Raw genomic sequence first — 54,578 nt, forward strand, 5'->3', positions numbered from 1 at the left:
GGTTTCCGGATCGAGCAGGTAGACCGAGCAGACCTGGCTGCCCATCGCTTCCTTGACCCGCTGCACGATGATCGACAGCGCCGCCTTGAGATCCTTGGCGGCGTTTACTTCCTGGACGATCTTGCGCAGCGTATTGAGCATGCTCGATTGGGGTCCGTATCAGTCGCGCACGATCAGGCGCGGGGCAAGTTCCTTGAGCGCGCGGCGGTAGACCTCGCGCTTGAATGTGACCACCTGGCCCAGCGGGTACCAGTAGCTGACCCAGCGCCAGCCATCGAATTCGGGCTTGCCGGTCAGGTCCATGCGTACACGGTCTTCAGCCCCTGTCAGACGCAGCAGAAACCACTTCTGCTTCTGCCCGATACACAGCGGCTGGCTGTGCGTGCGCACCAGACGCTGCGGCAAACGATAACGCAACCAGCCGCGGGTGCAGGCGAGGATCTTCACATCCTGCTCTTCGAGCCCGACCTCTTCATTCAGTTCACGGTAAAGCGCCTCTTCCGGCGATTCACGATCATTGATGCCACCCTGGGGAAACTGCCACGCATCCTGGTTGATACGCCTGGCCCAGAGCACCTGGCCGACATCATTGGTCAGGATGATGCCGACATTCGGGCGGAAACCATCAGAATCGATCACGGCAAGCAACCTCGTACACGCAAGTTCCGGCATTGTTCCACAAAGCCGGCGGCAGCAGCAACGCGGGTTTAGGCGCTGTTTGAAAGCCCCGTCAAAGCAGCTATTCTGGCGCGCCTTCCCTTTCTACAGAACAGGTAACGAACCGTGCGCTTGGCCCTTTTCGATCTCGACAACACCCTGCTGGCTGGCGACAGCGATCACAGCTGGGGCGAATTCGTCTGCCAGCGCGGCCTGGTCGACGCGGCCGAGTACCTGGCGCGCAACGATGCCTTCTATGCCGACTACTGCGCCGGCAAACTGGACGTGGTGGCCTACCAGAATTTCAGCCAGGCCATTCTGGGTCGCAGTGAAATGGCGCAACTGGCGCAGTGGCACCGCGAGTTCATGACCGAGGTGATCGAGCCAATCATCCTGGCCAAGGGCGAGGCACTGCTGGCCGAGCACCGCGCCGCTGGCGACAAGCTGGTGATCATCACCGCCACCAACCGTTTCGTCACCGCGCCCATCGCCGAGCGCCTGGGCGTGGAAACGTTGATCGCCACCGAATGCGGCATGCAGGACGGCCGTTACACCGGGCAGATCGCCGGCACGCCGTGCTACCAGGGCGGCAAGGTGACCCGGCTGAACGAGTGGCTGGCACAGACCGGACACAACCTCGATGGCGCCTACTTCTACAGCGACTCGCGCAATGACCTGCCGCTGCTCGAGGCCGTGTCCAACCCGGTGGCAGTCGACCCGGACGACGTGCTGCGCGCCACCGCGCTCGAGCGCGGCTGGCCGGTGATTTCGCTGCGCTGAGCGTCACCACCAACCGTAGGGTGCGCTGTGCGCACCGCAAGCCCCATCATCAGCCGCCGATGCGCAGGGCGCACCCTACAAGGCCTGGCAGTCGAGATTCATCGAACCACCAACCCTCTCCCGCCGGGAGAGGATCAGCAGAAGCCGCTATGCGGCAGCGTTAGGCAGGCTTGGCGCCCATCAGCGCCATGATGGCGATCAGCAGCACCAGAATCAGCCCGGCATGGATCAGGCACAGACGCTTCAGCGCTGTCGGCGCCGGTGCATCACCCAGCGCACGCCAGACCGCCAGACGACCAGCCAGCAGCAAGCCGATCAGCATCATCACCGCATAGAGAATGCTGCCCAGCAACAGCCAGGTCTGCCCCAGCGGCCAGCCGACGGTGTCCACCAGCCAGTAGCCGGTCACCGGCAGGCTAAGCGCCAGCACGGCGAATGCCGGGAAGCTGAACAGCAGGGTCACGCGCAGCTTGCGCGCCAGCACCGCGGCATCGCCACCGCGCTGCGCCTTGAACAGCATGACGCCATGAGCAATCAGGCCGAGCAGCAGCAACACGCCTGGGGCGCTGTGGAGAATGCGAACCAGCAGATAATGTTCCATCGAGGCTTCCTTTGTTGTCAGGCGATTACGTAGGGCGGGAGCAACCCGCCAACACGCACTGGCGGGCTACACCCGCCCTGCGGTTCGAAGGCAGTGCTCAACCCAGAAACAGGCGGTAAGCAGGATTTTCGCTCTCGTCCCAGTAGGGGTAACCAATGGCGTCCAACGCCGCCGGCACCAGATGACGTTCGTCCGCCGGCACCTGCAAGGCAGCCAGTACGCGACCATCGGCAGCGCCGTGATTGCGGTAATGGAACATCGAGATGTTCCAGCGCCCGCCCAGTTTCTGCAGGAAGTTGAACAGCGCACCCGGCCGCTCGGGAAATTCGAAACGCAGCACCATCTCGTCACCGACACCGGCGGCATGACCACCGACCATGTGGCGTATATGCAGTTTGGCCAGCTCGTTGTCGGTCAGGTCCAGCACCGGAAAGCCCTGTGCGCGCAGGCCCTCGACCAACGCCTGACGCGGGTCGTTCTCCGGGTGGGTCTGCACGCCGACGAAGATGTGCGCTTCGCGATCGGTGTGATAGCGATAGTTGAATTCGGTGATCTGGCGCTTGCCCACCGCCTCGCAAAAGGCCTTGAAGCTGCCTGGCTGCTCGGGAATGGTCACAGCGATGATCGCTTCGCGCTTCTCGCCCAGTTCGGCACGTTCGGCCACGTGGCGCAGGCGGTCGAAGTTGACATTGGCGCCGGAGTCGATGCCCACCAGCACTTCGCCGTTGGCGCCCTGACGCTCGACGTACTTCTTGATCCCTGCCACCGCCAGCGCACCGGCCGGCTCGGTGATCGAACGGGTATCGTCGTAGATGTCCTTGATCGCTGCGCAGATTTCGTCGGTGTTGACGGTGATCACCTCGTCGACATGATCCTTGCAGATGTCGAAGGTGTGCTGGCCGATCTGCGCCACCGCCACGCCGTCGGCGAACAACCCGACTGTCGGCAGTACCACGCGCTCGCCAGCCGCCATGGCGGCCTGCAGGCAGTTGGAGTCGTCCGGCTCGACGCCAATCACTTTGATCTCTGGTCGCAGGTATTTGACGTACGCCGCGATGCCGGCGATCAGACCGCCGCCACCGACCGGCACGAAGATGGCATCGATATGGCCCTGATGCTGACGCAGCACCTCCATGGCCACAGTGCCCTGGCCGGCGATCACCAACGGATCGTCGTACGGGTGAATGTAGGTGTAGCCCTTCTCTTCAACCAGCTTCAGCGAATGCGCCAGCGCCTCGGGGAAGGCGTCGCCGTGCAGCACCACCTTGCCACCACGCGAGCGAACGCCCTGCACTTTCAGCTCAGGCGTGGTGCGCGGCATGACGATGGTCGCTTTCACCCCCAGATGCTTGGCCGCCAGGGCCAGGCCCTGCGCGTGGTTGCCGGCAGAGGCGGTGACCACGCCACGCGCCAGTTCTTCGGCGGGCAGTTGCGCCAGCTTGTTGTAGGCGCCGCGAATCTTGAACGAGTACACCGGCTGCAGATCTTCGCGCTTGAGCAGAATCTGGCTACCCAGCCGCTCACTGAGCTGACGGGCAGGTTGCAGCGGGGTTTCCACCGCGACGTCATAAACGCGCGAGGTGAGGATCTTCTTCACGTACTGTTCGAGCATGGCGATTTCGCAGGCAGTCGGGCTTTGAGAGGACTGCCGAGTCTACCCCAGCGCCGCGTTGGACGACCATACGAAACACGTGGGTTCTGCCCCGTCAGCACGTCACTTGCGGCTATAATTCGCGCCTACTTCCTACACCTTCCCAGGCATTCTCCCGCGATGAACCAGGATCAGCTGAAACAGGCCGTGGCCCAGGCCGCCGTCGACCACATTCTCCCGCGCCTCGACAGCAAGAGCATCGTCGGCGTCGGCACCGGCTCCACCGCCAACTTCTTCATCGACGCGCTGGCCAGGCACAAGATGGACTTCGATGGCGCCGTCGCCAGCTCCGAAGCCACAGCCGCGCGCCTGAAGGGCCATGGCATCCCGGTCTACGACCTCAACAGCACCGCCGAGCTGGAGTTCTATGTCGACGGCGCCGACGAGAGCGACGAGCGTCTGCACTTGATCAAAGGCGGCGGCGCGGCGCTGACTCGCGAGAAGATCGTTGCCGCCGTGGCCAAGACCTTCATCTGCATCGCCGACGCCAGCAAGCTGGTGCCGGTGCTGGGCGCCTTCCCGCTGCCGGTGGAAGTCATTCCGATGGCGCGCAGCCATGTGGCGCGCGAGCTGGTGAAACTGGGCGGCGACCCGGTGTACCGCGAAGGCGTGCTGACCGACAACGGCAACGTCATCCTCGACGTGCACAACCTGTCGATCACCGACCCGGTGAAGCTGGAAGCGGATATCAACGCCATCGTCGGCGTGGTCACCAACGGCCTGTTCGCTGCTCGCCCGGCAGACCTGCTGTTGCTCGGCACTGCCGAAGGCGTGAAAACGCTCAAGCGTTAAAACGTAGCCCGGATGAAATCCGGGCCACGAAGCCTGTCAATGCGCCGTCTACTCGAGCAAACGGCGCAGCTCCTTGCTTATCGGCATGGGTTGAAACGCACTGACCCGCGCCCGCCCGGTGTTGCCTATGGGCACCCAGATGCGCGAGAACAGCAGCGCCGCCAGGATGCGCGGCATTTGCCCCAACACCTCACGCACATCCCCTTGTTGCCAGCCGGCCCGCAGCATCAAGCAATGTGAACGTGCATGCAGCCATGGGCGACGCTGAGTAAGGATATGCGCCCGCTCCAGCCAGACCATCGCTTCGGCGCTACGGCGGGCACGCAGTTCCTGTTGCGCCTGAACGAAAGCCTCGTCGATAGCCTTGCGCAGTTCCACCTGCATGCCAGCACGCCTCATTTGCGCAACAAGCGCAGGCCGTTGAACACCACCATCAGGCTCACGCCCATGTCGGCGAACACAGCCATCCACATGGTCGCCTCGCCCACCAGGGTCATGCCCAGGAAAACGGCCTTGATCCCCAGTGCCAGGACGATGTTCTGCACGAGAATGGCGTGGGTCTGCAGCGACAGGCGAACGAAGGCCGGAATCTTGCGCAGATCGTCGTCCATCAATGCCACGTCGGCCGTCTCGATGGCGGTGTCGGTGCCGGCGGCGCCCATGGCAAAACCGATCTCGGCCTTGGCCAGAGCCGGCGCATCGTTGATGCCATCACCGACCATCCCGACCACCTTGCCGCGTGCCTGACGCGCCTCGACCCAGGCCAGCTTGTCGGCTGGTAACAGGTCGCCACGTGCTTCGTCGACACCAACCTGTTCGGCGATGGCCGCGGCGGTATGGGCGTTGTCACCGCTGAGCATGCAGGTACGCACACCCAGCTCGTGAAGTTCGGCGACCGCCTCGCGGCTGGTCTGGCGCACCGTGTCGGCCACGGCGAAGAGCATCAGCGCGCGCTGTTCGTCACACAGCACCACCACGCTCTTGCCCTGGCGTTCCAGTGCCTCGAGGCGCTGCTCCAGCTGCGCCGAGCACAGCCCGAGTTCTTCGACCAGGCGGTGGTTACCTATATAGAGAAGCATGCCCTCGATCCGACCTTTGCTACCCCGCCCGGGCAGCGCCTCGAAATCCTCGACATCATGCAACGCCTGCCCCTGCTCTTCGGCACGCTGGGCCAACGCCCTGGACACCGGGTGATCCGAGCGCGCGGCCAGGCTTGCCGCCCAGGCGGCGTGCAGCGGCTCATCCACTTCCAACAGGTGGAGACTGTCGGTCTGCACTGGCTTGCCATGGGTCAGCGTGCCGGTCTTGTCCAGCGCCAGCAGGGCCAGATGCCGCCCGTTCTCCAGATAGACGCCGCCCTTGATCAGGATGCCCTTGCGCGCCGCGGCCGCCAGGCCGCTGACGATGGTCACCGGCGTGGAGATCACCAGCGCACAGGGGCAGGCCACCACCAGCAGAACCAGCGCACGGTAGACCCACTCGAGCCAGCCGCCACCGATGACCAGCGGCGGCAGTGCGGCCACCGCCAGAGCGAAGGCGAAGACCGCCGGGGTATAGATGCGCGAGAACTGATCGACGAAACGTTGGGTCGGAGCACGCGAGCCCTGCGCCTCCTCCACCGCATGAATGATGCGCGCCAGCGTCGTGTCACGTGCTGCCGCGCTTACGCGAAACTCCAGCGAGCCCGCCTCGTTGATGGTGCCAGCGAACACCGAGTCGCCCACGCGTTTCTCCACCGACAGGCTTTCCCCGGTGATCGGTGCCTGGTTCACCGTCGACGCCCCCCCGACCACCTCACCATCGAGGCTGATGCGTTCACCAGGACGTACCCGCACCACGGCGCCCAGACCGATGGCCTGCACGTCGACCTCCTGCCAACTGCCATCAACCTGCTGCACGGTGGCGCGCGGCGGCGCCAGATCCATCAGCCCGCGTATGGCGTTACGCGCCCGATCCAGCGAGCGCGCCTCGATCAACTCGGCCAGGGTGAACAGCACCATCACCATCGCCGCTTCCGGCCACTGGCCGATCAGCACTGCGCCGGTCACGGCGATGCTCATCAGGGCATTGATATTGAGGTTGCGGTTCTTCAGGGCTATCCAGCCCTTCTTGTAGGTGTTCAACCCACACATCAGGATGGCCGCAACGGCCAGTAGCGCCACCAGCCAGTCCGGGCCGAGGCCGGCGAAATGCACGACTTCCGAAGCGGTTGCCACCGCACCCGCCAGCGCCAGCGGCCACCAGGGCTTTTTCGCGGGAGCAGCAACAGGCCTCTGCGCAGCACGGTCATCTTCGACCTGCGGGGTGAATCCCAGCGCGCTGATGGCCGGCAGCACCTGAGCCAGCATGCCCTCGTCATGACTTACGGTCAGCACGCGCTGCAGCAGATTGAAATGCAGACCGGCCACGCCAGGCAGGCGACCCAGCGCGTCGCGAATCAGGCGCTCTTCCGTGGGGCAATCCATCTGCTCGATGCGAATGCGGGTATTGCGCGCGCCCGTCAGCGCGGCGTCCGCTGGTTGCGCCACGGCCTCGTGACCGTGGGCATGCTCAGGGTGAGCAGGTGACTGTGGGTGCGAGTGATCGCAGCAGCGGCTCATGGCCAATCTCCGTCAGATGTCTATTGCCGAGTACACACCCTGTAGTCACTATAGGGTCAAGCACCCACGGAGCGATCCCATGAAAATCGGAGAATTGGCGAAAAAGGCCGGCTGCCAGGTAGAGACCGTCCGCTACTACGAACGTGAGGGCCTGCTGCCAGCACCCGCACGCAGCGAAGGCAACTACCGCCTGTACGGCGCCCCGCACCTGGAGCGCCTGGTGTTCATCCGCAACTGCCGGACGCTGGACATGACCCTGGAAGAGATTCAGCGGCTACTGGCCCTGCGCGACCTGCCACACGAAAGCTGCGCCGGCATCAACAGCCTGGTGGACGAACATATCGAACATGTTCAGGCGCGCATCGACAGCCTGCAGGCGCTGCGCGCGCAACTCACCGAACTGCGCGACCGCTGCAACGACCCAAAGGAAGCGGAAGGCTGCGGCATCCTGCGCCAGCTCAACGTCAGCGGCGGCGTGCAGCCGCTACCGGACGATGGCCATACCCATGTCGGCAAGAGCCATTCGCATTGATGGTCTACGCTTGCTGAACATCGCTGCGGCATACCGCCGGGCGCTCAGGGAGAAATGAACATGTCTGGAAAGTTCGAACTGAAGAAAGCCAAAGACGGCCAATTCCACTTCAACCTGCTGGCCAGCAATGGCCAGGTCATCCTCACCAGCGAGATGTACAAGGCCAAGGACTCGGCACTGAACGGCATCGAGTCGGTGAAGAAGAACTCACAGCGCGACGGCGCCTTCGAGACCAAGACCTCGAGCAACGACAAACACTACTTCCTGCTCATGGCCACCAACGGCCAGGTAGTCGGGCAAAGTCAGATGTATGCCAGCGCTGCCAGCTGCAAGAGCGGCATCGAGTCGGTGCAGAGGAACGCGCCCGATGCGCAAACGGACGACCAGACGGGCTAGTCGGCCTGCTTCCTGAACACATAGAACAGATTCGGCTCACTGATCAGGTACAGGTTGCCGTCGTCATCCGTCGCCACCCCCTCCGCCTGCGGCACACTGCGCTGCAGGCCATGCTGGCCACGTAGTAGCGACAGGGTACTGATCGGCTTGCCCTCGGTGTTCAACTCGATCACCAGGCGCGACTCATCCGACAGCGCCAGCAGATGCCCGGTCGCCGTATCGAAGTCGAGGCTGGAAAGGTCGCGCACGAACAGCCGCGCATCGCGCTTGGGGTCGGTATTGACTTGCAGCGCCAGCGGCTTGCTCTCGTCGACGTGGGGGAAGCCGAGCACCTCGAAGATGCGCACCGGATCGCGCTCCTTGGCCACCAGCAGACGCTGATCCTTCGCATCGTAGGCCAGCCCCTCAAAACCCTTGTTGCCGTTGCGCCCGATACCCAGGGAAAGTTGCTGGAAATCGGCTGCGTCGATCACGCGCGTGGCATCGTCGATGCGCACCTTGACCAGGCGCTGCTCGCGCTCGTCGGCAATCACATAGGTGCCGGGCGCCACATATTCGATGGCCTCGGGATCACCAAAACCCTCGAGATCGATGGTGCGCTTGAGCTCGCCCTTCAGGCTGATCTCGATCACCTTGGCCGGCTTGTTGGTGACGCTGAACAGGCTGCGGCGATCCGGATCGTAGGTCAGCGCCGATACGTCGCTGATATCGGCAATCGGCTTGGCCTCGATCACCACGCGGTAGTCACCCAGCCACAGCGACTGACCGCGCCACTGCGCGCCATGCTGCCATTCCTGCACGGAGAACCAGGCTCGCTCGAACAGCCGATACTGCTGACCCAGCACGGCGCCAAGCAAGAGCACGAAGAACAGCAGATAGAGCCAGGGGTTTATGGAGAGCAAACGACGCATGATGGACTTCTCTGACGACCACGGAAAAGCCCGCCACGGACTTGACGTGGCGGGCGGGCGGGATATCGCGATCAGTTGATCAGTTCGACGCGATCGACATCGATCTCGCGACTGTTGAAGTCCTTGTCGACCTCACCGGTCAGACGCACCTTGGCGGTTTCCGAAACTGTCTGGCCCGGCCAGTCTTCATCATCGATTTCCACCTGGATGGTGCCGGTGGCATCCTTGAACTCGTAGAGCTCGTCCTGCAGGCGCTTGACGATCTGACCTTCCAGTACGACATGGGTGTCATCGGCAGCCTGCAGTGCAGCGGACACCGTGGTGACTTGCGGGGTAGCGCCCGGGCCGGTGTAGCCAGTGGCGAAAGCGGCAGTGCTGAGCAGCGGCAGAACCATCAGAGCGAGAGCGGTACGTTTCATGGTGTGAACCTCGTTGTTCGTAAGTGACGGGGTCAGATTAGTGCCGCTAGCTGAAGCCAGACTGAATCGCGGCTTAAGCCAAACTGAATCCGCCACCCCACTCAACTGGCACCCGGCTGCGCCTTGCTGAAAACGTAAAAAAGATTGGGCTCGGCGACGATATAGATGTTGCCCTCTTCGTCGATTGTCACGCCCTCGGCCTGCTTGATGCCCTGTTCCAGACCGTTGAGACCGCCGGTAAGGCTGAGAAAGCTGATCGGGTAACCACTACGATCCAGCTCCAGCAGCATGCGCGACTCATCGGACAGCACCAGCGCATGGCCGGTACGCGCGTCGATACTCAGCGAAGAAATATCGCGCACTCCCAGACTGTCGTAGTTGAAAGGCTGCATCACGCCAGCAGCACCGTCTTCGCCAGGAAAAGGCAGGCTGAACAAGCCCATCGGGCTACGCTCCTTGCCCAGCATCAGGCTGCTGCTGCGCGCATCCCAGGCAACAGCTTCGAAGCCCTTGTTACCCGCGTCGACAAAGCCCAGGTCGAAACCGGGTAAATCGGCCGCATCCAGTTCCAGATCATCGTCATGCAGGGTAAAGGTGGTGAGCTGACGACGACGCTCATCGACGATGGCCATGCGCCCGTTATCCATCATCTCTACCGCTTCCGGATCAGAGAAGCCCTTCAGCTGGATACGCCGCAACACCGCCCCCTCACGCGAGAGCTCCACCAACAGTGGATTCTTGCCCGTGACGGTGAAGAGTGTGCCGGTTAACGGGTTGTAGGTAAGCCCCGAGGTTTCATCTCGCTCCAGGCCAGACAGGGGCTTGGCCTGAATAACCGCACGGTAGCCAGGCAGCCAGACGCTGGCCAGGCGCTCGACCAATGGCGTACGCCCCTCCTGCCACCAGAGCTGCGCACGATCATCCCAGTGCTGAGTTTTGACAGCCGTTGCCACGACCAGCACGGCTATGCCGGACAACCAGTAACGGGGACGAGAAAGGCGGGAACGAAGGAAGGGCATCGGCGACGGCTCGGCTGCTTGATGGCGATCCGACATCCGCTGTCTGGAACAGTTCCGCCGCCTGAGAGGCGACGATTGGTATAGAACCTGTGCACGATCTTGCGAGCTAGAGCCATGCAAGGCAAAAACAGGCGAGGAAGCGGAGTGTACTTTTGTACATGAGCATTCCGAGCCTGTTTTTAACGCCGCAGGGCCGACGCGCAGCGGGATCGTGGGCAGTTCTATAGCACGCGGCTGGTGAAAGTACTGTGACCGACCAACTCCAGCACCAGCTCATCGCCCTTGTTCAGCGCACCAACGCCGACCGGCGTGCCGGTGAGAATCACGTCACCCGGCTGCAGGGCAAAGTGCCCGGCCATGTGCTGGATCATGCTGAGGATGGGGTTGAGCATGTCGCGGCTGTTGCCGTCCTGGCGGGTTTCGCCGTTGATCACCAGGCGAATGCCGATATCCGCCAGGTCCTCGATGGCGTCGCCGGGTACGAAAGGCGCCAGCACGCAGGCACCGTCGAAGCTCTTGGCAATTTCCCAGGGATAGCCCTTCTCCTTGAGCTTGGCTTGCAGGTCACGCAGGGTCAGGTCCAGGGCCGGAGCGAAGCCGCTGATGGCGTCACGCACTTCCTCGGCATCCGGCGCCTTCGACAGCGGCTTGCCAATCAGCACAGCGATTTCCGCCTCGTAATGCACCGAACCGCGATCCTCGGGAATGGCGAAGCCACTATCGAGCGGCACCACACAGGAGCCCGGTTTGATGAACAGCAAGGGCTCGCTGGGCACCGGGTTGTTCAGTTCCCTGGCGTGCTCGGCGTAGTTGCGGCCGATGCACACGACCTTGCCAAGGGGAAAGTGGACGGTGGTTCCGTCGACGTACTGGTGCTGATAGCTCATCGTTGCCTCTCCAAATCAGGTTCACATTCGAAAGCGTCACGAGCGTAGGTCAGGCAAGGCGGCGAGGTCGGGAAAAAGCGGAGTTGGCTGGTGCCAATGAGCATTTTTCCCGACCTCGCCAACGCAGCATGGCCGAGCGCAGTAGCTTTCAGGCGAAGATCTTGCCGGGGTTCATGATGCCGTTCGGATCGAACACCGCCTTGACCGCCTTCATGCAGGCAATTTCCGCTGGCGAACGGCTGTAGTGCAGGTAATCACGCTTGGTCATGCCCACACCGTGCTCGGCGCTGATCGAGCCGTTGTACTTCTGCACGGTCTCGAACACCCACTTGTTGACCACCGCGCACTTGGCGAAGAACTCGTCCTTGGACAGGTTCTCGGGCTTCAAGATATTCAGGTGCAGGTTGCCGTCACCGATATGGCCGAACCACACCACCTCGAAATCCGGGTAGTTGGCTTCGACGATGGCATCGATATCCTTGAGGAAGGCCGGCACCTGGCTGACTGTGACCGAGATGTCGTTCTTGTACGGCGTCCAGTGGCTGATGGTCTCGGAGATGTATTCGCGCAGCTTCCACAGATTCTGCAGTTGCTGTTCGCTCTGGCTCATCACGCCGTCGACCACCCAGCCCTGCTCGACGCAGTACTCGAAGGTTTCCAGCGCCAGGTTGGCCACTTCCTCGGTGCTGGCTTCGAACTCCAGCAAGGCATAGAAGGGGCATTCGCTTTCGAATGGCGCCGGCACGTCGCCACGGGCGAGCACCTTGGCCAGTGCCCTGTCGGAGAAGAACTCGAATGCAGTCAGGTCGAGTTTGCTCTGGAAGGCGTGCAGCACCGGCATGATCGAGTCGAAATCAGCGGTGCCGAGCACCATTGCGGTGAGGTTCTTCGGCGCGCGGTCCAGACGCATGGTCGCCTCGACCACGAAGCCCAGGGTGCCTTCGGCACCGATGAACAGCTGGCGCAGGTCGTAACCGGTGGCGTTCTTGATCAAGTCCTTGTTCAGTTCCAGCAATTCGCCGGTACCGGTGACCACCTTGAGACCCGCCACCCAGTTGCGGGTCATGCCGTAGCGAATAACCTTGATACCGCCGGCATTGGTACCGATATTGCCGCCAATCTGGCTGGAGCCCGAGGAAGCGAAGTCCACCGGGTAATAGAGGCCTTTCTCTTCGGCGAACAGCTGCAGCTGCTTGGTCACCACGCCCGGCTGGCATACCGCCGCACGGTCGTACTCGTTGAACGAGAGAATCTGGTTCATGTAGTCGAACGCCACCACCACTTCGCCGTTGGCCGCCACTGCGGCAGCCGAGAGACCGGTACGGCCGCCGGACGGCACCAGGGCGATCTTGTGCGCATTGGCCCAACGCACGATGGCCTGCACCTGCTCGATGCTCTTGGGGAAGACGATGGCCGAAGGCGCCGGGGCGAAATGCTTGGTCCAGTCCTTGCCATAGGCCTCGAGGGAATCGGCGTCGGTCAGTACCTTGCCGGGTTCAACCAGGGTCTTCAGCTCTTCGATCTGGGCAGGGGTGGTCATCTACGGAACTCTCAAAGGATTCATGGTCGCCCTGAGAACCATTCAGGTCGCAACCGAGCATTGAAAAAGGCGAACATGCTAGCATACGCACCCCGTGAATCGAGCCATGCAGCGATCTACGGGCGCTGGCTGAGTTTCTCGGCCCTTCCCTGCCAACATCCCTGGGACAACAGGTACTCCGATGAGCAAGACCTCTCTCGACAAGAGCAAGATCAAGTTCCTTCTTCTCGAAGGCGTCCACCAAAATGCCGTGGACACCCTCAAGGCCGCCGGCTATAGCAACATCGAGTACCTCAAGGGCGCGCTGTCAGGCGAAGAGCTGAAAGAAAAGATCGCCGATGCGCACTTCATCGGTATTCGCTCGCGCACCCAGCTGACGGCAGAAGTCTTCGACTGCGCGAAGAAGCTGGTCGCCGTCGGTTGCTTCTGCATCGGTACCAACCAGGTCGACCTGAACGCCGCCCGTGAGCGTGGTATCGCAGTATTCAACGCACCTTACTCCAACACCCGCTCGGTCGCCGAACTGGTACTGGCCCAGGCCATCCTGTTGCTGCGCGGCATTCCCGAGAAGAACGCCTCCTGCCACCGTGGCGGCTGGATCAAGTCGGCGGCCAACTCCTTCGAGATCCGCGGCAAGAAGCTGGGTATCGTCGGCTACGGCTCCATCGGCACCCAGCTCTCGGTCCTGGCCGAGGCCCTGGGCATGCAGGTGTTCTTCTACGACACCGTGACCAAGCTGCCACTGGGCAACGCCACGCAGATCGGCGATCTGTACGAGCTGCTGGGCCTGTGCGACATCGTGTCTCTGCATGTTCCTGAGCTGCCGTCCACCCAGTGGATGATCGGCGAGAAGGAAATCCGCGCGATGAAGAAGGGCGGCATCCTGATCAACGCCGCGCGCGGCACCGTGGTCGAGCTGGATCACCTGGCCAATGCGATCAAGGACGAGCACCTGATCGGCGCGGCCATCGACGTGTTCCCGGTCGAGCCCAAGTCCAACGACGAAGAGTTCGAGAGCCCGCTGCGTGGCCTGGATCGCGTGATCCTGACCCCGCACATCGGTGGTTCCACCGCCGAAGCGCAGGCCAACATCGGCCTGGAAGTGGCCGAGAAGCTGGTCAAGTACAGTGACAACGGTACTTCGGTGTCCTCGGTCAACTTCCCTGAAGTGGCCCTGCCAGCGCACCCGGGCAAGCACCGCCTACTGCATATCCACGAGAACATTCCGGGCGTGATGAGCGAAATCAACAAGGTGTTCGCCGACAACGGCATCAACATCTCCGGCCAGTTCCTGCAGACCAACGACAAGGTCGGCTACGTGGTGATCGACGTCGACGCCGAGTACTCCGACCTGGCGCTGGAGAAACTGCAGCACGTCAATGGCACAATCCGCAGCCGCGTCCTGTTCTAAACCGGAGCTGCTGCGCGTCGGCGATACGGCGCTGGGAACAACCTCGGAGATGCTCATTTACTGACGTAAACTCCGCTCTCCTCGGTCGCTCACGTCTTGTCTCGCTCTAGCTCGCGAGCCCCGGAGGTATGCAGAAATGAACAAAGGGAGGCTTCGGCCTCCCTTTCTCATTCCGTAGGGTGCGCCGCGCGCACCACCGTGCCCCGGATTGCATCAGGGCGACCTCAATCCCGCTCCAAACGCGCCAATTCGGCTGCGGCTTCGTCCAACTGCATTTCGTTGAACACCTTCACCCCGGCTCGTTTCAGCAGGGCAGCAGTAACCCCCTCACCCGGCACGCGCACGCCGCTGAAGCTGCCATCGTAATTTTCCAGATTGCCACACGAAGGGCTGCGCGCCTTCAGCAGTGCCAGGCGGATGTCGTGCTCGCGCACCAGCGCCAGCGCCTGTTCGGCGCCGTCGACGAACGCAGCCGTGACATCCTCGCCCTCGATCGTCAGTACTGGCAGCCGACCATCCAACACCGCACCACCCTGTCCATCGCGAATTTCCGCAGGCGGACGTGGCGTCGGCAGCCCACCCGCCACCTCCGGACACAGCGCCACCACTCGTCCTTCGTCCAGCCACCGCTGCAGCTGATCGAAGGGACCGTGAGCACCGCCGTCATAACGCACCCGATGCCCGAGCAGGCAGCGGCTGACCAGTATCTTCTGCATCGACTCGCTCTCCATGACTGCCGCTCGCAAAACTCAGAGCACCGCGCCACCCCGACGCCTGAACCAGCCGGTCAACGACAGCCGTTCGCGGGTGGCAGGCAGCACCTCGTGAGGCATCTCGGAAGACAGAAACAGCGCCAGCGTTCCAGCCTGAGGCAGCACGTCATGCTCACGGCCATCGGCCAGATACAGGCGCAACGCTCCGCCCTGCTCGGCCTGCCAGTCCTCGTTCAGATAAAACACCGCCGACACCGTGCGGCGGTCGTCATCGCGGAAACGATCGAGATGACGCTGATAGAAAGCCCCCGGTGCATAGCTGGCAAAGTGGCATTCGTAGTCTTCGAGCCCCAGATAGAGCGCCTGGTTGAGCGCCTGACGCAAACCGTCCATCAGTTGCAGGTACTGATCACAGGCTTGGCTCTGGCCAGGTTCCAGCCATTGAATGTGGTCGCCACGAATCCCTTCCTGCACCTGCTGCGCGCCCCCGCGACCCACGCTGGCAGCATTGAGTTCGCCGTTCTGCACACGCTTGCGGCACTCACAGGCCAGTTCGCGGGTCAGAACCTCTGGGGCGAACAACGCCCGTTGCGACCAGCCCTGGCTGGCGAGGTCGTCGATAAGGCCGGAAAAGAGGTCTTGCAGGCTGGGTTCGGTCATGGCGGCGATTGTATCAGTAGCATGTCGTGACTCGACAAGCCTCCGCCAGCCGCCGAAAATAACCGGCCGCAGCCCCCTGCGGCCGGCCAGGAAAGTTTGCCAAGGAGTTTTCGATGCGCGTTCTGTTTGCCCTGTTGCTGATTGGCCTGACCTTGCCGGCCCTGGCAGACGACCACCTGCGCCTGTATCAGGCTGCCGGCTGGCCGCAACAGCGTGAACATTTCAATCAGGCGCTCGACGCTGCTCAGCAGCGCTACCGCAGCACACTGCCACCGGCGGTGTTTCAGGCACTGGTGGATAACAGCAATCGTCGCTTCGCCGCTGCCGCCATCGACCAGCGCGCGCAACACAGCCTGAACAAGGAGCTGGCCGACCCGCAGCCGGCGCTGGCCTTCTTCGAATCCGCACTGGGCCGCAAGGTCGTCGCCGCCGAGACGCTGGCCACCCGTAGCGACCAATTGGCCAAGTACGCCAATGGTCTGCCCCGCACCGACGCCGATGCCACCCGTCGCCTGCTGATTCGTCACCTGGCCCAGGCCATTCCCGCCAAGGAAGCCGGCGCAGAAGTCAGTCTGGCGCTGGCCGGCGTGGCGGCCGACAGCCTCAGCCAGATGATTCCCGGCCTACTCGGCGGCGGCCAGGCTCAGGGGCTGCTCAATGGCCAGCGTGAGCGTCTGATGACGCAGATCGAACAGGATCTCGACAACACCCTGCTGCACGTCTATCGCGAGCTGAGCGACCCCGAGCTGGAACAGTTCGTCGAATTCGCCCAGTCGGAAGCAGGCAAAACCTACTACCAGGCCGCCCTGCAGGCGCTACGCGCAGGCCTTGCGGTGGGCATGAGCACCAACGAGCTGGCGCCGACGCCGCAGGGCATCTGACAGGCCACATGGTGTCGACTCACCTTGCATGAGCGAATTCATTCGCGATTCTTGCGCTGTCGGCGCTAGGGCCTGTACGAAAAATCGCCGAGCGAAGGTCAGGCAATACCGATGGTGGCCCCGCAAAAACAGGCGAAGAACGGGCTGGGCTCGCATTCGAGTTTACGTGCTCTAAATGAGCATTCTGACTGGGCTCGCACACGAGCCTGTTTTCAACGCAGCATCACCGATGCGTAAGCACTTTTCGTACAGAGCCTAATGCCTATCGCGGATAAATCCGCCCCTACCCGTCCCCGACGCAATAGCCCCGGTCCGGAGCCGTTGTCGCAGGGGACCTAAGTCAATCGCTCGCGCAGAAAATCGAAGTAACGCAGGCGCAGCGCCTCGTTCTCATTGGCCAGATGGTGACGCGCCTCCGTCAGCCGCAGGATCTCTGGCTGATGGAACTTGTCCTGCAGCACCTCGAGGTTGTGGCGCCAGTCCACGGTCATGTCCGCCTCGCCCTGAATGATCAGCGGGCTGTGTGAGCTGCGCCCGGCAGCCTCGATGCGCGGTACCCACTTGGCCAACGCCCCCACCCAGGCAGTCGGCAGACTGCGCGGCTGCAGGGGATCGAGGTTGTGCACGAAGTCGACGAAGGCGGCGTCGCTGGAGTTCTCGCTGAAGCGCCGTGGAATTTCGCGGACGAAGGGGCTGAGCATTCGATAGCTGAGCTTCGACCAGGCCCAGGCGCGCGGGCGTACCAGTGGCGCGAGGAGAATGCTCTGCCCGAGCTCCGGGCGCTTGCCGTCGGCGAGCAGATAATCCAGCGCAATCGCGCCGCCCGTGCTCTGACCACACAGATGCCAGGGCTGCGGCAACCCCAGCTCGCTGGCTTGCTCGAACAACCCGCCCAGCACCTGCTGATACTCGGCAAAATCACCGATGCTGGCGCGCGCACCGCTGGACAGGCCGTGCCCCGGCAGGTCGCAAGCGAGCACGGCGAAATTCATGCTCAGTGCCCAGTCGACCACATGCCGGTACAGACCCATATGGTCGTAATAGCCGTGCAGCAACAGCAGGGTGCCGCGCGGTTCGGCCGGAACCCACAGCTGCACGGCAATCTGGTAGCCGGCGGCATTGAAGCTGCCGAGGCGGTTGTCCAGCCCGGCAAAGCGCGCAGACCGGTCGAAGCCGTAGAAGCTGCGATACGCCTGCAGCGCCGGTAGATCCAGGTGTGCTGCGGCCAAGGGTCGCAGCAGAGGGCGCAATTGATCGGGCTGAAACGGCTCTGACATAGGGCTTTCCATAGGTTGCAGGATGCGCGCGGACGATCCCGACGACATCTCCTCGAATGCTGCGATATTCAGCTGCCCGGCGCATCGTGGCAAGCTACACGCCCTTTTACGCCCGGCCTGCCCCATGCCCCGCCTGACACGCAAGAACCTGCTCATCGCCCTGCTCGCCCTGGCCTGGCTGGCCGGCATGGTGCTGGCCTACCGCTGGTTCGAAACGCGTTACCTGCGCACCTTCGACGAACGCGCAGCAGTATTCTCCGGCGCTGAACTGCAACTGCCCGCCGAACTGAGTGGCCCCGGTGCGATCCGCCTGGTGCATTTCTGGGACCCGGCCTGCCCATGCAATGTCGGCAACCAGCAGCACCTGGCCGAACTGATCGAACACTACACACCACAAGGCGTGCAATTTCACGTCGTGCAGAAGCCCGGCAGCCAGGGCCGCCTGCCCGCCGAACTGGCCGCACTGCAACCCATCGATGAGCTACCCGGCAGCGCCAACCTGCCGGCCAGCCCCGCGGTGGCGATCTGGGACAAGCAGGGCCAGCTGGCCTACTTCGGGCCTTACAGCGAAGGGTTGGTGTGCAACTCGAGCAACAGCTTCATCGAGCCCATGCTCGAAGCGCTGGCGGCCGGGCGCAAGGTGAATGCCAGCAATACCCTGGCGGTGGGCTGCTTCTGTGAATGGGCCAAGCCGAGCAACGATTGACCCCCGTAGGGTGGGTTAGCGACGTTGAACACCAAACGCCCAGTCACCGAGCAAAGCAGGGCGTCGCGTAACCCACCAGGCGGTAGATCGCCTTACGCCGGCGGTGGGTTACGCCGCAGTTGACATGGCGAATCGACTGACAAGTGCGACAGGCGGCTAACCCACCCTACGAACGCTCTTCACTCGCCAGTCGATCCGTGGCGCGGTACCACACCGCGCGGCGTGCTGCCCTGCCAGCGACGAAAGGCGCGGTAGAACGGCGACAGCTCGGCGAAACCGCAGGCCCGCGCCACCTCGCGCACGCCCAGGCCCTGATCCAGCAGGCGCAGCGCGCGCAGGCGCCGTACCTCATCGTGCAGCGCACGAAAACTGCTGCCCTGCTCACTCAGCGAACGCTGCAAGGCACCGCGATTGCTGCCCAGCGCCCGTGCGCAGGACTCCAGGCTGCAGGTCGTACCGCCCAGATTGACCTCCAGCCAGTAGCGCACCCGCACCAGCAGCTGGTTCTCCAGCAAACCCGCCAACTGCTTCTCGGCTTCCTCGCTGAGCACCTCGAACAGCCGCGGGCTGGCGCTGCGCGAAGGCCGGGTGAGCAACGCACGCGGCAGGATCAGCACGTCGTGCGGCCGCGAGAAACGGGGTTCGACACTCAGCAAACGGCGATGCTCGGCAAGATTGCGCGGAGCACGATGACGAAATTCCACACCCAGCAGCGGCAGCTCGCCGCCAGCGGCCGACGCCAGCATCTTGCTCAGCAGCACGGCCAGGCACTCCATCTGCTGACGCAGCGAGCCAACCTCGCGGTAGTTGAGATCGATCACCAGGTGCGCCTCGTCTCCCCGCTCCTGTAGCCGTGCAACGAAACCGCCAGACAGAATGTGCTGAAAACGCACGAAGGCCTGCAGGCCCTGGCGCAGATCCCGAGCCGCCAACAGCAGATAGCTGACCACATCCATCGGCCGGGGCTGCATGACCTCGCCCAGGTGCAGGCCGATATCGGCGTCACCGCTGATGCCCTCCAGCGCCTGCCAGAAGCGCGGCGCATTGTCGTGCTCTTCGCGCGCTTCCAGCAGCGGCGCAGCAAGCGGCACGCCGGCGTATGCACGACGGTAGGTGTCGGTCGGGTCGAGCCCCAGCGCCGCCAGGGCCTCATAGAGCAGCCGACGCAGGGTCGAGGAGTGGGTAAGGGCGACGAAAGCGTTATCGACCATGGCGGTTCCGGGCAAGTATTGACCATAGACTTTCAGCATTGAGGCATATGGTCAATGCCGCTACCCACGCGCCTGAGCAAAATGCCCCCACGCTTGCTCCACAACAATAAGGATCGCTCGATGAAACGCTCCCTGACCGCCCTTGCTCTGGTGGTTGCCGCCGCCGCTGGCGGCCTGACCTGGTACCTGCACGACAAGCAGACGCAGCGTGACGGCGAACGGGTACTCGCTGCCCTGCAGACGCCAGTCACGGTCGACTACGACGAACGCGGCGTGCCGCACATTCGCGCCGAGAATGAAGCGGATATGTACCGCGCCCTGGGTTTCGTGCATGCCCAGGATCGTCTCTTCCAGATGGAGCTGCTGCGACGCCTGGCGCGTGGCGAACTGGCCGAAGTGCTCGGCGAAAAGCTGGTGCCCACTGACCGCCTGTTCCGCACCCTGGAAATCGGCCGCCACGCCGATGCCTACGCCGCCCGGCTGAACGCAGGCAGCCCGTCTACCCAGGCGCTGCAGTACTATCTCGAAGGGGTCAATCAGTACCAGGCCAGCCACCCACGTCCGCTGGAGTTCGATCTGCTGGGCATCGAGCCACGCCCCTTCACCATGGCCGATACGCTCAGCGTCGCTGGCTACATGGCCTACAGCTTCGCTGCGGCCCTGCGCACCGAACCGGTGATGACCCACATCCGTGACGTTCTGGGCGCGGACTATCTTGAGCTGTTCGATCTCGACTGGCATCCGCAGGGCGTGCTCGGCACCGCCCTGGCAGCCGGCGACTGGCAGGATCTTTCCGCCCTCGCCCAACTCAGCAACAGCGCCCTGGAGGGCACCGGCTTGCCGCAGTTCGAGGGCAGCAACGCCTGGGCGGTTTCCGGCAGCCGCACCGCCAGCGGCAAACCGCTGCTGGCAGGTGACCCGCACATTCGCTTCTCGCTGCCGGCGGTCTGGTACGAGGCGCACCTGCAGGCGCCCGGCTACGAGCTATATGGCTATCACCACGCACTGATTCCGAGCGCCATGCTCGGTCACAATCGCGACTTCGCCTGGAGCCTGACCATGTTCCAGAACGACGACCTCGACTTGATCGCCGAGCACGTCAATCCGGACAACGCCAACCAGGTCTGGTACCAGGGCAACTGGGTCGACCTCGAGCTGCGCACGGAAACCATTCGGGTCAAGGGCGCCGAGCCGGTGCAGATCACCCTGCGCCGCTCGCCGCACGGGCCGATCATCAACGATGCCCTCGGCCAGAGCAGCGGCAGCACGCCGATCGCCATGTGGTGGGCCTTCCTCGAAACCGACAACCCGATGCTCGACGCCTTCTACCAGTTGAACCGTGCCAATACCCTGGACAGAGCCCGCGCCGCCGTCGAGAAGATCGAAGCGCCCGGCCTCAACGTGATCTGGGCCGGCGCTAGCGGCGATATCGGCTGGTGGGCCGCCGCCAAGCTGCCGCGGCGCCCGGCCGGGGTCAACCCGACCTTCATTCTCGATGGTGCCAGCGGTGACGCGGACAAACTCGGCTATCACCCCTTCAGCGCCAACCCGCAGGAAGAGAACCCGCCGCGCGGCTACATTCTCTCGGCCAACTACCAGCCCGTGCCGGCCAGCGGCATCGAGATTCCCGGTTACTACAACCTGCCGGATCGTGGCCAGCGCCTGAACCAGCGCCTGAGCGACGCCTCGGTGAAATGGGATACGCAGAACAGCCAGGCGCTGCAGCTCGATCCTGGTACCGGTTATGGCCCGCGCCTGCTGGCGCCGATCCTCGACGAGCTGCGCGCAGCAGCGGCGAATGATGAGGAACGCGCGCTGGTTGAGCAGTTGGCAAATTGGAGTGGCGACCACGCACTCGATTCCGTGGCCGCCACCCTGTTCAACCAACTGACCTATCAGCTTGCCCGCGAAGCCATGGCCGACGAACTGGGCGAGGTGTTCTTCGACAGCCTGCTGCAAACCCGCGTCATCGATACCGCCCTGCCACGCCTGACCGCCGACCCGGACTCACCCTGGTGGAATCGCCAGGACAGCGCGCAACGCGAAAGCCGCGCACAGATCGTCGCCGACGCCTGGCGCGCCAGCCTGACGCATCTGCGCAGCGTGCTCGGCAATGATGTCGATGCCTGGAGCTGGGGCCGCGGTCATACCCTCACCCATCAGCACCCACTTGGCCAGCAGCAGCCGCTGGCCTGGCTGCTGAACGTGGGCCCGTTTGCCGCACCAGGCGGCCATGAAACGCCGAACAACCTCTCGCACAAGGTTGGCCCGGCGCCCTGGCCCGTGGTCTATGGTCCCTCGACCCGGCGCCTGGTCGACCTGGCCGATGCCGACAAGGCGCTGGGCGGCATTCCCGTCGGCCAGAGCGGCGTGCCGTTCGACGCGCATTACGGCGATCAGGCGGCGTCCCATGTGGCCGGCAAATATCAGCCACAGCACCTGAGCGAGGCCGACGTCAAAGCCAACAGCCTGGGCACGCTGACGCTGCTACCACGCTGAACAACTGTCCAGCAACCCAGAACAGCGTGGTGCGTCATCGGTGCATCACGCTGCACGCTGGTGCACCGTGGCGCCGCAACTGGCGCCGCAGCCCTCGCACGCGAGCCTCGAACCCAGTGAAATAGCGCCTTCCCGCTCCGGTAATAAAATTGGCACACGCCCTGCATATGCTAAGGCAATCCCAGTTTCGGGGACCTTGGTACAGGCAGGCCGGGGAATCCCCTTCTTTATTCGACGCCACCACGCGTCATGTGTAACGCGCCGCTGCTCTGCCAACGAGCACGGCGCCACCCGTTTCGGGGACCTTGGTACAGGCAGGCCGGGGAATCCCCTTCTTTATCTGGGACGCAGTGCCAGGCGCGCCCGCCAACGTCCATCCTCTTGCGCACCGCGCCACTCCCCGTCCAGCGGGCGGGGTGATACCAGCACCAGCAACAGATCCCGTCCGTCGCGCTGCACACGCCAGTTCACCAGCCCCAGCGGCAGCTCCAGTTGTCCCTCACGCACCCGCCCGTAGGCATCCTCGTAGCGATACACCAAGGCGCCGTCGACATGCTCGGCCTGGGCCTGTGGCTCACGATTGAACCAGAGCTGTAGTCCCTGCTCCCAGGCCTCGGCATCCTCGATACGCAGACGTGGTGGATCGAACATGCGGCCGATCATCATGCCGACGAGAAAGGCGATCAGCATCACCGATGCCACGAAACGCCAGCGCAAACGCGGCCGTGGATCTTCTGGCGGCGTAGAATGGCGCTCGTCCCAGCGCTCGGAGTGTTGCATGTTCCACGTCATCCTCTTTCAACCGGAAATTCCGCCCAATACCGGCAACATTATCAGGCTGTGCGCCAATAGCGGCTGCCAGCTGCACCTGATCGAGCCGCTGGGCTTCGAACTGGACGACAAGCGCCTGCGCCGCGCCGGCCTGGATTATCACGAATACGCCACCCTCAAGCGCCACCCGGACCTGCAGAGCTGCCTAGACAGCCTTGGCCAACCGCGCCTGTTCGCCTTCACCACCAAGGGCTCGCAGCCGTTCCACGAGATCGCCTACCAGCCTGGCGACGCCTTCCTGTTCGGCCCGGAAAGCCGGGGCCTGCCCGAAGACGTGCGCAACGCGCTGCCGCCGCAGCAGCGCGTGCGCCTGCCGATGCGCGCCGGTTGCCGCAGTCTGAACCTGTCCAATACCGTGGCGGTGACCGTTTACGAGGCCTGGCGGCAGAACGGTTTCGCCGACGGTGATCTGTAGGGTGCGCCGTGCGCACCGACTGACCAACCGACCTGATCATGATCACGCACAACAAAAAAGCGCCCCGAGGGGCGCTTCTTCATGCAACCGAACCGAGCGCTCAGTGAGCGGTGGTTTCGTCAGACTGCTGCATGCGCTGCAGCTCCTGGGCATACAGCGCGTCGAAGTTCACCGGCGACAGCATCAGGGCCGGGAACGAGCCGCGGATCACCAGGCTGTCCAGCGCTTCGCGGGCATACGGGAACAGGATGTTCGGACAGAAGGCACCGAGGGTGTGGCTCATCGAGGCGGCGTCCAATCCCTTGATCAGGAAAATGCCGGCCTGCTGCACTTCAGCGATGAAGGCGACTTCTTCGCCGTTCTTCACGGTGACCGACAGGGTCAGCACCACTTCATGGAAGTCGCCTTCCAGGGCCTTCTGGCGGGTGTTCAGATCCAGGCCGACACTCGGTGTCCACTCCTGACGGAAGATTTCCGGGCTCTTCGGCGCCTCGAAGGACAGGTCCTTGACGTAGATGCGCTGCAGGGAAAATTGTGGGTTCTGCGAATCGGCAGCGGCTGCGCCGCTGTTGGCTTGCTCGGTCATGGCGTTTGCCTTCCTTAACGTTGAGGTTTCAAGCGGGGCTCTGCAGCAGGGCGTCGAGCTTGCCGGCGCGCTCCAGGGCATAGAGGTCGTCACAGCCACCCACATGGGTGCTGCCGATCCAGATTTGCGGCACCGAGGTGCGACCAGCCTTGCGGGTCATCTCCGCGCGGATGGCCGGCTGGCCGTCGACACGAATTTCCTCGAAGTCCACCCCTTTGCTGGCCAGCAGTTGCTTGGCGCGCATGCAGTAGGGGCACCAATCGCTGGAGTAGACGACCACCTTGGTCATGTCATTTCACCAGCGGCAGGTTGTCGCCGCGCCAGGTAGCGATGCCACCGGACAGCTTGGCGGCGGTAAAACCGGCCTTCTTCAGCTCGCGGGCGACACTGCCGGCATGCTGGCCCATGGCGTCGACGACAACGATGGTCTTGGCCTTGTGCTTTTCCAGCTCGGCGACACGTGCCACCACCTTGTCGTAAGGGATGTGCAGCGAATCGACGATATGCCCGGCGGAGAAGTCCTTCTGCGCACGCACGTCGAGCACCACACCCTTGTCGCTGTTGACCAGCGCGGTGAGTTCGCGACTCGACAGGCTCTGCCCGCCCTTGCGCATTTCGGTGATGATCAGCAACACCAGCAGAACGGCGAACATTCCACTCAGGACGTAGTGGTTGATGATGAATTCAATCAGGTTGGCGAACATCTATAGGGCCCAGGACGGTAAAATGTCGGCCAGTATACACAGCCCCACAGGTCGGCCAAACCCCGTCTGGCAGTGACGCGCCAGGCGCTTGGCCCTAAAATGCCGGGCTGTTTCATTGCCCCCTCAGACGCAGAGCGAGCCAGCTTAATGAGTGCCACGCCAAAACCCTTGGTTCTGATCATCCTCGACGGCTTCGGTCACAGCGACAAACCCGAGTACAACGCTATCTACGCCGCCAACACGCCGGTGTACGACCGCCTTCGCGCCAACTGCCCGCACGGCCTGATCTCCGGCAGCGGTATGGACGTCGGTCTGCCGGACGGACAGATGGGTAACTCCGAAGTCGGCCACATGAACCTCGGGGCCGGCCGCGTGGTGTACCAGGATTTCACCCGCGTGACCAAGGCGATTCGCGACGGCGAATTCTTCGACAACGCCACGATCAACCAGGCGGTGGACAAGGCCGTGGGCGCCGGCAAGGCCGTGCACATCCTCGGCCTGCTCTCCGATGGCGGCGTACACAGCCACCAGGATCACATCGTCGCCATGGCCGAACTGGCTGCCAAGCGTGGCGCCGAGAAGATCTACCTGCACGCCTTCCTCGATGGCCGCGACACGCCGCCGAAGAGTGCACAGCCCTCCATCGAGCTGCTGGATGCCGCCTTCGTACGCCTCGGCAAGGGCCGCATCGCCAGCCTCACCGGTCGCTACTTCGCCATGGACCGCGACAACCGCTGGGACCGTGTCGAGCAGGCCTATCACCTGATCGTCGACGGCGCCGGCCAGTTCAACGCCGCCAACGCAGTCGAAGGCCTGCAGGCCGCCTACGAACGCGGCGAGAGCGACGAGTTCGTCAAGGCCACCACCATCGGTGAGCCGGTGCAAGTCGAGGACGGCGACGCCGTGGTGTTCATGAACTTCCGCGCCGACCGCGCCCGCGAGCTGACCCGCGCCTTCGTCGAGCCCGGTTTCCAGGAGTTCGAGCGCCAGCGCGCACCGCAGGTCAACTTCGTCATGCTCACCCAGTACGCAGCGAGCATCCCGGCCCCCAGCGCCTTCGCCCCGGAAGCCCTGACCAACGTGCTCGGCGAATATCTGGCGAAGAACGGCAAGACTCAGCTGCGCATCGCCGAGACCGAGAAATACGCCCACGTCACCTTCTTCTTCTCCGGCGGCCGCGAAGAGCCGTTCGAGGGCGAAGAACGCATCCTGATTCCGTCGCCGAACGTCGCCACCTACGACCTGCAGCCGGAAATGAGCGCGCCGGAAGTCACCGACAAGATCGTCGATGCCATCGAAAACCAGCGCTATGACGTGATCATCGTCAACTACGCCAACGGCGACATGGTCGGCCATACCGGTGTGTTCGAGGCTGCAGTCAAGGCCGTGGAAACCCTCGACAGCTGCGTCGGCCGCATCACCGCTGCGCTGGAGAAGGTCGGCGGCGAAGCGCTGATCACCGCCGACCACGGCAACGTCGAGCAAATGGAAGACGAGTGCACCGGCCAGGCGCACACCGCCCACACCTGCGAGCCGGTGCCGTTCATCTATGTAGGCAAACGCCCGGCACGCATCCGCGAAGGCGGCGTGCTGGCCGACGTGGCGCCCACCCTGCTCAACCTGATGGGCATGAAACAACCGGCCGAGATGACCGGCAAGACCATCGTCGAGCTGGAATAAAACGCAAGCATCGTCGCCCGGCTGCAATCCGGGGAATCTCCCCTCGGATAGCATCCGGGCTACGCGCTACGTTCGCTCTTCTAGCTGTTTGTGGCTTGCAGCTTGCCGCCGGTTTTTTAGGCATACTAAGCGCCATTCGCTACTCCGCCAGGTATCGCCCCGCCCATGCTTCGCATCCTTGCCCTGATTCTGTTCAGCAGCCTGATCGCTCCGGCCATCGCCGATCAGCGCGCCGATACCCAGCGCCAGCTGGAAGCGGCGCGCCAGGACGTCGCCGAATTGAAGAAGCTGCTGGAGAAACTGCAGCAGGAGAAATCCGGCGTGCAGCAGCAGCTGAAGAGGACCGAGACCGAGATGGGCGACCTGGAAGGCCAGGTCAAGGAACTGCAGCGCGAGCTCAAGGGCAGCGAGCAGGAAATCCAGCGCCTGGATCAGGAGAAAAAAAAACTCCAGGGCGCGCGCACTGAACAGCAACGACTGATCGCTATCCAGGCCCGCGCGGCCTATCAGAGCGGCCGCCAGGAATACGTCAAGCTGCTGCTCAACCAGCAGAACCCGGAAAAATTTTCCCGTACGCTCACCTATTACGACTACCTCAGCCAGGCCCGTCTCGAACAGCTCGCCGCGTTCAACGAGACCTTGCGCCAGTTGGCCAACGTCGAGCAGGAAATCAACAGCCACCAGGCCCAGCTACAGGCGCAGAAGGCAAGCCTGGATGAACGCCACGCCCGGCTCTCCGAAGCGCGCAAGGAACGCCAGCAGGCCCTGGCCAAGCTCAACCGCGACTTCGCCACCCGTGATCAGCGACTCAAGGCGCGCCAGCAGGAACAGGCCGAGCTGGGTCGCGTACTGAAGACCATCGAAGAAACCCTGGCCCGCCAGGCGCGCGAGGCTGAAGAGGCGCGCAAGCGCGCCCTGGCCGCACAGCAGGCAGAGCAGGCTCGGCCAGGCCAGCAGCCCAGCCAGCCAAGCGGCCCATTGGTGACATCTGGTGCTGTATACGGCGGACCTTTCGCCAGCGCACGTGGCAAGTTGCCGTGGCCGGTCGATGGCCGACTGGTAGCACGCTACGGAACCCCTCGCGGCGGCGACGCTCGTACTAAGTGGGATGGCGTACTGATCGGTGCGCCCTCCGGCAGTCAGGTACGTGCCGTGCATGGTGGGCGCGTGGTATTCGCCGATTGGTTGCGTGGCGCCGGCCTGTTGGTCATTCTCGACCATGGCAATGGTTACCTGAGCCTGTATGGCCACAACCAGAACCTGCTGAAGAATGCCGGGGACGTGGTCAAGGCCGGCGATCCCATCGCCACCGTTGGTAGCAGCGGTGGCCAGGAAACATCGGCACTGTACTTCGCCATTCGCCAGAATGGTCGCCCGAGTGATCCGGCACAGTGGTGCCGCGCGCAGGGATAACCAGGCTTATAGTCGGGTAGCGCCTTATTCATTTAGGAGTTCTTTTCATGTCTCATCGCTTCCGCCCCACCTGCCTGGCCCTGGCCCTCGGGCTGCTGCTCGGCGCTCCAGCCCTGCACGCCGCCGAGCCTGCCCCCGCGCCGGCAGCGGCGGCGAGCGGCAAGGCCCCGCTGCCGCTGGATGATCTGCGCACCTTCGCCGAGGTGATGGACCGCATCAAGGCAGCCTATGTCGAGCCGGTGAGCGACAAGACCCTGCTGGAAAATGCCATCAAGGGCATGCTCAGCAACCTCGACCCGCACTCGGCTTACCTCGAACCGGAAGCTTTCGCCGAGTTGCAGGAGAGCACCAGCGGTGAATTCGGCGGCCTGGGCATCGAGGTCGGCATGGAGGATGGCTTCGTCAAGGTGGTCTCGCCGATCGACGATACCCCGGCATCGAAGGCCGGCATCCAGCCCGGCGACCTGATTGTCAAGATCGATGGCCAGCCGACCAAGGGCCTGTCGATGATGGAAGCCGTGGACAAGATGCGCGGCAAGGCCGGCAGCAAGATCGAGCTGACCCTGGTGCGCGATGGCGGTCGCCCGTTCGACCTGACCCTGACCCGCGCGGTGATCAAGGTGCGCAGCGTGAAGAGCCAGATGCTCGAAGACGGCTATGGCTATCTGCGCATCTCGCAATTCCAGGTCAACACCGGCGAGGAGGTCGGCAAGGCACTGACCAAACTGCGCCAGGACAACGGCAACAAGAAACTGCGCGGCCTGGTCATGGACCTGCGCAACAACCCAGGCGGCGTTCTGCAGGCAGCCGTGGAAGTCACCGACCACTTCCTCAAGAGCGGCCTGATCGTCTACACCGAAGGCCGCCTGGCCAATTCCGAACTGCGCTTCAACGCCGACCCGGCCGACGCCAGCGAAGGGGTACCGCTGGTGGTGCTGATCAATGGCGGCAGCGCCTCTGCCTCGGAGATCGTCGCCGGTGCGCTGCAGGATCACAAACGCGCGGTACTGATGGGCACCGACAGCTTCGGCAAAGGTTCGGTACAGACCGTACTGCCGCTGAACAACGACCGCGCGCTGAAGCTGACCACGGCACTGTACTTCACGCCCAACGGCCGCTCGATCCAGGCTCAGGGCATCATCCCTGACATCGAAGTGGCGCGCGCCAAGCTCACCCGCGAGCAGGACAGCGAAGGCATCAAGGAAGCCGACCTGCAAGGCCATCTGGGCAATGGCAACGGCGGCGCCGACCGCCCGAGCAAGGCCGCACAGGCGGCGCGCACAGAACGCCCGCAGGACGACGACTACCAGCTGAGCCAGGCTCTAAACCTGCTCAAGGGCCTGAGCGTCACACGCGGCAATTGAGGCGATACGGCCATACGAAAAAGCCCGGACAACTGTCCGGGCTTTTCATGTCAACGCGCAGTACAGCGATCACCTACCCGTAGGGTGCGCCGTGCGCACCGACGCAGGCACCATCGTCACGACTGGTGCGCATGGCCTAGACGGTCCCGCGACAACCCAGGGTTTTGGAACCGGACAGGATTACAGGTAGTTTTCGGTAATCTCGTCGATGAAGCCTTCGCTGCGCAACTCATCCAGCGCCTTCTGCAGGCGCTGCACCACCTCGTCCGGGGTGTCCTTGTTCAGCGCCAGATACAGCTCGGCATCCCTGAAACGCAGCACGGTATTGAGGCCGGTGACGTCTTCCTGCTTGGCCAGATAACGACCCACCGGGTCGGTGGTAGCCCACAGGTCGATTTGCCCGCGCACCAGCTTCTTCACGTTCTCCTGGTCACGCAGGGCGTTGATCGGCTCCAGGCCCTGGCTCTCCAGGTTCTGGCTGACCGCATCGTTCTTGTAGGCGCCGATACGATACTTGGCAGCGTCCTGCAGACTCGACACCTTGATGTCGTTACCCGGCGCGGCGAGCAACACCCAACCAGTCTTGGCAATCGGGCCGACCCATTTGAACAGCGGCTTGCGCTCCTCGGTATAGGTGGTGGAGAACAGCGCGTAGTTGGGTTTGTCCAGCGTCAGGCGATACAGGCGGTCCCAGGGGAAGCGCAGGGTCAGGGTGTAGTCGATGCCGGCGCGCTTGAACATCTCGCGCACGATGTCGGCACTGATGCCGTCAATACCATCGTCACGGGCGAAGTTCTTGTCGTCCACCGCCATGTTGAAGGGCGGGAAATTCTCGGTCAGCAGCACCACCTTGTAATCCTGCGGCAACTCCGCGTGCGCGGAACCACAGAGCATGAACAAGGCGACAAACAGGCTTTTCTTCAGAGTATTCAGCATAAGACGTACCGCTCGCATGATTTTGGTTATGGCTAGCGACATCCTTGCATGGGCCCGAGCCCGGTCATTGGCACTCAGTGGCTCTGCCGTCCGTGGCAAACGACCAGCTCTTGGCTGGTCGCGTGTTCGGTGCTTACAGGTAGCTGTTGAGAATATCGTCGACGAAGCCTTCGGCACGCATCTGATCCAGCGCTGCCTGAAGCTTGGCGACGATCTCGTCGGGCGTGTCCTTGTTCAGCGCCAGGTACAGCTCGGCGCTATCGAAGCGCAATACGGTCCGCAGGCCGGAGACACCCTCCTGCTTGGCCAGGTAGCGGCCAGCAGGGTCACCCGTGGCCCAGAGATCGATCTGCCCGGCCACCAGCTTGCGTGCATTTTCCTGGTCACGCAACGAGGTGCTGTGCTCCACGCCCTTGTCCACCAGGTATTCTGAGATGGCGTCGCCCTTGTAGGCGCCGATGCGATACTGCTTGGCCTCATCCAGGCTGGCCAGATTGATCGAACTGTCACCCTTGGCCAGCAGCACCCAGTCGTCAGGACCGATCGGGCCAACCCACTTGAACAATTCCTCACGCTCCGGCAGGCGCGCGGTGACGAAGACGCCGTAGCCCGGCTTTTCCAGCGCCAGCTTGTAGATGCGATCCCAGGGGAACCGCAGGGTCAGGCTGTACTTGACCCCGGCACGCTTGAACATCTCTCTGACCACATCCACGGCAATGCCATCGATGTTGTCTTCCTGAGCGAAGTTCTTGCCGTTGATCGCCATGTTGTAAGGCGGGAAATTCTCGGTCAGCAGGACCACGCTGTAGTTCGGATCCACTTCGGCGCGCACCGCACCAGCGAGCACCATAAGGGTGCCAGCGAGCACGATTAGCAGACGTTTGAACATGACATTTCTCTTTCTATGAAAAGGCAGACCGCCTCAGGATAACCGCCGCGCCCTCCCCGGCCCAGCGATTACTGGCAGTGTGCCTCAGTAGCGCGCCTCGATACTCTTCAACGCACCCTCGGCCCGCAGCGAGTCCAATGCACTTTGCAACTTCTGCACCAGCTCGTCAGGTGTCTGCAGGTTGAGCGCCAGGTAGAGATCGGCGGTGTGCAGATTCTGCACCACCTTCAGATTCTCCAGGCCCTCCTGGCGCGCGACGAAACGTCCCGCCTGATTGGAGGTAACCCACAAATCGATCTGACCCTTTTCCAGCTTCTTGACGTTTTCGCTATCACGCAACGCCGTCTGCACCTCCAGCCCACGATCGAGCAGGAACTGAGTCTTGGCGTCGCCTTTATAGCCACCGATGCGATAACGCCGTGCATCCTCCAGCGAGCCCAGCTGGATGGCGCTGTCGCCTTTGGCGAACAGCACCCATTCGTTACTGGCGATGGGGCCGACCCACTTGAACAGCTTCTCGCGCTCTGCCGTGCGCGCGGTCGAGAACAGGCCGTAACCGGCATCGCTCAGGGTCTGTTGGTATACGCGCTGCCAGGGGAAACGCAGGATCAGCTGACAATCAACCTCGGCGCGCGCGCAGACCGCGCGCAGGATATCGGCACTGATGCCGGTGACGTTGTCGTCCCGCGCGAAGTTGTTGCCACTGACTGACATGTTGAACGGTGGCAGGTTTTCCGTGAGCAATACCAGCGACTCTGCGCGCGCGAGGTTCAGACCGCAGAAGAGCGCCAGGATGGTCACGAATCGAAGAAGGAACATGGGGACTCCGTGTCGGAAAGTTCGGCAAGGGAATGCCATCCGCCAGAGGCAGAGGGCATAGGATTCAGGAATGGCGGGCAATTTTAGTCGCATCGCTGGCACTTTGCCGTCGACTCGCCCGCAGCTTTAGATACCCGTCTAGCCAAGCGGCCAACAGGCCAGAACCTAGCGCACCACGATACCGCGGCTGGCCAGGTAGGCCTTGGCTTCCGGCACGGTGTACTCGCCGAAGTGGAAGATGCTCGCGGCCAGCACGGCATCGGCCTTGCCTTCGAGGATGCCGTCGGCCAGGTGCTGCAGGTTGCCGACACCACCGGAGGCGATCACCGGCACGCGCACGGCCTCGCTGATGGCGCGGGTCACACCGAGGTCATAACCGCTCTTCACACCGTCCTGATCCATGCTGGTCAGCAGGATCTCACCGGCGCCCAGCTCTTCCATCTTGCGCGCCCACGCCACGGCATCCAGGCCGGTCGGTTTGCGTCCGCCATGGGTGAAGATCTCCCAGCGGCCCGACTCACCCGGCGCGGAAACACGCTTCGCGTCGATGGCGACGACGATGCACTGCGAGCCGAAACGCGCGGCAGCCTCGCCGACGAACTCGGGGTTGAACACCGCAGCAGTGTTGATCGACACCTTGTCGGCGCCGGCATTGAGCAGGTTGCGAATGTCCTGCACGGTGCGCACGCCACCACCGACGGTCAACGGGATGAACACCTGGCTGGCCATGCGCTCGACGGTGTGCAGCGTGGTATCGCGACCGTCGACGCTGGCGGTGATGTCGAGGAAGGTGATCTCGTCGGCGCCCTGCTCATCGTAGCGGCGAGCGATTTCCACCGGGTCGCCGGCGTCGCGGATGTTCTCGAACTTGACGCCCTTGACCACACGGCCGTTGTCCACGTCGAGGCAGGGGATAATGCGTTTAGCCAGTGCCATACGGAGCTCCCGTAGGGTGGGTGCAACCCACCGATAAAGATTGCGTCAATTGCGGCGGGTTTCACCCGCCCTACGGCTTAACCCTTGAAGGTGTCGCAAAAGGCCTGCGCTTCGGCCACGTCCAGAGTGCCTTCGTAGATCGCACGCCCGGTGATGGCGCCGATGATGCCGGGCGAACGCGCCAGCAGCAGCTTCTCGATATCGCCGAGGTTGTGGATGCCACCGGAAGCGATCACCGGAATCTTGCTGGCAGCGGCCAGTGCAGCGGTGGCCTCGACGTTGCAGCCCTGCATCATGCCGTCCTTGGCGATGTCGGTATAAACGATGGCGGAGACGCCATCAGCCTCGAAGCGTTTGGCCAGGTCGGTGGCCTGCACGCTGGACACTTCAGCCCAGCCGTCGGTGGCGACGAAGCCGTCCTTGGCATCCAGACCGACAATCACCTTGCCAGGAAAGGCCTTGCACGCCTCGGTGACGAACTCCGGCTCTTTCACGGCCTTGGTGCCGATGATCACGTAGCTGACCCCGGCGCGCACGTAGTGCTCGATGGTCTCCAGAGTACGGATGCCGCCGCCGATCTGGATCGGCAGAGTCGGGTAGCGCTTGGCGATGGCGGTGACCACTTCACCGTTGACCGGCTGGCCTTCGAAAGCACCATTGAGATCGACCAGATGCAGACGACGGCAGCCACCCTCGACCCACTTGGCGGCCATGCTCACCGGGTCATCGGAGAACACCGTGGAGTCTTCCATGCGGCCTTGGCGCAGACGCACGCAGGCGCCGTCCTTCAGATCGATAGCGGGGATAATCAGCATCGGTTGAACCTGCTCAAGTTTGAATTCGGTAAGACGCTCAGCTCTTCTCGAGCGCCCAGAGGTCGCTCTCGATGCTCTCGAACCTGTCTTTCAGGTGCGCCTGAACATCGAGAATCGCCTTGTTGTAATAGTGCGGCGCCAGCTCGCGGGTGATCTGGTCGAGGACTTCCTGCACTTCGAAGGTGCCCAGTTGCAGCTCGAAACGCTCGTCGAGAAAGCGTTGCAGCATCAGCAGCGCGGCCTGCTCCTGGGCAGGTTCGAGCGCCAGACTGGGTGCCTTGGCGCGAGCCATTACCAGCGGCCATCCCAGGCGGCGAAGTTCTGCAGCAGCTGCAGGCCGTGGGTGTGGCTCTTCTCCGGGTGGAACTGCACGGCGAAGCGCGAGCCCTCGGCCAGCGCTGCGGCGAAGTCCTTGCCGTAGTGACCGCGACCGACCACCTGCTGCGGCTTGCCAGCCTCGATGTAATAGCTGTGCACGAAGTAGAAGCGCGCGTGCTCCGGGATGTCGTGCCAGAGCGGGTGCTTCACTGCCTGGCTGACCTCGTTCCAGCCCATGTGCGGCACCTTGAGGCGCTCGCCATCTTCGTTCAGATCCTTGCCGAAGAAGCGCACCTGACCGGGGAACAGGCCAATGCAATCGACGCCGTCGTTCTCCTCGCTACGCTCGAGCAGCGCCTGCATGCCGACGCAGATGCCGAGGAAGGGACGGTCGGCGCTGACTTCACGCACCAGCTCGTCGAAGCCCAGGCGCCTGATCTCGGCCATGCAGTCGCGAATCGCACCGACACCGGGGAACACCACACGATCAGCCTCGCGGATCACCTTGGCATCGCTGGTCACCAGTACGCGACCGGCCCCTACGTGCTCCAGCGCCTTGGCCACCGAGTGCAGGTTGCCCATGCCATAGTCGATTACGGCTACGGTCTGCATTTATAAGCAACCCTTGGTCGACGGCATCTGCCCGGCCATGCGCGGATCCAGCTCCACGGCCATGCGCAGCGCGCGGCCGAAGGCCTTGAACACGGTTTCGATCTGGTGGTGGGTGTTGTGCCCACGCAGGTTGTCGATGTGCAGCGACACCAGCGCGTGGTTGACGAAGCCCTGGAAGAATTCCTGGAACAGATCGACGTCGAAGTTACCGACCACCGCGCGGGTGAACGGCACGTGCATCTGCAGGCCAGGGCGACCGGAGAAGTCGATCACCACGCGCGACAGCGCCTCGTCCAGCGGTACATAGGAATGGCCGTAACGGGTCATCCCTTTCTTGTCGCCAATGGCCTTGGTGAAAGCCTGACCGAGAGTAATACCGACGTCCTCGACGGTGTGGTGGTCGTCGATATGCAGATCGCCCTTGCACTCGATATCGAGGTCGATCAGACCATGACGGGCGATCTGGTCGAGCATGTGCTCGAGAAAGGGCACACCGATATCGAAGCGCGCCTTGCCGGTGCCATCCAGGTTGATCGAAACCTTGACCTGGGTCTCCAGGGTGTTGCGCTCGACGAATGCCGTACGTTCGGCCATCACCAGCTCCACGAATCACTAACGGAAAAAGGCCAGCATTATAGGCGTGCAGGGGCGACAACGGCTACCGGCGATGGTCGAACGGCCAGAAACGAAAAAGCCCGCGCAGACGACAGGCCTGCGCGGGCTTTTCCACAAGCACGACGTTACTGGAACAGCACGACGGTCTTCTGCAGGGTGATCCACACACCCCAGGCCAGCGGAATACCCACCACCAGCCAGGCAGCGACTGCCACCGGCTTGCTCGACGGGTCAGCCGACCACTCCAGCTCGCTCGCTGCCGGCGCCGACTTCTCGCCATGGGCGCGCTCGGCGGCCAGCTCGGCCTCGGTCATGAAGTACTTCGGCGCCACCGGACGCACCAGGGCGTTACAGATGAAGCCCAGCACCAGCAGGCCGGCCAGGATATACAGGGTGATGTCGTAGGCCGCAGCCTTCTCCACCCCGATGCTCAGCTGGTACTCGCGCAGGTAGTTGACCAGCACCGGACCGAGCACACCTGCCACTGCCCAGGCGGTCAGCAGGCGACCATGAATCGCGCCGACCATCTGCGTGCCGAACAGGTCGGCCAGGTAGGCCGGCACGGTGGCGAAGCCGCCGCCGTACATCGACAGGATGATGCAGAACGCCAACACGAACAGCGCCAGGCTGCCCAGCTGACCCAGCATCGGCACCGAAGCGTAGAGCGCGAACCCCAGACCGAAGAACACGAAGTAGGTGCCCTTGCGCCCGATGAAGTCAGAGCAGGAGGCCCAGAAGAAGCGGCCGCCGATGTTGAACAGACTGAGCAGACCGGTGAACCCGGCGGCGATGGCGGCGATCTCGACCAGTTGCGCGGAACTGAGTTCGTTGAATGCCAGGTCGACACCGATCAGCTTGCCGGCGAAGACTTCCTGCAGCAAAGGCGAAGCCATGCCGATGATGCCGATACCCGCCGACACGTTAAGGCACAGCACAGCCCAGACCAGCCAGAATTGCGGGGTCTTCCACGCGGTATTCACATGCACGTGCCCCTTGGTGATCATCGCGTTGTTGGCCTTGGCCACCGGCGCGGTCCAGCCTGCCGGCTTCCAGCCAGTCGGCGGTACGCGGTAGGACAGCGCGCCGCCCATCATGAAGATGAAGTAGATCACCGCCATGACCACGAAACTCTGCCAGACGCCAACGCCTTCAGCCGAAGCGAAGTGATTCATCAGAATCGCCGCCAGCGGCGCACCGACCATCGCACCACCACCGAAGCCCATGATCGCCATGCCGGTCGCCATGCCGCGCTTGTCCGGAAACCACTTGATCAGGGTCGAAACTGGCGAGATGTAGCCCAGGCCGAGACCGATACCGCCGATTACCCCCGAACCCAGCCATAGCAGCCAGATCTGGTGAGTGTAGATACCCAGCGCGGAAATCAGCAGACCACCGCACCAGCACAGCGCGGAAACCACGCCAGCCTTGCGCGGGCCAGCATGCTCCAGCCAGCCACCCCAGATGGCAGCCGAGCAGCCGAGGAACACGAAGAACAGGGTGTAAATCCAGCCGAGCATGGAAATCTGCCAGTCGCAGTTACTGGCGAAGACCTGCTCGAAGAAGCCCATTTCCGGTACGCAGGCCGTGGCGGCAGTGATGCCGACCGCTTTCGACAGCGGCAACCAGAACACCGAGAAGCCGTAGGCCATGCCAATACACAGGTGAATAGCGAGAGCGGCTGGCGGAACCAGCCAACGGTTGAAACCGGGTCGCGCGATGATGCGCTCTTTGGACAGGAATGCAGGCTTCGCCACATCGCCGTCCAATACAAAGGCGTCAGTCATAGAGAGGTCTCTTCTTATGGTTACGAGCAAGCAAGGGCAATCGCATCAGCTCGCCGAAGCAAAAGCTTGCGGAGAGTAGCACCAGGGCGCGACAAATCGCCGCGCAAGAAGTCAATTTTTATCAATTCATGCAGATTTCTTGTTTTTTTTGCAAAAACCCAAAAGGCCTCATCTATTGCGTGATAGATACTGTCGATACACCCCGCCTGCTGCACGCCGCAGCGCCGGGGAACCGCTCGAACCTATTCCGATCCAAGCTCGAGCCGATCCCCGCTCACCGCCTCAAGCAGGCGCCTGGACATGACGGCATGACGCTATAATCGGCAGTCGTCTGCAAACCGCCATTCCAGCTCTCGAAACCAAGGACCCGTCCATGAAAGCGTTAGGCAAGATCCTGGGCCTTTTCTTTCTCGGCTTGCTGCTGATCGTAGTGGCGCTGCTGTTCGCCCTGACTCATCTGTTCGACCCCAACGACTACAAGGACGAGATTCGCCAGATCGCTCGCGACAAGGCCAACCTCGAACTGCAGCTCAGGGGCGACATCGGCTGGAGCCTGTTCCCCTGGCTGGGCCTGGAACTCACCGACGCCACCCTGGCCAGCGCCGACACCCCGGAAAAGCCCTTCGCCGACCTGCGCATGATCGGCCTGTCAGTGCGCGTGATGCCACTGCTGCGCAAGGAAGTGCAGATGAGCGATATCCGCGTCGACGGCCTCAATCTCAACCTGCAGCGTGACGACAAAGGCCGTGGTAACTGGGAAGGCGTCGGCCGCCCGGCCCAGGCCAGTGCGCCACAGCAAGCACCTGGCGAGCCGGCGCCGAGCGACACCACGCCGCCGAGCCAGCCGAGCGACAAACCGGCCGGCCAACCGGTCAAGCTGGATATCGACAGCCTCACCCTGAGCAACTCGCGCGTTGATTACAGCGACGCGCAGAAGGGTCAGCAATTCACCGTCGAGAACATCGAGCTGAAAACCGGCGCCATCCGCGAAGGCGCCAGTATCCCGGTCAAACTCAGCGCCTTCTTCGGCACCAATCAGCCGGTGCTGCGCGCACGCAGCGAGGTTGAAGGCCAGCTGCGTTTCGACCGCGCGCTCAAGCGCTACCAGTTCGAAGACCTGAAACTGGCCGGCGAAGCCTCGGGCGAGCCGCTCAAGGGCAAGACCCTCAACTTCTCCGCCCAGGGCCAACTGCTGGTCGACCTGGCCGCCAACATCGCCGAGTGGAATGGCCTCAAGCTCTCCGCCAACCAGCTGCGCGCCCTCGGCGAAATCAAGGCACGCGAACTGGACAAGGACGCCAGGATTTCCGGCGGGCTGTCCATCGCCTCGCTCAACCTGCGTGAATTCCTCGACGGCGTCGGCGTCGAACTGCCGGCCATGCAGGCCGCCGATAGTCTCAGCCAGTTCGAACTGGTCAGCCGCCTGAACGGTTCGAGCAAGGGCATGATGCTCGAAGAGCTCAACCTCAAACTCGACGGCAGCACCTTCAGCGGCAACCTCGGTGTGAGCGACTTCGCCAAGCAGGCCCTGCGCGCTGACCTCAAGGGCGACAGGCTCGACCTGAACCGCTACCTGCCGCCAAAAACCCAGGACAGCGCCGCGGCAGCGCGCAAGGCCGAGGTCAAGGACAGCATCGCCGGCGCCGGCAAGGACGGCTCCACCCCACTGCCCAACAAACCCACCCAGCAGGCCTGGAGCGACGACAAAGTGCTGCCGGTGGATCAGTTGCGCAAACTCGACCTGCAACTGGCGCTCAGCCTCGCCCAGCTCACCTACGACAAGCATCAGCTCAGCGACGTCAACCTCAAGGCCAACGGCCGTGGCGGCCTGATCACCGTGGAAGAGGCGCGCGGCAAACTGCAGGGCGGCAGCTTCGTCGGCAGCGGGCGCATCGACGTGCGCCAGGCCGAGCCGATGCTCAGCGTGGAAAAGCGCCTGAGCCGCATACCGCTGGAGCCGCTGCTGAAAAAGGACGATCAGCCTTCGCCGATCAAGGGCCTGCTCGACCTGGACGCCAAGTTCAACACCCGTGGCAACAGCCAGAAGGCCTGGGTCGAAGCGCTCAACGGTAACGCCAGCTTCGTTCTCAACGACGGCGTGCTGGTCGACGCCAACCTCGAACAGCAGCTGTGCCGTGGCATCGCCACTCTCAACCGCAAGGCACTGAGCAACCCGCCAACCGGCAAGGACACCCCCTTCCGCGAACTCAAGGGCAGCCTCAGCGTGCGCGACGGCGTCGCCCACAACCCCGACCTCAAGGCCCAGGTGCCGGGCCTGGCAGTCAGCGGCAACGGCGACCTCGACCTGCGCGTGCTCGGCCTCGACTACAAGGTCGGCATCACCCTGGAAGGCGACCAGCGCGAAATGCCGGACCCGGCGTGCCAGGTCAACGAGCGCTACGTCGGCATCGAATGGCCGCTGCGTTGCCGTGGCCCGCTGGAACTCGGCGCCAAGGCCTGCCGCCTGGATCAGGACGGCCTCGGCAAGATCGCCGCGCGCCTGGCCGGCAACAAGCTGACCGAGAAGCTGGAAGAGAAGCTCGGCGACAAGGTCAGTCCAGAACTGAAAGACGCACTCAAGGGCCTGTTCAACCGATGAGCCCCGAGCAATTCAACGGCGCCGTGCTGGCCTGGTACGACCAGCACGGGCGCAAGGACCTGCCCTGGCAGCAGAACATCACGCCCTACCGCGTCTGGGTGTCGGAAATCATGCTGCAGCAGACCCAGGTCAGTACCGTGCTTGGCTACTTCGACCGCTTCATGGCCGCGCTGCCCACCGTGAAGGACCTGGCCGAAGCGCCGGAAGACGAAGTGCTGCACCTGTGGACCGGCCTGGGTTACTACACCCGCGCGCGCAACCTGCAGAAGACCGCGCAGATCGTCATGCGCGAGCACGGTGGCGAGTTCCCGCGCAGCGTAGAGGCGCTCAGCGAACTGCCCGGCATCGGCCGCTCCACCGCCGGCGCCATCGCCAGCCTGAGCATGGGCCTGCGCGCGCCGATCCTCGACGGCAACGTCAAACGCGTGCTGGCGCGCTACGTCGCGCAGGAGGGCTACCCTGGCGAGCCGAAGGTGGCCAAACAGCTGTGGGACGTCGCCGAGCGCTTCACCCCGCACGCACGGGTCAACCACTACACCCAGGCGATGATGGACCTCGGCGCCACCCTCTGCACGCGCAGCAAACCCACCTGCCTGCTGTGCCCGGTGCGCAGCGGCTGCCAGGCGCACCTGCTCGGCCTGGAAATCCGCTATCCGGTGCCCAAGCCGCGCAAGACACTGCCGCAGAAACGCACCCTGATGCCGCTGCTGGTCAATGAAACCGGCGACATCCTGCTCTATCGCCGCCCCTCGACGGGACTGTGGGGCGGACTCTGGAGCCTGCCGGAACTGGACGATCTCGCACAGCTCGCAGACTTCGCCCAGCAGCAACAGCTCGCACTCGGCGAACGCCGCGAAATGGAAGGCCTGACCCACACCTTCAGCCACTTCCAGCTGACCATCGAACCCTGGTTGATCGAGGTAACCGAACAGCCAGGTCGCGTGGCCGAGGCCGACTGGCTCTGGTATAACCTCGCCACCCCGCCGCGCCTGGGCCTCGCCGCCCCGGTGAAGAAGCTGCTGAAACGCGCGGCGCAAGTCATTACCGCTGGAGAACCGACATGACCCGCACCGTGCTGTGCCGCAAATACAAACAGGAACTGCCCGGCCTGGATCGCGCGCCCTACCCTGGCCCCAAAGGCGAAGACATCTTCACCAACGTGTCCAAGCAGGCCTGGGACGAGTGGCAGAAACACCAGACCATGCTGATCAACGAGCGTCGTCTGAACATGATGAACGCCGAAGACCGCAAGTTCCTGCAAACCGAGATGGACAAGTTCCTCTCCGGCGAGGAATACGCCCAGGCCGAAGGCTACGTACCGCCAAGCGAATAAGACAGGCGTAGGGTGCGCCATGCGTATCAGGGCATCTGCAAGGCCGTGCGCACGGCGCACCCTACCCGTCACGAGCCTAAGCGCCCGAAATAATTAAATATTTTTCAAACCCGCGCTTGACACTGATCCTTCAAATCCGTCTAATAGCGCCCCGTTAGCCCAGGTAGCTCAGTTGGTAGAGCAGGGGATTGAAAATCCCCGTGTCGGCGGTTCGATTCCGTCCCTGGGCACCATGAATACCGAAACCCCCGATACCGCTGGTATCGGGGGTTTTCTGTTTTTAGACCTCCAAGCTGCGTCCGCATGCTCTTACAAAAATGGGCTTGGCGTCTCTTGCCTCGTAGCAGCGCAATCGAATAAACGCTATTTCACCTCAAACACGGGTGAGCTCAGCGGCAAATACAAGTGACCTCTTCAACGCATTGCTCAAAACATGAGCAGCACGTCGATGACATGGTCGAGCCGTATTTGAACGACGTAAGCTGATCGACCCGTTTTGCATCTGCGCGACAACCTGCTGTAACCAGGCGACACCCTGACCATAGAGCAAGCCATGGGCCAGCAAACGGCTTGGCGGTCACGGAAACGCTATGCTAGCTTGGCCGCCAGCCAGGACGGCCCGCCGTACGCCGGAGCGCATTCGAAGAAGAAGAGGACACCACCCCATGGCCGAGGCGACGCCCGCGCTGGAAATCCGCAACCTGCACAAGCGCTACGGCGATCTCGAAGTGCTCAAGGGTATTTCCCTGACCGCCAAAGATGGCGACGTCATCTCCATTCTCGGCTCCTCCGGCTCCGGCAAGTCCACCTTCCTGCGTTGCATCAATCTGCTGGAAAACCCGCACAAGGGTCAGATTTTCGTCGCTGGCGAGGAACTCAAGCTCAAGGCCGCGAAGAACGGTGAGCTGGTTGCCGCCGACAACAGGCAGATCAACCGCCTGCGCAGCGAGATCGGTTTCGTCTTCCAGAATTTCAATCTGTGGCCGCACATGAGCGTGCTCGACAACATCATCGAGGCGCCACGTCGCGTGCTCGGCCAGAGCAAGGCCGAGGCCATCGAGGTGGCTGAAGCGCTGCTGGCCAAGGTCGGTATCGCCGACAAACGTCACGTCTACCCCAACCAGCTTTCCGGCGGCCAGCAGCAACGCGCGGCCATCGCCCGCACCCTGGCCATGCAGCCCAAGGTGATCCTGTTCGACGAGCCGACTTCGGCGCTCGACCCGGAGATGGTACAAGAAGTGCTTAATGTGATTCGCGCGCTTGCCGACGAGGGTCGCACCATGCTGCTGGTGACCCATGAAATGAGTTTCGCTCGCCAGGTGTCCAGCGAGGTGGTGTTTCTCCACCAGGGCCTGGTCGAGGAACAGGGGCCACCCGCTCAGGTGTTTGACAACCCGAACTCGGCACGCTGTAAACAATTCATGTCCAGCAATCGCTAACACGGAGCAACATGCATGCAGAACTATAAGAAGATCCTGCTGGCCGCAGCCGCTACCCTGGCTTTCGGCACCAGCGCTGTCGCAGCTGACAAACTGAAACTCGGCACCGAAGGCGCCTACCCGCCCTTCAACCTGATCGACGCCAGTGGCAAGGTCACCGGCTTCGACGTGGAAATCGGCCAGGCGCTGTGCGCCAAGATGCAGGCCGAATGCGAAGTGGTCACCTCCGACTGGGATGGCATCATTCCAGCCCTGAACGCCAAGAAGTTCGACTTCCTGATCGCTTCGATGTCGATCACCGAAGAGCGTCAGGCCGCGGTCGATTTCACCGAACCGTACTACACCAACAAGCTGCAGTTCATCGCCCCTAAAACCAGCGACTTCAAGACCGATGCCGGCAGCCTCAAAGGCAAGGTGATCGGTGCGCAGCGCGCCACCATCGCCGGCACCTGGCTGGAAGACAACCTGGACAAGGTGGTCGACATCAAGCTGTATGACACCCAGGAAAACGCCTACCTCGACCTGGCCTCCGGCCGTCTCGATGGCGTGCTGGCCGACACCTTCGTCAACTGGGAATGGCTCAAGAGCGACGCCGGCAAGGACTTCGAGTTCAAGGGCGACCCGGTATTCGACAACGACAAGATCGGCATCGCCGTGCGCAAGGGCGACCCGCTGCGCGAGAAGCTGAATACCGCTCTGCAAGCCATCATCGAAGACGGCACCTACAAGCAGATCAACGACAAGTACTTCCCGTTCAGCATCTATTGATGACCTGAAGGCATTGCGTCGCCCATTGGGCGGCGCAGTTGCCCGAGCCCTCCGATGATTTTCGAACTCCACGGATTCGGCCCCGCCCTGGCCGCCGGCACCCTGATGACCATCCAACTGGCGCTTTGTGCGCTGGCTGTAGGTCTGGTGCTCGGCCTGCTCGGCGCGCTGGCCAAGACTTCGCCGTACAAGCCGCTGCAGTGGCTCGGCGGCAGCTATTCCACCCTCGTGCGCGGCGTGCCCGAACTGCTCTGGGTGCTGCTGATCTATTTCGGCACAGTTGGCCTGATGCGCAGCCTGGCCGACCTGCTAGGTGTCGAGAGCCTCGAACTCTCCGCCTTCGCTGCGGGCACCATCGCCCTCGGCCTGTGTTTCGGTGCCTACGCCACCGAGGTGTTCCGTGGCGCCATCCTGGCCATACCCAAGGGCCACCGCGAAGCCGGTCTTGCGCTCGGCATGTCCAAGGCGCGCATTCTCTGGAAGCTGATCCTGCCGCAGATGTGGCGTATCGCCCTGCCCGGCCTGGGCAACCTGTTCATGATCCTGATGAAGGACACCGCGCTGGTGTCGGTGATCGGCCTGGAGGAAATCATGCGCCGCTCGCAGATTGCGGTGACTGCCAGCAAGGAGCCCTTCACCTTCTACATGGTCGCAGCCTTCATTTATCTGGGCCTGACCGTTCTCGCCATGATCGGCCTGTATTTCCTTGAGAAGCGCGCCAGTCGCGGCTTCGTCCGGAGCGCCTCATGAGAAAGAACGCCGCTATCGTCGCCTGGCTCGCAGCAGGCCTTCTCGTCGCTTATGCGCTTTGGTCGAGCCTTTCCAGCCTGAACTGGACCGTCATCATCAAGTGGCTGCCGCGCCTGTCCGAAGGCGCGCTGCTGACCCTGGAACTGGTGGCCATCGCCGTCGTCGCGGGCCTGATCCTCGCACTGCCGATGGGCATCGCCCGCGCATCCAAGCACTGGTACGTGCGCGCCCTGCCCTATGGCTACATCTTCTTCTTTCGCGGTACACCACTGCTGGTGCAGCTGTTCCTGGTCTACTACGGCCTGGCGCAGTTCGACGCCGTACGCCAGGGCCCACTCTGGCCCTACCTTCGCGATCCCTACTGGTGCGCGATCATCACCATGACCCTGCACACCGCTGCCTATATCGCCGAGATCCTGCGCGGTGCCATTCAGGCCGTACCGCCCGGTGAAGTGGAAGCAGCCCGCGCACTGGGCATGTCGCGGGCCAAGACCATGTTCTACATCGTCCTGCCACGCGCAGCGCGCATCGGCCTGCCGGCCTACAGCAACGAAGTGATCCTGATGCTCAAGGCCAGCGCCCTGGCCAGCACCGTGACGCTGCTCGAGCTGACCGGCATGGCGCGCACCATCATCGCGCGCACCTACCTGCCGGTGGAGATCTTCTTTGCCGCTGGCCTGTTCTACCTGGTCATCGCCTTCGTTCTGGTGCGCGCCTTCCGCCTGCTGGAGCGCTGGTTGCGCGTTGACGCCTGCCAGGGTCGCTAGGTTCTGTACGAAAAGTCGTCGAGCGAAGGTCAGGCGAGGCAAAAACCGGTGAGGAAGCGCAGTTTACGAGTGGTAAATGAGCATTCCGAACCGGTTTTTAACGAAGCATCAGCGAGCGCAGGCACTTTTCGTACAGAGCCTAAGCCAACCGGGCGGCCACTTGGCAGCCCGGCTCAACCCGACGCATGAGCGCCATGTCCGAGCCCATCCTTACCTCTGGCGATCTGCTCACCCGCTTCCAGGACCTGGACAGCTTTCTTCTGCAGCATCAGGCGCTGTGGCGCCCACGGCCGTTTCATCACCTGCAACTGCCTTGGGAAGCAGAGCTGGCGGCACTCGCTACCTGGCTACGCCGCCGCTCCCTGGAGCAGGCTGAGGCCAGCGACAACAGCCCCTTCGCACTCTCTGCACCAGCGCCCTTTCCCGACTTGGCCCGCCAGGCGCAAGCGCTTAGTCAGTTGAGTGAGATGCCGAGCCTGGACAGTCCATCGCGCGCGCACGCCCTGAGCGTCGATGTACCCGGCAGGAAGCTGGCGCAGATCCAGGCCTTTGCCCGTCACCTGCAGTTTCGCCAGCGCCCCACGCACTGGCTCGACTGGTGCTCCGGCAAAGGCCACCTCGGTCGCTGGCTGACTCAGGATGATCAACACCTGACCTGCCTGGAATACGATCCGGCGCTGATCGAGTCCGGTAGCGCACTGAGCAACCGCCTTGGACTGAACGCCGCACATCTCCAGCAGGATGTGCTTGCCGATGACTGCAACGAACGCCTGACGAAAGAACACACTCCCGTGGCCCTGCACGCCTGCGGCGACCTGCATGTACGCCTGCTGCAACTGGCCAGCCGCAACGGATGCCCGCAACTGGCGGTAGCGCCCTGCTGCTACAACCGCATCGCCGGCATGCACTACCAGCCGTTGTCGGCAGCCGCGCAGGGCTCAGGCCTGCAACTATCGCGCGACGACCTCGGCCTGCCGCTGAGCGAAACCGTCACGGCTGGCGCCCGCGTGCGCAGACAACGCAATCAGTCGATGGCCTGGCGCCTGGCTTTCGATCTGCTGCAACGTCAGCTAAGTGGTATCGATGACTACCTGCCAACACCATCACTGCCCAGCGACTGGTTCAACAAACCGTTCGCCAGCTTCTGTCATGACCTCGCCGCGCTGCGCGATGTGCCGTCGCCCGGTGAGCAGGACTGGCACGCGCTGGAAGCGCGCGGCTGGCAACGCCTGGCCGAAGTGCGCAATCTGGAGCTGCTGCGCAACCTGTTCCGCCGGCCATTGGAACTCTGGCTGCTGCTCGACCGCGCCCTGTATCTGCAGGACCAGGGCTACAAGGTGAAGCTGGGCACCTTCTGTGATTACCAACTAAGCCCGCGCAACTTGCTACTGCTGGCCGAGCGCGCCTGAGTTGCGCACAGAAGCTGTGGATAACTCTGTTGATCCTTTCTGGGCAAATGCTGCAAAGCCACTTGGGAATGGCCTCGTAGACATCTGATCATTTTTCGAACAACCTCCGAAGCCGTAGTAAAAACAATGACTTGCGAAAAATCGTGATCGAATGCACAAAGCCGGTGCGCAGCTATCGGATACGCCTTCTCTTTGTGCATAAGCCGAAAGCTGCTGATAGCCGAGCCCGGAAAAACCTGGCTCGAAGGTGGCTTTACTCAGGCTGACGAATGGATATAATGGCGGCCCTTCAGTGCCGGTATAGCTCAGCTGGTAGAGCAACTGACTTGTAATCAGTAGGTCCCGGGTTCGACTCCTGGTGCCGGCACCATCTAATATCAGGGCCTGCTTTCATGCAGGCCTTTTTTGTTTTTGCACTGTCCATATCCGTCGCTTGTTCATTGCACTTACCGCACTCGGATCGTGGGTATGGCGAAAGGTTACATAGCGAGGTTATGAGCAGATGCGCATCCTTATCACCGGCGGCGCCGGCTTCATCGGTTCGGCTCTGATTCGTCATCTGATTCAGGACACCGAACACGAGGTACTCAACCTCGACAAACTGACCTATGCCGGCAACCTGGAGTCCCTCACGCCAGTCACCGACAGCCCGCGCTACCGTTTCGTCCACGCCGACATCGCCGATAGCGCACAAGTCGCTGCGACGCTGGCCGAGTTCCAACCCGACGCCATCATGCATCTGGCCGCCGAGTCCCATGTCGACCGCTCCATCGATGGCCCAGCTGCGTTCATCCAGACCAATATCGTCGGCACCTACAGCCTGCTGGAAAGCACCCGCGCCTATTGGCTTGGCCTGAGTGCAGAACGCAAAGCGGCGTTTCGCTTCCACCACATTTCCACCGATGAGGTGTACGGCGACCTGCACGGTGTCGATGACCTCTTCACCGAAGCCACGCCCTACGCGCCCAGCTCACCTTATTCGGCGAGCAAGGCGGCGTCCGATCACCTGGTACGCGCCTGGCAGCGTACCTACGGTCTGCCGGTGCTGATCACCAACTGTTCGAACAATTACGGCCCTTACCACTTCCCCGAGAAGCTGATCCCGCTGATGATCCTCAATGCCCTGGCAGGCAAACCGCTGCCGGTTTACGGCAACGGCCAGCAGGTACGCGATTGGCTCTATGTGGAGGATCACGCTCGCGCGCTGCTCAAGGTGGTCAGCGAGGGCGAGGTCGGTGAGACTTACAACATTGGCGGGCACAACGAGCAGAAGAATCTCGATGTGGTACGCGCCATCTGCGCGCTGCTGGAAGAGTTGGCACCGCAGAAGCCGGCCGGTATCGCGCGCTATGAAGACCTCATCACCTACGTACAGGATCGCCCAGGTCACGACCTGCGCTATGCCATCGACGCCAGCAAGATCGAGCGCGAGCTGGGTTGGGTACCAGAGGAAACCTTCGAAAGCGGTTTGCGCAAGACGGTGCAGTGGTACCTGGACAATCTCGACTGGTGCCGCCGCGTTCAGGATGGCAGCTATCAGGGCCAGCGGCTCGGCGCCCTGTAGAGTTCAAGACTTAGGGCGGGTGCAACCCGCCAGCCAGGCAGCGACGGGTTGCACCCGCCCTACGCATCGACAAGGAATACCGAAAACATGAAAGGCATCATCCTCGCCGGCGGCTCCGGCACTCGCCTGCACCCCATCACCCTCGGTGTGTCCAAGCAACTGCTGCCGATCTATGACAAACCGATGATCTACTATCCGCTGTCAGTGCTGATGCTGGCCGGCATTCGCGAGATTCTGATCATCTCCACCCCCGAAGATTTGCCCAACTTCCGCAAGATGCTTGGCGACGGTAGCCAGTTCGGCATCGAACTGCAGTTTGCCGAGCAACCTTCTCCCGATGGTCTGGCGCAAGCCTTCCTGATTGGCGAGTCCTTCATCGGCAACGACTCGGTGTGCCTGATCCTCGGCGACAACATTTTCCACGGCCAGCACTTCACCGAGAAACTGCTGCGCGCAGCAAACCATGAACATGGCGCCACGGTCTTCGGCTACTGGGTCAGCGATCCCGAGCGCTTCGGGGTAGTCGAATTCGACGCCGCGGGCAATGCACTGTCGATCGAGGAAAAGCCGGTACAACCGAAGTCCAGCTTTGCCGTGACCGGCCTGTATTTCTACGACAACGACGTGGTGCAGATCGCCAAGGCGGTCAAACCCTCGCCACGTGGCGAGCTGGAAATCACCGACGTGAACAACGCCTACCTGGCCCGCGGTGACCTGCGAGTGGAACGTTTCGGCCGCGGCTTCGCCTGGCTCGACACCGGTACCCACGACAGCCTGCTCGAAGCCTCGCACTATGTGCAGACAGTGGAAAAACGCCAGGGCCTGAAGGTCGCCTGCCTCGAAGAAATTGCCTACCAGCAGGGCTGGATCGACCGCGACCAGCTACTTGCCTGCGCCAAGGCATTGGGCAAGACCGGCTACGGTCAGTACCTGTACAAGCTTGCCGAGGAACTCCCATGAAGGTGATTACCACTGCATTGCCGCAAGTGCTGATTCTCGAACCTCAGGTATTCGGCGACGAACGCGGCTTCTTCTACGAGAGCTTCAATGCCCGGCGCTTTACCGAGGCCACCGGCATCACCCGCGAGTTCGTTCAGGACAACCATTCGCGCTCCGCGCGCGGCGTGCTGCGCGGCCTGCACTATCAACTGCAGCAGGCCCAGGGCAAGCTGGTGCGGGTCAGTGCTGGCGAGGTCTACGACGTCGCGGTCGACGTACGTCGCAGCTCGGCGAATTTCGGCAAGTGGGTCGGCGTGCACCTGTCCGCCGAAAACAAGCGCCAGTTGTGGGTGCCGGAAGGCTTCGCCCACGGTTTCCTGGTGCTCAGCGAATACGCCGAGTTTCTCTACAAGACCACCGACTACTACGCCCCGGCCCACGAGCGCTGCATCCGCTGGGACGACCCACAACTGGCCATCGACTGGCCGCTCGAAGGTCTGACGCCACAACTCTCGGCCAAGGATCAACAGGGCCTGAGCCTGACCGACGCCGAGACCTTCGCATGAAGATTCTGATCAGCGGCCATACCGGCCAGGTCGCTCGCGAACTGCAACTGGCCCTGCACGAGCACGAACTGATCAGCCTCGGCAGGCAGGCATTCGACCTGTCGCGCCCGGACAGCCTGCGCGAAACCATTCTGCGCGAGCGGCCGGCGCTGGTGGTCAATGCCGCCGCCTATACTGCCGTTGACCAGGCCGAGCAGGAGCGAGCGCTGGCCTTCGCCGTCAATGCCGAGGCGCCGGCCGCCATGGCCGACGCCTGCTTCGAACTCGACATCCCGTTGATCCACTACTCCACCGACTACGTCTTCGACGGCAGCAAGGCCGCCCCCTACCGTGAAGCCGATACGCCACACCCGCTCGGCGTCTACGGTGCCAGCAAGGCGGCCGGCGAACAGGCGCTGCGCATCAGCGGCTGCGATCACCTGATCCTGCGCACCAGTTGGGTCTACTCGCAGCACGGACGCAACTTCCTGCTGACCATGCAGCGCCTGCTGCAGGAGCGAGAGGAGCTCAGCGTGGTCGACGACCAGATCGGCGCGCCGACCTGGGCCGGCAGCATCGCCAGCGCCACCGCCGAACTGATCGACAAGTGGCAGCAGGGGCGTCATCACTGGGGCACCTACCACCTGACCTGCCAGGGCGAGACCAGCTGGTTCGGCTTCGCCAGCGCCATCGCCGAGCGCCTGCGTGCGGCCGGCAAGCACTGCGCCAGGCTTCGTCCCATCCCCAGCAGCGAGTACCCGACACCGGCGCAGCGCCCACTCAATTCACGCCTGGATGGCAACCGCCTGGAGCAGGACTGGCAAGTTCGCCTACCGGACTGGCGCACTGCACTGGACGCCTGCCTGCAGCGCATGAACTGAGACTCTGCGTTTCATCCGCGCGCCCGGCACACATCACCGGCCGCGCGCTTAACGTGCATAATGCGCCGATCATTTCTGCCCGGTTTGCCATGAGCACGAACACTGCCACTCCCCGTCGCCTGCGCTGGCGCAGCCTCGTGCTGCTGGCGTTGCTGCTTGCGCCACTGCTGTGGCCCGTTCACTTCCTGGCCGAGCGCTACTACCGCGAAGTGCTGACCGAGCAGAACCGGCAAACCCTCGATCTGTATGTCGCCAACCTGCTCGGTACGCTGCGTCGCTATGAGGTACTGCCGCAGATTCTTGGTGACCTTCCAGGCCTGCGCGCCGCCCTGCATTCACCTGGAGACCCCGCCGCGCTGGATAACGCCAACCGCCTCCTGGCCCGTGTGAAAAGCCAGACCGGCGCTGACGTCATCTATCTGATGAACCCGCGCGGCGTCACTCTGGCCGCCTCCAACTGGGACAAACCCGACAGTTTCGTCGCCGGCAACTTCGCTTTCCGCCCCTATTTTCGTGAAGCGCTGGCCGGGCGTCTGGGACGTTTCTTCGGTCTGGGTACAACGTCCGGCAAGCGCGGTTACTACTTCGCCTACCCGGTGCGCGAGGACGAGCACAACATCGGCGCGCTTGTAGTCAAGGTCGACCTCGACCATACCGAAACGCTATGGGGCAACACACCGGAACAGCTGCTGGTCACCGATACCAACGGCGTGGTGATTCTCACCTCGCGCCCGGACTGGCGCTTTCACGCCAGCCGTCCACTGGACCGCGTCGAGCAATCGGCCATCGCCGCCAACCAGCCCTACCCGACCCAGGCGCCGCCCCTTCTCGATCTCGATCCCAACGCCTGGCTGACACAAAGCCGCGCTCTGGAAGAGACCGGCTGGACAGTGAGCATTCTCGCCCCACGCATACTGCTCGACCGCCCCGTGCGCAGTGCCGTGGCCGTGGGCGCGGCCGCCCTGCTGGCACTGCTGCTGCTGCTTGGTCTGTTGATATTGCGTCGCCGTCACTACCTCGAACGCATCGCCCTCGACGCCCGCGCCAAGGCCGAGCTGGAGCAGCGCGTCGCTGAACGTACGCAGGATCTGGAGTTGCTCAACAGCCGCCTCAAGCAGGAGGTACTCGAGCGTGAACAGGCCCAACAGGAACTGGTGCGCGCTCAGGATGAGCTGGTCCAGGCCGGTAAACTCTCGGCACTCGGCACCATGAGCGCCAGCATCAGCCACGAACTCAACCAGCCGCTGGGCGCGATCCGTAGCTATGCGGAGAACGCCAGCACCCTGCTCGATCATCAGCGCACCGACGATGCTCGCACCAATCTCAGATTGATCAGCGAACTGACCGAGCGCATGGCCTCGATCATCGCCCACCTGCGCGCCTTCGCTCGCCGTGATCGTCACGCACCGGAGCGGGTTGCCCTGCAGCCGGCGCTGGACGATGCGCTCGCGCTGCTGGCCAAGCGCCGCCGGGGCATGGATGTAGAGCTGATCCGCGACCTGCCGGACGCCACCCTCTGGGTCCAGGCCGGTGAAACGCGGCTGCGCCAGGTGCTCGGCAATCTGCTCGGCAATGCACTCGATGCGTTGGTCGATAGAGCGCCGCAACGGCGCATCTGGATCAGCGTCGAGCATCAGGCCGAGTACCTGCACCTGCTGCTGCGCGACAATGGCCCGGGCTTCTCGCCCGAATCACTGGCGCGCGCGCGCGAACCCTTCTTCACCACCAAGACCAGCGCCCAGGGCCTGGGGCTGGGTCTGGCCATCTGCGATAGTCTGGTGCGTGCGCTGGACGGCGAACTGCTGCTGGCCAATCATCCATCCGGCGGTGCGCTGATCACCCTGCGCCTGCGCCTGGCCACCCCCGGCGTCAACCTGCAACCCTCAGAGGACCCTTCGCCATGACCAGCGACAGCGCCATCGACAGCCGCATTCAGGTACTGCTGATCGACGACGACGCCCATCTGCGCCAGGCACTCAGCCAGACGCTCGATCTGGCCGGGCTCAAGGTCCTCAGCCTGGGCGATGCACAGGGTCTGGCCGCGCGGATTCCCACTGGCTGGCCAGGCGTTGTGGTCAGCGATATCCGCATGCCCGGCATCGATGGCCTGCAAATGCTGCGGCAATTGCGCGAGCGCGATGCCGAACTGCCCGTGCTGCTGATCACCGGTCACGGTGACGTGCCGCTGGCCGTGCAGGCGATGCGCGCCGGCGCCTACGATTTCCTGGAAAAACCCTTCGCCAATGATGATCTGCTCGACAGCGTACGGCGCGCGCTGGAACTACGTCGCCTGGTGCTGGACAACCGCAGCCTGCGCATGGCGCTGACCGACCGCCAGCAACTGGCCAGCCGCCTGGTTGGCCAATCGCCTGCCATGCAACGCCTGCGCGAACAGATCGGCGCCCTTGCCAGCATCGCCACCGATGTCCTGATTCTCGGCGAGACCGGCGCCGGCAAAGAGGTGGTCGCACGCGCCCTGCACGACCTGTCCAACCGCCGCGAAGGGCCCTTCGTCGCCATCAACGCCGGCGCACTGGCCGAATCGGTGGTGGAAAGCGAGCTGTTCGGCCATGAGGCCGGCGCCTTCACCGGCGCGCAGAAACGGCGGATCGGCAAGTTCGAGTTCGCCAACGGTGGCACCCTGTTCCTCGACGAGATCGAGAGCATGAGCATGGACGTGCAGGTCAAGTTGCTGCGCCTGCTGCAGGAGCGGGTGGTCGAGCGACTCGGTGGTAATCAGCTGATCCCACTGGATATCCGCATCATCGCCGCGACCAAGGAAGATCTGCGCCAGGCTGCCGATGCCGGGCGCTTCCGCGCCGACCTCTACTACCGCCTCAACGTCGCGCCGCTGTCCATCCCGCCACTGCGCGAGCGCGGCGAGGACGCCCTGCTGCTGTTCCAGCATTTCGCCGATGGGGCGGCCGCCCGCCATGCGCTGGCGCCGCGCGAGCTGCAGCCAGGGCAGCGCGCGCTGTTGCTACGTCATCCCTGGCCAGGCAACGTGCGCGAACTGCAGAACGCTGCCGAGCGCTTCGCGCTGGGCCTGGAACTGGCGCTCGACAGCAATGCGCCGAACCTGCCACCGGTCAACGGCGGGCTCAGCGAGCAGGTCGAAGCGTTCGAACGCGCACTGATCGCCGCCGAGCTGAGCCGCCCGCACGGCTCGCTACGCAGCCTGGCCGAAGCCCTGGGCGTGCCGCGCAAGACCCTGCACGACAAACTGCGCAAACATGGGCTGAATTTCTCCGGCGCTGGCGGAAGCTCGCCAGAGGACTTCGACTGACTGGCGGCAAACCGCCAGATCAGGACGTACCGATAGGTCAGGGAGCGCTTCGAAAGGCCCGCGCCGCGATTGGCCAGAAGCCATCAAGACCACTGGCCAAGGGCTTTTGCGCACTTGTCATGCGCATGCCACAGAGGTCTGGCACAAGGGTTGCTCTGGATTTGCCCCACGCGAACCCACAAGTACAAGTCCAGGCCTCGCTAATGCCACCGGCGTTTTTCTCCAAGCCGCCTAGACTTGCTCTTGTCCGTTCGTCAGCTGCGCCCCTCGGCGCAAATGCGATAAACACAACAAGAGGAAGCATCCGCATGTTCAAACTGACTGCCAAGGCGCTGGCTTGCGCCCTGTCCCTGTCCATCGCTGGCGTGGTTCACGCTGCCGACCCGATCGTCATCAAGTTCTCCCACGTGGTTGCCGAGCACACCCCGAAAGGTCAGGGTGCCGTTCTGTTCAAGCAACTGGCTGAAGAGCGTCTGGGCGACAAGGTCAAGGTCGAGGTCTACCCGAACTCCTCGCTGTTCGGTGACGGCAAGGAAATGGAAGCGCTGCTGCTCGGCGACGTCCAGATCATCGCCCCGTCCCTGGCCAAGTTCGAGCATTACACCAAGCAGCTGCAGGTATTCGACCTGCCGTTCCTGTTCGACGACATGGCTGCAGTTGATCGCTTCCAGAAAGGTCCGGAAGGCCAGAAACTGCTGACCTCCATGACCGACAAGGGCATCACCGGCCTGGCCTACTGGCACAACGGCCTGAAGCAGCTGTCGGCCAACAAGGCGCTGCTGGAGCCGAAAGACGCCCGTGGTCTGAAGTTCCGCGTACAGGCGTCTGCCGTACTGGAAGAGCAGTTCAAGGCCGTGCGCGCCAACCCGCGCAAGATGAGCTTCGCCGAGGTTTACCAAGGTCTGCAGACCGGCGTGGTCAACGGTGCCGAAAACCCGTACTCGAACATCTACAGCCAGAAGATGCACGAAGTGCAGAAGTACATCACCGAGTCCAACCATGGCCTGCTGGACTACATGCTGATCACCAACACCAAGTTCTGGGAAGGTCTGCCGGCTGACGTACGCGACGAGCTGAACAAGATCATCGCCGAGGTCACCGTCGAGGTGAACAAACAGGCTGATGCCCTCAATGAAGGCGACAAGCAGCGCATCGTCGAAGCAGGCACCACCGAGATCCTGACCCTGACTCCTGAGCAGCGCGGCCAATGGCGCGATGCCATGCAGCCGGTATGGAAGAAGTTCGAAGGTGAGATCGGCGCTGACCTGATCAAGGCCGCGCAAGCTGCCAACCAGTAATAAGGCCGGAGAGCCGTAGGGTGGGCAGAGCGTCGATGCTCTGACCCACCACGACGCCCGCGACGGGCGTCGATCAACGCTGTAACCGGTGGGCCGGCTACCGTCCCACCCTACGCCCTTTCCATTCGGGAGAACCGACC

Annotated in this window: 55 protein-coding genes and 2 tRNA genes (1 of these 57 cut by a window edge); 29 read left to right on the plus strand and 28 right to left on the minus strand. The window is 63.1% G+C overall.

Annotated features, from left to right (window positions below; all coding sequences use genetic code 11):
- Together ptsP and H3221_RS13055 are read right to left on the minus strand one after the other, a co-directional pair.
- On the minus strand, positions 1–141 hold the start of the coding sequence (ptsP, locus tag H3221_RS13050) for a phosphoenolpyruvate--protein phosphotransferase (protein ID WP_046493394.1). It extends 2,139 nt beyond the left edge of the window; the window shows 141 of its 2,280 coding nt (coding positions 1–141); its start codon is at positions 139–141; the stop codon falls past the left edge of the window.
- Between the two features lie 18 nt (positions 142–159).
- Positions 160–639: an RNA pyrophosphohydrolase gene (locus H3221_RS13055; RefSeq protein ID WP_004373919.1), complete on the minus strand. Its 480-nt coding sequence runs from the start codon at positions 637–639 to the stop codon at positions 160–162.
- A 144-nt stretch (positions 640–783) separates the two neighbouring features.
- On the opposite strand from H3221_RS13055, the gene H3221_RS13060 reads away from it, so the two are divergent.
- Complete coding sequence (locus H3221_RS13060; protein WP_196476623.1) at positions 784–1,437, plus strand: histidinol-phosphatase; 654 nt, start codon at positions 784–786, stop codon at positions 1,435–1,437.
- Between the two features lie 160 nt (positions 1,438–1,597).
- Here the strand turns inward: H3221_RS13060 and H3221_RS13065 are convergent, their stop codons facing one another.
- Positions 1,598–2,038 carry a DUF2269 domain-containing protein gene (locus H3221_RS13065; RefSeq protein ID WP_196476622.1) on the minus strand — a complete coding sequence of 147 codons (441 nt, stop codon included), beginning with the start codon at positions 2,036–2,038 and terminating at the stop codon, positions 1,598–1,600.
- A 97-nt stretch (positions 2,039–2,135) separates the two neighbouring features.
- Positions 2,136–3,650 carry a threonine ammonia-lyase, biosynthetic gene (gene ilvA / locus H3221_RS13070; protein WP_196476621.1) on the minus strand — a complete coding sequence of 505 codons (1,515 nt, stop codon included), beginning with the start codon at positions 3,648–3,650 and terminating at the stop codon, positions 2,136–2,138.
- A 159-nt stretch (positions 3,651–3,809) separates the two neighbouring features.
- Between ilvA and rpiA the strand changes: the two genes are divergently transcribed.
- A complete protein-coding gene (gene rpiA, locus H3221_RS13075) occupies positions 3,810–4,481 on the plus strand; it encodes a ribose-5-phosphate isomerase RpiA (protein WP_196476620.1) in 672 nt (223 codons plus the stop codon).
- Between the two features lie 48 nt (positions 4,482–4,529).
- Here rpiA and H3221_RS13080 read toward each other — a convergent pair whose 3' ends face one another.
- Positions 4,530–4,865 (minus strand): DUF3703 domain-containing protein, encoded by a 336-nt coding sequence (locus H3221_RS13080; protein WP_196476619.1) that lies wholly within the window; start codon positions 4,863–4,865, stop codon positions 4,530–4,532.
- A gap of 11 nt (positions 4,866–4,876) precedes the next feature.
- Positions 4,877–7,081, minus strand: coding sequence for a heavy metal translocating P-type ATPase (locus H3221_RS13085; RefSeq protein ID WP_196476618.1), 2,205 nt, complete (start codon positions 7,079–7,081; stop codon positions 4,877–4,879).
- 79 nt (positions 7,082–7,160) lie between these two features.
- Here H3221_RS13085 and cadR point away from each other — a divergent pair, with 79 nt between their 5' ends.
- Positions 7,161–7,613, plus strand: coding sequence for a Cd(II)/Pb(II)-responsive transcriptional regulator (gene cadR / locus H3221_RS13090; RefSeq protein WP_196476617.1), 453 nt, complete (start codon positions 7,161–7,163; stop codon positions 7,611–7,613).
- 60 nt (positions 7,614–7,673) lie between these two features.
- A complete protein-coding gene (locus H3221_RS13095) occupies positions 7,674–8,009 on the plus strand; it encodes a YegP family protein (RefSeq protein WP_196476616.1) in 336 nt (111 codons plus the stop codon).
- Here H3221_RS13095 and H3221_RS13100 read toward each other — a convergent pair.
- The 5 genes from H3221_RS13100 to H3221_RS13120 all read right to left on the minus strand — a co-directional run bounded on the left by H3221_RS13100 (position 8,006) and on the right by H3221_RS13120 (position 12,785).
- Positions 8,006–8,920, minus strand: coding sequence for an SdiA-regulated domain-containing protein (locus H3221_RS13100; protein WP_196476615.1), 915 nt, complete (start codon positions 8,918–8,920; stop codon positions 8,006–8,008). The two genes, H3221_RS13095 and H3221_RS13100, sit on opposite strands and share 4 nt — an antisense overlap.
- A gap of 71 nt (positions 8,921–8,991) precedes the next feature.
- The gene (locus H3221_RS13105; protein ID WP_046493371.1) at positions 8,992–9,339 is read right to left on the minus strand and encodes a NirD/YgiW/YdeI family stress tolerance protein; all 348 of its coding nucleotides are present in this window, start codon (positions 9,337–9,339) and stop codon (positions 8,992–8,994) included.
- Between the two features lie 101 nt (positions 9,340–9,440).
- Entirely contained in the window at positions 9,441–10,358 is a 918-nt protein-coding gene (locus H3221_RS13110) for an SdiA-regulated domain-containing protein (protein ID WP_224490596.1), read from the minus strand.
- Positions 10,359–10,579: 221 nt separating this feature from the next.
- Complete coding sequence (locus tag H3221_RS13115; RefSeq protein WP_196476613.1) at positions 10,580–11,245, minus strand: fumarylacetoacetate hydrolase family protein; 666 nt, start codon at positions 11,243–11,245, stop codon at positions 10,580–10,582.
- Positions 11,246–11,393: 148 nt separating this feature from the next.
- The gene (locus tag H3221_RS13120; protein WP_196476612.1) at positions 11,394–12,785 is read right to left on the minus strand and encodes an FAD-binding oxidoreductase; all 1,392 of its coding nucleotides are present in this window, start codon (positions 12,783–12,785) and stop codon (positions 11,394–11,396) included.
- Between the two features lie 181 nt (positions 12,786–12,966).
- Between H3221_RS13120 and serA the strand changes: the two genes are divergently transcribed.
- Positions 12,967–14,196: a phosphoglycerate dehydrogenase gene (gene serA, locus H3221_RS13125; RefSeq protein ID WP_160020113.1), complete on the plus strand. Its 1,230-nt coding sequence runs from the start codon at positions 12,967–12,969 to the stop codon at positions 14,194–14,196.
- A gap of 224 nt (positions 14,197–14,420) precedes the next feature.
- Here serA and H3221_RS13130 read toward each other — a convergent pair whose 3' ends face one another.
- Positions 14,421–14,912 (minus strand): DUF523 domain-containing protein, encoded by a 492-nt coding sequence (locus H3221_RS13130; RefSeq protein ID WP_196476611.1) that lies wholly within the window; start codon positions 14,910–14,912, stop codon positions 14,421–14,423.
- Between the two features lie 33 nt (positions 14,913–14,945).
- Positions 14,946–15,569 carry a 2OG-Fe(II) oxygenase gene (locus tag H3221_RS13135; protein WP_196476610.1) on the minus strand — a complete coding sequence of 208 codons (624 nt, stop codon included), beginning with the start codon at positions 15,567–15,569 and terminating at the stop codon, positions 14,946–14,948.
- Between the two features lie 113 nt (positions 15,570–15,682).
- Between H3221_RS13135 and H3221_RS13140 the strand changes: the two genes are divergently transcribed.
- Entirely contained in the window at positions 15,683–16,450 is a 768-nt protein-coding gene (locus H3221_RS13140; RefSeq protein ID WP_196476609.1) for a hypothetical protein, read from the plus strand.
- 335 nt (positions 16,451–16,785) lie between these two features.
- On the opposite strand, the gene H3221_RS13145 is transcribed toward H3221_RS13140, so the two are convergent.
- Positions 16,786–17,727 (minus strand): alpha/beta hydrolase, encoded by a 942-nt coding sequence (locus H3221_RS13145; protein WP_196476608.1) that lies wholly within the window; start codon positions 17,725–17,727, stop codon positions 16,786–16,788.
- Between the two features lie 124 nt (positions 17,728–17,851).
- Between H3221_RS13145 and H3221_RS13150 the strand changes: the two genes are divergently transcribed.
- Positions 17,852–18,433, plus strand: a complete 582-nt coding sequence (locus H3221_RS13150) for a DUF6436 domain-containing protein (protein ID WP_196476607.1) — start codon at positions 17,852–17,854, stop codon at positions 18,431–18,433.
- A 179-nt stretch (positions 18,434–18,612) separates the two neighbouring features.
- Here H3221_RS13150 and H3221_RS13155 read toward each other — a convergent pair whose 3' ends face one another.
- Positions 18,613–19,644: an AraC family transcriptional regulator gene (locus H3221_RS13155; protein ID WP_196476606.1), complete on the minus strand. Its 1,032-nt coding sequence runs from the start codon at positions 19,642–19,644 to the stop codon at positions 18,613–18,615.
- Positions 19,645–19,764: 120 nt separating this feature from the next.
- Here H3221_RS13155 and H3221_RS13160 point away from each other — a divergent pair, with 120 nt between their 5' ends.
- Complete coding sequence (locus H3221_RS13160; RefSeq protein WP_196476605.1) at positions 19,765–22,143, plus strand: penicillin acylase family protein; 2,379 nt, start codon at positions 19,765–19,767, stop codon at positions 22,141–22,143.
- Between the two features lie 336 nt (positions 22,144–22,479).
- Here the strand turns inward: H3221_RS13160 and H3221_RS13165 are convergent, their stop codons facing one another.
- Complete coding sequence (locus H3221_RS13165) at positions 22,480–22,923, minus strand: hypothetical protein (RefSeq protein ID WP_196476604.1); 444 nt, start codon at positions 22,921–22,923, stop codon at positions 22,480–22,482.
- On the opposite strand from H3221_RS13165, the gene trmL reads away from it, so the two are divergent.
- The gene (gene trmL, locus H3221_RS13170) at positions 22,922–23,389 is read left to right on the plus strand and encodes a tRNA (uridine(34)/cytosine(34)/5-carboxymethylaminomethyluridine(34)-2'-O)-methyltransferase TrmL (protein WP_196476603.1); all 468 of its coding nucleotides are present in this window, start codon (positions 22,922–22,924) and stop codon (positions 23,387–23,389) included. The two genes, H3221_RS13165 and trmL, sit on opposite strands and share 2 nt — an antisense overlap.
- A gap of 100 nt (positions 23,390–23,489) precedes the next feature.
- Here the strand turns inward: trmL and secB are convergent, their stop codons facing one another.
- The 3 genes from secB to H3221_RS13185 are packed head-to-tail and all read right to left on the minus strand — an operon-like array spanning position 23,490 to position 24,679.
- Complete coding sequence (gene secB, locus H3221_RS13175) at positions 23,490–23,975, minus strand: protein-export chaperone SecB (RefSeq protein WP_196476602.1); 486 nt, start codon at positions 23,973–23,975, stop codon at positions 23,490–23,492.
- Between the two features lie 28 nt (positions 23,976–24,003).
- Positions 24,004–24,264 carry a glutaredoxin 3 gene (gene grxC / locus H3221_RS13180; protein ID WP_160020124.1) on the minus strand — a complete coding sequence of 87 codons (261 nt, stop codon included), beginning with the start codon at positions 24,262–24,264 and terminating at the stop codon, positions 24,004–24,006.
- A 1-nt stretch (position 24,265) separates the two neighbouring features.
- The gene (locus H3221_RS13185; protein WP_160020125.1) at positions 24,266–24,679 is read right to left on the minus strand and encodes a rhodanese-like domain-containing protein; all 414 of its coding nucleotides are present in this window, start codon (positions 24,677–24,679) and stop codon (positions 24,266–24,268) included.
- Between the two features lie 147 nt (positions 24,680–24,826).
- Between H3221_RS13185 and gpmI the strand changes: the two genes are divergently transcribed.
- The 3 genes from gpmI to H3221_RS13200 all read left to right on the plus strand — a co-directional run bounded on the left by gpmI (position 24,827) and on the right by H3221_RS13200 (position 29,136).
- The gene (gene gpmI, locus H3221_RS13190) at positions 24,827–26,359 is read left to right on the plus strand and encodes a 2,3-bisphosphoglycerate-independent phosphoglycerate mutase (protein WP_196476601.1); all 1,533 of its coding nucleotides are present in this window, start codon (positions 24,827–24,829) and stop codon (positions 26,357–26,359) included.
- Positions 26,360–26,524: 165 nt separating this feature from the next.
- Positions 26,525–27,772 (plus strand): murein hydrolase activator EnvC family protein, encoded by a 1,248-nt coding sequence (locus H3221_RS13195; protein WP_196476600.1) that lies wholly within the window; start codon positions 26,525–26,527, stop codon positions 27,770–27,772.
- Positions 27,773–27,819: 47 nt separating this feature from the next.
- Positions 27,820–29,136 carry a S41 family peptidase gene (locus H3221_RS13200; protein WP_196476599.1) on the plus strand — a complete coding sequence of 439 codons (1,317 nt, stop codon included), beginning with the start codon at positions 27,820–27,822 and terminating at the stop codon, positions 29,134–29,136.
- A gap of 180 nt (positions 29,137–29,316) precedes the next feature.
- Here the strand turns inward: H3221_RS13200 and H3221_RS13205 are convergent, their stop codons facing one another.
- The 9 genes from H3221_RS13205 to H3221_RS13245 form a co-directional block, all read right to left on the minus strand.
- Complete coding sequence (locus H3221_RS13205) at positions 29,317–30,072, minus strand: substrate-binding periplasmic protein (RefSeq protein ID WP_160020129.1); 756 nt, start codon at positions 30,070–30,072, stop codon at positions 29,317–29,319.
- Between the two features lie 133 nt (positions 30,073–30,205).
- Entirely contained in the window at positions 30,206–30,961 is a 756-nt protein-coding gene (locus tag H3221_RS13210; protein WP_196476598.1) for a substrate-binding periplasmic protein, read from the minus strand.
- Positions 30,962–31,045: 84 nt separating this feature from the next.
- Entirely contained in the window at positions 31,046–31,780 is a 735-nt protein-coding gene (locus tag H3221_RS13215) for a substrate-binding periplasmic protein (protein WP_192985747.1), read from the minus strand.
- Positions 31,781–31,945: 165 nt separating this feature from the next.
- Positions 31,946–32,716, minus strand: coding sequence for an imidazole glycerol phosphate synthase subunit HisF (gene hisF, locus H3221_RS13220; RefSeq protein WP_196476597.1), 771 nt, complete (start codon positions 32,714–32,716; stop codon positions 31,946–31,948).
- A 77-nt stretch (positions 32,717–32,793) separates the two neighbouring features.
- Positions 32,794–33,531, minus strand: a complete 738-nt coding sequence (gene hisA, locus H3221_RS13225; protein ID WP_192985748.1) for a 1-(5-phosphoribosyl)-5-[(5-phosphoribosylamino)methylideneamino]imidazole-4-carboxamide isomerase — start codon at positions 33,529–33,531, stop codon at positions 32,794–32,796.
- A 37-nt stretch (positions 33,532–33,568) separates the two neighbouring features.
- A complete protein-coding gene (locus tag H3221_RS13230; protein ID WP_160020133.1) occupies positions 33,569–33,823 on the minus strand; it encodes a DUF2164 domain-containing protein in 255 nt (84 codons plus the stop codon).
- Entirely contained in the window at positions 33,823–34,461 is a 639-nt protein-coding gene (hisH, locus tag H3221_RS13235) for an imidazole glycerol phosphate synthase subunit HisH (protein ID WP_196476596.1), read from the minus strand. Before hisH ends, H3221_RS13230 begins: the two co-directional genes overlap by 1 nt.
- Positions 34,462–35,055 carry an imidazoleglycerol-phosphate dehydratase HisB gene (hisB, locus tag H3221_RS13240; RefSeq protein WP_017675949.1) on the minus strand — a complete coding sequence of 198 codons (594 nt, stop codon included), beginning with the start codon at positions 35,053–35,055 and terminating at the stop codon, positions 34,462–34,464.
- A gap of 146 nt (positions 35,056–35,201) precedes the next feature.
- Positions 35,202–36,860 carry an OFA family MFS transporter gene (locus H3221_RS13245; RefSeq protein ID WP_196476595.1) on the minus strand — a complete coding sequence of 553 codons (1,659 nt, stop codon included), beginning with the start codon at positions 36,858–36,860 and terminating at the stop codon, positions 35,202–35,204.
- A 373-nt stretch (positions 36,861–37,233) separates the two neighbouring features.
- Between H3221_RS13245 and H3221_RS13250 the strand changes: the two genes are divergently transcribed.
- The 17 genes from H3221_RS13250 (at position 37,234) to dctP (ending at position 54,438) form a co-directional block, all read left to right on the plus strand.
- Entirely contained in the window at positions 37,234–39,459 is a 2,226-nt protein-coding gene (locus tag H3221_RS13250; protein ID WP_196476594.1) for an AsmA family protein, read from the plus strand.
- Positions 39,456–40,523 carry an A/G-specific adenine glycosylase gene (mutY, locus tag H3221_RS13255; RefSeq protein WP_196476593.1) on the plus strand — a complete coding sequence of 356 codons (1,068 nt, stop codon included), beginning with the start codon at positions 39,456–39,458 and terminating at the stop codon, positions 40,521–40,523. Before H3221_RS13250 ends, mutY begins: the two co-directional genes overlap by 4 nt.
- Positions 40,520–40,792, plus strand: a complete 273-nt coding sequence (locus H3221_RS13260; protein WP_196476592.1) for an oxidative damage protection protein — start codon at positions 40,520–40,522, stop codon at positions 40,790–40,792. The genes mutY and H3221_RS13260 overlap by 4 nt, the downstream gene beginning before the upstream one ends.
- Positions 40,793–40,949: 157 nt before the next feature.
- A tRNA-Phe gene (locus H3221_RS13265) sits at positions 40,950–41,025 on the plus strand.
- Positions 41,026–41,457: 432 nt separating this feature from the next.
- Positions 41,458–42,231, plus strand: coding sequence for an ABC transporter ATP-binding protein (locus H3221_RS13270; RefSeq protein ID WP_160020143.1), 774 nt, complete (start codon positions 41,458–41,460; stop codon positions 42,229–42,231).
- A gap of 15 nt (positions 42,232–42,246) precedes the next feature.
- Complete coding sequence (locus H3221_RS13275; RefSeq protein WP_192985757.1) at positions 42,247–42,999, plus strand: ABC transporter substrate-binding protein; 753 nt, start codon at positions 42,247–42,249, stop codon at positions 42,997–42,999.
- A gap of 54 nt (positions 43,000–43,053) precedes the next feature.
- Positions 43,054–43,749 (plus strand): ABC transporter permease, encoded by a 696-nt coding sequence (locus tag H3221_RS13280; protein ID WP_196476591.1) that lies wholly within the window; start codon positions 43,054–43,056, stop codon positions 43,747–43,749.
- A 77-nt stretch (positions 43,750–43,826) separates the two neighbouring features.
- Complete coding sequence (locus tag H3221_RS13285) at positions 43,827–44,516, plus strand: ABC transporter permease (RefSeq protein WP_196476646.1); 690 nt, start codon at positions 43,827–43,829, stop codon at positions 44,514–44,516.
- Positions 44,517–44,710: 194 nt separating this feature from the next.
- Positions 44,711–45,925 carry a methyltransferase gene (locus H3221_RS13290; protein WP_196476590.1) on the plus strand — a complete coding sequence of 405 codons (1,215 nt, stop codon included), beginning with the start codon at positions 44,711–44,713 and terminating at the stop codon, positions 45,923–45,925.
- Positions 45,926–46,219: 294 nt separating this feature from the next.
- Positions 46,220–46,295 (plus strand) — tRNA-Thr (locus H3221_RS13295).
- 132 nt (positions 46,296–46,427) lie between these two features.
- Positions 46,428–47,489 (plus strand): dTDP-glucose 4,6-dehydratase, encoded by a 1,062-nt coding sequence (rfbB, locus tag H3221_RS13300; RefSeq protein WP_196476589.1) that lies wholly within the window; start codon positions 46,428–46,430, stop codon positions 47,487–47,489.
- Positions 47,490–47,576: 87 nt separating this feature from the next.
- Positions 47,577–48,449, plus strand: a complete 873-nt coding sequence (rfbA, locus tag H3221_RS13305) for a glucose-1-phosphate thymidylyltransferase RfbA (RefSeq protein ID WP_196476588.1) — start codon at positions 47,577–47,579, stop codon at positions 48,447–48,449.
- Positions 48,446–48,994, plus strand: coding sequence for a dTDP-4-dehydrorhamnose 3,5-epimerase (rfbC, locus tag H3221_RS13310; RefSeq protein WP_196476587.1), 549 nt, complete (start codon positions 48,446–48,448; stop codon positions 48,992–48,994). The genes rfbA and rfbC overlap by 4 nt, the downstream gene beginning before the upstream one ends.
- Entirely contained in the window at positions 48,991–49,854 is an 864-nt protein-coding gene (gene rfbD, locus H3221_RS13315) for a dTDP-4-dehydrorhamnose reductase (protein ID WP_196476586.1), read from the plus strand. The genes rfbC and rfbD overlap by 4 nt, the downstream gene beginning before the upstream one ends.
- A gap of 89 nt (positions 49,855–49,943) precedes the next feature.
- Complete coding sequence (locus H3221_RS13320) at positions 49,944–51,758, plus strand: sensor histidine kinase (RefSeq protein ID WP_196476585.1); 1,815 nt, start codon at positions 49,944–49,946, stop codon at positions 51,756–51,758.
- Positions 51,755–53,140, plus strand: a complete 1,386-nt coding sequence (locus H3221_RS13325; protein WP_196476584.1) for a sigma-54-dependent transcriptional regulator — start codon at positions 51,755–51,757, stop codon at positions 53,138–53,140. Before H3221_RS13320 ends, H3221_RS13325 begins: the two co-directional genes overlap by 4 nt.
- Positions 53,141–53,448: 308 nt before the next feature.
- On the plus strand, positions 53,449–54,438 hold the full coding sequence (gene dctP / locus H3221_RS13330) for a C4-dicarboxylate TRAP substrate-binding protein DctP (protein WP_072424815.1): 990 nt from the start codon (positions 53,449–53,451) through the stop codon (positions 54,436–54,438).
- Positions 54,439–54,578: the final 140 nt, after the last annotated feature.

Source organism: Pseudomonas chaetocerotis, assembly GCF_015712105.2.
Taxonomy (GTDB): Bacteria; Pseudomonadota; Gammaproteobacteria; order Pseudomonadales; family Pseudomonadaceae; genus Aquipseudomonas; species Aquipseudomonas chaetocerotis.

Coding starts and splice junctions, on each gene's coding strand:
- H3221_RS13065 (WP_196476622.1), bottom strand. CDS start 2,038: ATGGAACATTATCTGCTGGTTCGCATTCTCCACAGCGCCCCAGGCGTG.
- ilvA (WP_196476621.1), bottom strand. CDS start 3,650: ATGCTCGAACAGTACGTGAAGAAGATCCTCACCTCGCGCGTTTATGAC.
- rpiA (WP_196476620.1), top strand. CDS start 3,810: ATGAACCAGGATCAGCTGAAACAGGCCGTGGCCCAGGCCGCCGTCGAC.
- H3221_RS13080 (WP_196476619.1), bottom strand. CDS start 4,865: ATGCAGGTGGAACTGCGCAAGGCTATCGACGAGGCTTTCGTTCAGGCG.
- H3221_RS13085 (WP_196476618.1), bottom strand. CDS start 7,081: ATGAGCCGCTGCTGCGATCACTCGCACCCACAGTCACCTGCTCACCCT.
- cadR (WP_196476617.1), top strand. CDS start 7,161: ATGAAAATCGGAGAATTGGCGAAAAAGGCCGGCTGCCAGGTAGAGACC.
- H3221_RS13095 (WP_196476616.1), top strand. CDS start 7,674: ATGTCTGGAAAGTTCGAACTGAAGAAAGCCAAAGACGGCCAATTCCAC.
- H3221_RS13100 (WP_196476615.1), bottom strand. CDS start 8,920: ATGCGTCGTTTGCTCTCCATAAACCCCTGGCTCTATCTGCTGTTCTTC.
- H3221_RS13105 (WP_046493371.1), bottom strand. CDS start 9,339: ATGAAACGTACCGCTCTCGCTCTGATGGTTCTGCCGCTGCTCAGCACT.
- H3221_RS13110 (WP_224490596.1), bottom strand. CDS start 10,358: ATGCCCTTCCTTCGTTCCCGCCTTTCTCGTCCCCGTTACTGGTTGTCC.
- H3221_RS13115 (WP_196476613.1), bottom strand. CDS start 11,245: ATGAGCTATCAGCACCAGTACGTCGACGGAACCACCGTCCACTTTCCC.
- H3221_RS13120 (WP_196476612.1), bottom strand. CDS start 12,785: ATGACCACCCCTGCCCAGATCGAAGAGCTGAAGACCCTGGTTGAACCC.
- serA (WP_160020113.1), top strand. CDS start 12,967: ATGAGCAAGACCTCTCTCGACAAGAGCAAGATCAAGTTCCTTCTTCTC.
- H3221_RS13130 (WP_196476611.1), bottom strand. CDS start 14,912: ATGCAGAAGATACTGGTCAGCCGCTGCCTGCTCGGGCATCGGGTGCGT.
- H3221_RS13135 (WP_196476610.1), bottom strand. CDS start 15,569: ATGACCGAACCCAGCCTGCAAGACCTCTTTTCCGGCCTTATCGACGAC.
- H3221_RS13140 (WP_196476609.1), top strand. CDS start 15,683: ATGCGCGTTCTGTTTGCCCTGTTGCTGATTGGCCTGACCTTGCCGGCC.
- H3221_RS13145 (WP_196476608.1), bottom strand. CDS start 17,727: ATGTCAGAGCCGTTTCAGCCCGATCAATTGCGCCCTCTGCTGCGACCC.
- H3221_RS13150 (WP_196476607.1), top strand. CDS start 17,852: ATGCCCCGCCTGACACGCAAGAACCTGCTCATCGCCCTGCTCGCCCTG.
- H3221_RS13155 (WP_196476606.1), bottom strand. CDS start 19,644: ATGGTCGATAACGCTTTCGTCGCCCTTACCCACTCCTCGACCCTGCGT.
- H3221_RS13160 (WP_196476605.1), top strand. CDS start 19,765: ATGAAACGCTCCCTGACCGCCCTTGCTCTGGTGGTTGCCGCCGCCGCT.
- trmL (WP_196476603.1), top strand. CDS start 22,922: ATGTTCCACGTCATCCTCTTTCAACCGGAAATTCCGCCCAATACCGGC.
- H3221_RS13165 (WP_196476604.1), bottom strand. CDS start 22,923: ATGCAACACTCCGAGCGCTGGGACGAGCGCCATTCTACGCCGCCAGAA.
- secB (WP_196476602.1), bottom strand. CDS start 23,975: ATGACCGAGCAAGCCAACAGCGGCGCAGCCGCTGCCGATTCGCAGAAC.
- grxC (WP_160020124.1), bottom strand. CDS start 24,264: ATGACCAAGGTGGTCGTCTACTCCAGCGATTGGTGCCCCTACTGCATG.
- H3221_RS13185 (WP_160020125.1), bottom strand. CDS start 24,679: ATGTTCGCCAACCTGATTGAATTCATCATCAACCACTACGTCCTGAGT.
- gpmI (WP_196476601.1), top strand. CDS start 24,827: ATGAGTGCCACGCCAAAACCCTTGGTTCTGATCATCCTCGACGGCTTC.
- H3221_RS13195 (WP_196476600.1), top strand. CDS start 26,525: ATGCTTCGCATCCTTGCCCTGATTCTGTTCAGCAGCCTGATCGCTCCG.
- H3221_RS13200 (WP_196476599.1), top strand. CDS start 27,820: ATGTCTCATCGCTTCCGCCCCACCTGCCTGGCCCTGGCCCTCGGGCTG.
- H3221_RS13205 (WP_160020129.1), bottom strand. CDS start 30,072: ATGCTGAATACTCTGAAGAAAAGCCTGTTTGTCGCCTTGTTCATGCTC.
- H3221_RS13210 (WP_196476598.1), bottom strand. CDS start 30,961: ATGTTCAAACGTCTGCTAATCGTGCTCGCTGGCACCCTTATGGTGCTC.
- H3221_RS13215 (WP_192985747.1), bottom strand. CDS start 31,780: ATGTTCCTTCTTCGATTCGTGACCATCCTGGCGCTCTTCTGCGGTCTG.
- hisF (WP_196476597.1), bottom strand. CDS start 32,716: ATGGCACTGGCTAAACGCATTATCCCCTGCCTCGACGTGGACAACGGC.
- hisA (WP_192985748.1), bottom strand. CDS start 33,531: ATGCTGATTATCCCCGCTATCGATCTGAAGGACGGCGCCTGCGTGCGT.
- H3221_RS13230 (WP_160020133.1), bottom strand. CDS start 33,823: ATGGCTCGCGCCAAGGCACCCAGTCTGGCGCTCGAACCTGCCCAGGAG.
- hisH (WP_196476596.1), bottom strand. CDS start 34,461: ATGCAGACCGTAGCCGTAATCGACTATGGCATGGGCAACCTGCACTCG.
- hisB (WP_017675949.1), bottom strand. CDS start 35,055: ATGGCCGAACGTACGGCATTCGTCGAGCGCAACACCCTGGAGACCCAG.
- H3221_RS13245 (WP_196476595.1), bottom strand. CDS start 36,860: ATGACTGACGCCTTTGTATTGGACGGCGATGTGGCGAAGCCTGCATTC.
- H3221_RS13250 (WP_196476594.1), top strand. CDS start 37,234: ATGAAAGCGTTAGGCAAGATCCTGGGCCTTTTCTTTCTCGGCTTGCTG.
- mutY (WP_196476593.1), top strand. CDS start 39,456: ATGAGCCCCGAGCAATTCAACGGCGCCGTGCTGGCCTGGTACGACCAG.
- H3221_RS13260 (WP_196476592.1), top strand. CDS start 40,520: ATGACCCGCACCGTGCTGTGCCGCAAATACAAACAGGAACTGCCCGGC.
- H3221_RS13270 (WP_160020143.1), top strand. CDS start 41,458: ATGGCCGAGGCGACGCCCGCGCTGGAAATCCGCAACCTGCACAAGCGC.
- H3221_RS13275 (WP_192985757.1), top strand. CDS start 42,247: ATGCAGAACTATAAGAAGATCCTGCTGGCCGCAGCCGCTACCCTGGCT.
- H3221_RS13280 (WP_196476591.1), top strand. CDS start 43,054: ATGATTTTCGAACTCCACGGATTCGGCCCCGCCCTGGCCGCCGGCACC.
- H3221_RS13290 (WP_196476590.1), top strand. CDS start 44,711: ATGTCCGAGCCCATCCTTACCTCTGGCGATCTGCTCACCCGCTTCCAG.
- rfbB (WP_196476589.1), top strand. CDS start 46,428: ATGCGCATCCTTATCACCGGCGGCGCCGGCTTCATCGGTTCGGCTCTG.
- rfbA (WP_196476588.1), top strand. CDS start 47,577: ATGAAAGGCATCATCCTCGCCGGCGGCTCCGGCACTCGCCTGCACCCC.
- rfbC (WP_196476587.1), top strand. CDS start 48,446: ATGAAGGTGATTACCACTGCATTGCCGCAAGTGCTGATTCTCGAACCT.
- rfbD (WP_196476586.1), top strand. CDS start 48,991: ATGAAGATTCTGATCAGCGGCCATACCGGCCAGGTCGCTCGCGAACTG.
- H3221_RS13320 (WP_196476585.1), top strand. CDS start 49,944: ATGAGCACGAACACTGCCACTCCCCGTCGCCTGCGCTGGCGCAGCCTC.
- H3221_RS13325 (WP_196476584.1), top strand. CDS start 51,755: ATGACCAGCGACAGCGCCATCGACAGCCGCATTCAGGTACTGCTGATC.
- dctP (WP_072424815.1), top strand. CDS start 53,449: ATGTTCAAACTGACTGCCAAGGCGCTGGCTTGCGCCCTGTCCCTGTCC.